The following is a 50080-nucleotide window of genomic DNA, read 5'->3' as shown; positions in this document are numbered from 1 at the left end:
GGAGCATGGGAACGAGGAATTGACTCCGACCCCAGCGTTCTGCAACCCCCGCCCTTGCCACCTCCGGCCGACTCCTGTCTAATCTGACGTTCAATCTCCCACAATAAGAACGCCGTGCCTTTTTAACCATGCCTCGAACCGCTTCACGCTGGAAACTGGTCTCCATACTGGGTGTGATCCTGGTGGCAGGATTCGTGGTGGTGAATATCGCCAACTACCTGGTCTCCAGCAACTCCATCCGCTCGGCGCTGATCAACAATGAACTGCCGCTGACCAGCAACAATATCTACTCGGAAATCCAGACCAGCCTGCTGAGACCGATCTACATCTCCTCGCTGATGGCCAACGACACCTTCCTCAAGGACTGGGTGATAGAGGGCGAAAAGGATCTGGACAAGATCACCCGCTACCTGACCGAGATACAGCAAAAATACCAGGTTGCCTCCACCTTCCTGGTTTCGACCAAGACCCGGCACTACTACCACACCAAGGGGATTCTGAAGACGGTTTCCCCCAACGTGCCGAAGGACAGCTGGTTCTTCAGCATGGAGTCCCATCCGGGCAATTACCGGGTGGACGTGGATGCCAACGAAGCCAACCGCAATCACCTGACCATCTTCGTCAACCACAAACTGCATGACTTCGAGGGCAATTTTATCGGCGTGACCGGGCTGGGCCTGGACGTGGTGAACGTGGCCGAGATGATCAACCGGTATACCGAGAGCTATCAACGCGACATCTATTTTGTCGACCGCAAGGGGTTCATCAAAAGCCATCACGATGAGTCGATGATCGACACCGTCAATATCCTGAAGACGCCGGGTATCGCCTCCGTGGCGCAGGAACTGTTGGACGGAGAGGACGGTTTCCTGATCTACGAGCGGGCGAACGACACGATCCTGCTCTCCTACCGCTATATCCCGGAACTGGACTGGTTTCTGCTGGTGGAGCAGCCGGAGGACGTGGCCCTGGAACCGTTACGCCGTGCCCTCTACTTCAACCTGCTGTTCAGCGCGATCATCACCCTGGTGGTGCTGCTGATCAGCGGCTTCACCGTGCACCGTTTCCAGGGGCGTTTGGAGACCATGGCCCGTACCGACAAGCTCACCGGCCTGTTCAACCGCCAGTACTTCGACGTCCTGTTCGCCCACGTACTGAACAATGTCGGCCGCCACACCACCCGCCTCTCCCTGGCGCTGTTCGATGTGGACAACCTGAAGTTGGTGAACGACCGGGACGGCCACCTTGCCGGCGATCAGTTCCTGCGTTCGGTCTCCCTTTTGGCGCGTGAGCATATCCGCAAGAACGACGTCATTGCCCGCTGGGGAGGCGATGAATTCGTCATCCTGCTGCAGGAGTGCGATAGGGAAAGCGCCCTGCGCCTGATGAACAAGTTACGCCAGATCGTAGAGTCCACCCTGAACCAGGAGGAGAGCGAATTCCGGCTGTCAATCAGTGTCGGCGTGGCGGAATTCGAGGTCAACGACACCTGTGAAACCCTGCTCACCCGGGCCGATGCCCAGTTGTATGAAGCCAAGCGAATGGGCCGTAACCGGGTCGAGGGTTGACCGCGGCGGGCTCCGTGCTTGCCTGGGTTGGTGCAACCGGAGGTTTCGGGCAACCACGGGGGGTTGCCCCTACGGGGACGTTGAACACCGTACGGGCGACCCGATCGTAGGGGAAGGCCCCCGTGCCTGCCCGGGTCGGACTGCATCCTACACGCTGATGTTGGGGTTCGTTCCTCACCCCAACCTACGGCCTGGCCATCAAGTCCACCTGTGCATTCCAGCTTGGTAGGGTGGGCACGCTTTTTGTGCCCACGCCACTGGCGGCAGGTTCACGGTGAACCATCTGCGTCCATTCGTGTGAATCCGTGGTTCGGTCATGGCGATCGAGCAGATCCCGCGCGACCTCAGGCGACTGCGGGACGCCTGATGTCTACACTCTCTCTATATCTCTCGGCAGCACTGACGAAAACAGAAAATCCGGCAGTAAAGATGATTCCGGCCAATTCACTTGTTGACCACCCGTGATTTTTTAATTAGTGTTCGCTACAGAGTTACGTTTACGTAAACGTAATTCTCTTTTCAGATTATTTTCGTTACCGCGAATATATTTACAATCAATCGCGGTGACCGGCGACCAGCATAGCCATTCGCATGAGGGGGAGAGAGCTCCATGGCACTGAAAGACATACTTGTTCATATCGACAATACGCCGTACTGCGATAAGCGGGTCAAAATTGCCATCCAGCTCGCCAGGCAAAACGAGGCGGGGCTGACCGCGCTGTTTGCCCAGGTCGATCCCACCCTGAAGGGCTTTGAGCCGAACATGGCCAAGCGCCATCAAAACCACGAGGCGCTGAGTGAGCAGCTCCAGGGCAAATATGCCAAGCTGGCCGAGAAGGCCAATGTCGTGCTGACCTGGCTGACGGCGAAGCTGCCGAGCAACCTGGATCAGCTGATCAATCAGGTGATCCAGCAAGCCCAGCAGGCCGACATGATCATCGTTGGCCAGTATGATGAAAAGAACGCCGGAGGCACTGTGCCGGGAGATATGCCCGAGCATCTGGTGCTGGAGACCGGGCGTCCGGTGCTGATCATCCCCTACGCCGGAGATTTCAAGACCGTGGGTAAGAAGGTGGTCGTTGCCTGGACTACCGGGCGTGAATCCGTGCGCGCGCTCAATGATGCTATCCCATTGATGCGGGAGGCAAAAAAGGTCAAGGTCGTGGCCATCAATCCAAATAAAAAAACCAAGCAACCGTCCAGTGTCTCTGTGGAACAGGCGGCTGCCCACCTGGCCCGCCACGGCATCAAGGTGGAGAGCGATCAGTTCACCACCCGGGGCGTGGATGAGGGCAATCTGATCCTCAACTGCCTCTCCGACGAACGTGCCGACCTCCTGGTGATGGGCGCCTACGGTCATCACCGTTTTCGGGAGCTGATCCTGGGCGGCGTCACCCAGAAGATATTCGACCACATGACCACACCGGTACTGATGTCGCACTAAACTGATGCCTAGGCTTGGCAATGACAGCTGAAGGTTTGGCACCTGCCCGGCTCCCGTAGGGTGGTTTAGGCGCGCCCCGCACAGGGGGCGGCCGTTTGCATTGCACCGTATGCGCGCCGTAACCCACCCTACGATTACGGGCAATGCGGCCAGCCGCGGCGATAAAAAACAGCGGAACCGTATTGACCATTCAAAAGTTTTTATTTAGGGTGGGATAAAGTTTACGTTTACGTAAACGGAAAATAATTATAAATTGACGTCCACGTAAACTGTGTTAAATAAAAATAACGAATTACAGCAAGATCCGATGCCCATTTAACGCCCGAGTTGGGCGTTGCAGATAACAAATCTACCGGCGCGAGAGTCGCCGGACTATTGACCGTGAGAGGAGTTGAGGGAATGTTATTACCCCCAAACCAAACGGAAGGGCAACAGAGCGTAGCGCTCGATACCTTTCCGAAGCTGCTGCTGAACCACGCCCGGGTTCGCGGCAACAAGGTGGCAATGCGTGAAAAGGATCTCGGCATCTGGCAGTCATGGAGCTGGTCGCAAGTGGCCGAGGAAGTCCGGGCGCTGGCCTGCGGACTGGCCGCCCTGGGTTTCCAGCCCGGCGACAAACTGGCGATCGTCGGCGACAACCGCCCCCGCCTCTACTGGTCGATGGCGGCGGCCCAGTGCCTGGGCGGCATCCCGATTCCGCTGTACCAGGATGCGGTTGCCGAGGAGATGGTCTTCGTGCTGGACAACGCCGATGTCCGTTTTGCCGTGGTCGAGGACCAGGAGCAGGTGGACAAGCTGCTGGAGGCCCGGGAGCAGTCGCCGAAGATCGAGCATATCCTGTTTGACGACCCGCGCGGCCTGCGCCACTACGAATACCCCTTCCTCACCAGCATCGACAAGGCCCAGGAGCTGGGACGCGCCTATGACCTGGAGCACCCCGGCTTCTTTGAGAAGATGGCCGGTTCCACCAGCGGCAGCGACATCTGCATCATGCTCTACACCTCCGGCACCACCGGCAATCCCAAGGGCGTGGTGCTGACCAACGACAATGTCATCATCACCGCGCGCAACGGCATCATCCGCGAGGGGTTGACCGAGAATGAAGAGGTACTGGCCTACCTGCCGATGGCCTGGGTGGGTGACAACCTGTTCTCCTACGCCCAGTCCTACGTGGCCGGCTTCACCATCAACTGCCCCGAAAGCGGCGCCACGGTGATGACCGACCTGCGCGAGATCGGCCCCACCTACTATTTCGCCCCGCCACGCGTCTACGAGAACATGCTGACCCAGGTGATGATCCGCATGGAGGACGCCAGCAAGATCAAACAGCGCCTGTTCCACTATTTCATGGAGCATGCGAAGGGCACCGGCACCCGCATCCTGGACGGCAAGCCGGTCAGCTTCATGGACCGGCTGCTCTACAAGCTGGGCAACTTCTTCGTCTACGGCCCGTTGCGCGACGTGCTCGGGCTGGGCCGAATCAAGCTGGCCTACACCGCCGGCGAGGCGATCGGCCCGGAAATCTTCGACTTCTATCGCTCACTGGGCATCAACATCAAGCAGCTCTACGGCCAGACCGAGGGCATGGTGTTCATCTGCGTACAGCCGGATGGCGAGGTCTACGCCGATACGGTCGGTACCCCGGCCATCGATGTGGAGATCCGAATCGATGACAGCGGCGAGGTGCTCTACCGCAGCCCCGGGGTATTCCACTCCTATTACAAGAATCCCGAGTCGACCGCCAAGACCAAGACCGAGGATGGCTGGGTCTACACCGGCGACGCCGGCTACTTCGCCGAGAACGGCCACCTGAAGATCATCGACCGCGCCAAGGATGTCGGCAAGCTCAACGACGGCACCCTGTTCGCGCCCAAGTATATCGAGAACAAACTGAAGTTCTTCTCCTTCATCAAGGAGGTGGTGGCCTTCGGCAATGCGCGTGACTACGCGGCGGTATTCATCAATATCGACCTGGAGGCGGTGGGCAACTGGGCCGAGCGGCGCAACCTCGCCTACTCCGGTTATACCGACCTGGCCAATCAGGATGTGATCTACGACATGATCCAGGAGTGCGTGGAACAGGTGAACAGGGATCTCTCCAAGGACCCGCTGCTGGCCGATTCCCAGATAAAACGTTTCCTCATCCTGCACAAGGAGCTGGACCCCGATGACGGTGAGCTGACCCGTACCCGCAAGGTACGCCGCAACTTCATCGCCGAGCGTTATGGCCCCCTGATGGACGCCCTCTACTCGGATGTTGACGTAAAGCATGTGGAGACCCAGGTGAAGTTCGAGGATGGGCGCAGCGGCATTCTGACCGCCGACGTCAAGGTCCGCGACACCAAAACCTTCACCCCCGTCAAAGCGGTCAGCTGAGGATCAGGAGTCAATTATGTATGAACGCAAGTTTGGGGAAGTGATCCTCGACCTCAAGGGCATCTCGCTCTCGTTCGGCGCCATGCGGGTACTGAACAACATCAGTTTCAATGTCCGCAAGGGCGAGATCCGCTCCATCATCGGGCCCAACGGCGCCGGCAAGAGCTCGATGCTCAACGTGATCAACGGTGTCTATCATCCGCAGGAGGGTGAAATCACCTTCCGGGGCGAGGTACGCAAGGAGATGAAGGTACATGAGGCGGCGGGGTTCGGCATCGCCCGCACCTTCCAGAACATCGCCCTGTTCAAGGGCATGAGCACCCTGGACAACATTATGACCGGGCGCAACCTGAAGATGAAGTCCAATATGTTTTGGCAGGCCATTTACTGGGGCAAGGCGCAAAAGGAAGAGATCGAACATCGCAAGAAGGTGGAAGAGATCATCGACTTCCTGGAGATTCAGGCGATCCGCAAGACCCCGGTCGGCCGCCTCCCCTACGGCATGCAGAAGCGGGTGGAACTGGGCCGGGCGCTGGCGGCCGAACCCGAGATCCTGCTGCTGGACGAACCGATGGCCGGCATGAACGTGGAAGAGAAGGAGGATATGTCGCGCTTTGTGCTCGACATCAATGACGAGTTCGGTACCACCATCGTATTGATCGAACATGATATGGGTGTGGTGATGGATATCTCCGATCGCGTGGTGGTGCTCGACTATGGCCGCCAACTTGCCGATGGCACACCCGATGTGGTGCGCAACAACCAGGACGTGATCGATGCCTATCTTGGCGTTCCACACTAAGGCGATTTCTGTCAATGAACATCCCAACTTGCTGGTCTTTTCGTCCCCCTGCGGCGTTGCCCCAGGCATCACATAGTCCGACTATGCTTCGCCTGGGGCGCCTTGCAGGGAAACAAAAATCCTACGCAATCCGGAATATTCATTTCCGGCAATCGCCTAATTCTGGAGAGAAATAATGCGCCTCGAACGTGATGTCTTCTACATCATCCTTGCTTCACTCCTGCTGATGGTGGCCATCCCCTGGACGGCCGGCTTGCTGTCGGAGGAAATCTTCTTTGAGTGGCCCTTCTTCTTCGAAGTGGCCATCGGCGGTCTGTTGTCCGGTGTCATGTATTCACTGGTTGCGCTGGGCTTCGTACTGATTTTCAAGGCCTCCGGCGTGTTCAACTTCGCCCAGGGCGCCATGGTGCTGTTCGCCGCCCTGACCCTGGTCGGCCTGAACGAGATGGGGCTGCCGATGTGGCTGGCCATCATCGCCACCCTTATCGTGATGCTGGTGCTGGCCATGGCCATCGAGCGGGTTGTGCTGCGTTCCCTGGTCAATCAGGAACACATCATCCTGTTCATGGCCACCATCGGCATCGCCTACTTCCTCGACGGCTTCGGCCAGACCATCTGGGGCTCCGAGGTGAAAATCCTGGATCTCGGCTTTTCCCAGAACCCGGACTTCTACTTCGGCGGCCTGATTCTGATTAATGATTTCGATCTGATCGCCGCCGTCATCGCCGGCATACTGGTGATAGTGCTGGCCCTGTTCTTTCAGTACACCCGCATCGGCCGCGCCCTGCGTGCCGTTGCCGATGATCACCAGGCGGCCCTCAGCGTCGGCATCCCGCTGAAACATATCTGGGTCATCGTCTGGGCCGTGGCAGGCATTGTGGCGCTGGTCGCCGGCATCATGTGGGGCAGCAAACTGGGGGTGCAGTTCTCCCTGGCACTGATCGCCCTGAAGGCCCTGCCGGTGCTGATCCTGGGCGGATTCACCTCGATTCCGGGTGCCATTATCGGCGGCCTGCTGATCGGCGCGGGCGAGAAGCTGGCGGAGGTATTCATCGCGCCGATGATAGGCGGCGGCATCGAGGACTGGTTCGCCTACATGCTGGCGCTGGCCTTCCTGGTATTCCGTCCACAGGGGCTGTTCGGCGAAAAGATCATCGAGAGGGTGTAACGCATGTTTTACCGTGAAGCTGGAGAGTTCAAGGCATCCTACAAGGCGGATCAGGCGATCCTGCCCATCCGTCAGGATCGCTGGTTCATATGGGCCATATTGGCCGTCGCCTTCCTGGTGATCCCCGCCGTTTCGAGCGATTACTGGCTGGGCACCATCATGTTGCCGTTCCTGATCCTGGCGCTGGCCGCGATCGGCCTCAACGTGCTGACCGGCTACGCCGGACAGCTGAGCCTCGGTACCGGCGGCTTCATGGCCACCGGCGCCTTTGCCGCTTACAAACTGGCTACCATGTTCCCGGGCATGCACATCCTGTTGGTGCTGCTGTTCTCCGGCACCATCACCGCCGGCGTCGGCATCCTGTTCGGTATCCCGTCGCTGCGCATCAAGGGCTTCTATCTGGCGGTGGCCACCCTGGCGTCCCAGTTCTTCCTGATCTGGATGTTCAACAAGTTCGGCTGGTTCACCAACTACAGCTCCTCCGGCGTGATCAGCGCGCCGCCCATGACCGCCATCGGCGACGTGCTGGTGACCGGGGCGCATGCCACCGTGACGGCCAAGTACCTGTTTGCCCTGAGCATCGTCACCCTGCTCGCCCTGATCACCAAGAATCTGGTGCGTTCCAACATCGGTCGCGAGTGGATGGCGGTGCGCGACATGGATATCGCCGCGGAGATCATCGGCATCAAGATGTTGCCCACCAAGCTGAAGGCTTTCGCCTATAGTTCCTTCCTGTGCGGGATTGCCGGCGCGCTCTGGGCCTTTGTACATACCGGATCGGTGGAGCCGCTGGCGTTCGATGTGAACCGCTCGTTCCAGATCCTGTTTATGATCATCATTGGCGGTCTCGGCTCCATCATGGGCGCCTTTCTGGGTTCGGCCTTTATCGTGCTGTTGCCGATCTTCCTCTCCAATGCACCCCACTGGTTCGGACTCGATATCCCGGTGGATCTCATTTCACACATCGAAGCGATGGTATTCGGTGCGTTGATTATCTTTTTCCTGATTGTCGAGCCGCATGGTCTCGCCCGGCTCTGGCAGATTACCAAGGAAAAACTGCGGCTCTGGCCGTTCCCTTACTGATAAAGGGTCTTTAGACATGCAAGTTCAACAATCCGATCAGGATAACTTGTGATTGTTCAGATGGAGGAAACAACGAGTGAATATTAAAAAAGTTAAAACCGGTATTATCGCTGCCGCCGTAGGCATGGCCTGCCTGGTATCCACGCCGGCTGTCATGGCCGCGGAGAGCCAGTTCATCGGTTCTCTGGTCTATCGCACCGGCCCCTATGCGCCGGGCGGTATCCCCTGGGCTGATGGCTTCGCCGATTACATCAACCTGCTCAACGAGCGTGATGGTGGCATCAACGGCGTCAAGCTCAATCTGGAAGAGTGCGACACCGCCTACAACACCGACAAGGGCGTGGAGTGTTATGAACGGCTGAAGGGCAACGGACCCACCGGGATGCCGGCGGTGATGCCGCTCTCCACCGGTATCACCTATGCCCTGCTGGACCGCGTGGTGGCCGACAAGATCCCGCTCATCACTTCCGGTTACGGCCGTGCTGACGGTTCCGATGGGACCATCTTCCCTTACGTCTTCGTACCGCCGGCAACTTACTGGGGTGGCGCGGATATTGCCATCAACTACATCTCCCAGCAGGAAGGCGGGTACGGCAACCTGAAGGGCAAGAAGATCGCCCTGGTCTACCATGACTCCGCCTATGGCAAGGAGCCGATCAAGACCCTCGAAGCGTTGGCTGCCCAGCATGGCTTCAACCTCACCCTGTTCCCGGTACCGCACCCCGGACTGGAACAGAAATCGACCTGGCTGAAGATCGGTCGGCAGCTGCGTCCGGACTATGTCCTGATGTGGGGCTGGGGCGTGATGAACGCCACCGCCATCAAGGAGGCGGCGGCGGTCAATTTTCCGCGTGAGAAATTCATCGGTGTCTGGTGGTCAGGCAACGATGCCGACATGGTGCCGGCCGGCGACGCGGCGGTGGGTTACAAATCCCTGCAGTTCAACGGTGTAGGTGCTGACTTCGATGTGCACAAGATGATCAAGCAGGTGCTCTACGCCAACGGCAAGGGTTCCGCCAAGTCCGAGGCGGGTATCGGTGAGGTGGCCTACAACCGGGGCGTACAGAGTGCGGTCATCCTTACCGAGGCCCTGCAGGGCGCCATGAACGAGTTTGGCAACAAACCGGTCACCGGTGAACAGGTACAGTGGGCCCTGGATCGTCTCGACATCGACGAGGCACGCCTGAAGGCGATCGGCGCCGAGGGTCTGTTCGACCCGATCAAGCTGAGCTGTGCCGACCATCTGGGCAAGGGACGCGCCAAGATGACCCAGTGGGATGGTACCCAGTGGAAGGCGATCAGCGACTGGATCGAGCCTAACAACGAGATGCTTGGCGCCATGTACAAGGAATCCGCGGCGGCCTACGCCAAGGAGAAAGGCATCACCCCGCGTGCGTGTAACTGATCGCGGTTAGCGGTGGCGTAATTCCACCGCACGAGGTCCCCGCGGCCGTGACGGCCGCGGGGACATCTCCCCACACACAGAGATTGAACAGGCACGGCATGACTGACAAAGCAACTGCCTTTTTAGAGGTCAACAACATCGAGGTGATCTACGATCACGTCATCCTGGTGCTGAAGGGGGTCTCCCTGGAGGTGCCGAAAGGTGGCATCGTCGCCCTGCTCGGTGCCAACGGTGCGGGCAAGTCCACCACTCTCAAGGCGATATCCAACCTGCTTGGCGCGGAACGCGGGGATGTCACCAAGGGCAACATCCTCTACAAGGGGGAGGCGGTCGAGAGCCTGAATCCTTCGGACCTGGTAAAACGCGGCGTCATTCAGGTGATGGAGGGGCGTCACTGCTTCGAACACCTGACCATTGAAGAGAATCTGCTCACCGGCGCCTATACCCGCCGTGACGGGCGCAAGGCGATCGCCCAGAGCCTGGAACTGATCTACAACTATTTTCCCCGACTGCGCGAACGCCGCAGCAGTCAGGCCGGTTACACCTCCGGCGGCGAGCAACAGATGTGCGCCATCGGCCGCGCCATGCTGGCGCAACCGGAGATGATTCTGCTGGACGAACCCTCCATGGGGCTGGCGCCCCAGCTGGTGGAAGAGATCTTCGAGATCGTCAAGAAATTGAATCAAAACGAAGGGGTCAGCTTCCTGCTGGCCGAACAGAATACCAATGTCGCCCTGCGTTATTCCGACTATGGCTACATCATGGAAAACGGGCGCGTGGTCATGGAAGGCAACGCCAAAGAGCTCGGCGAGAATGAGGATGTCAAGGAGTTCTATCTGGGCCTCTCCAGCGAGGGTCGCAAGAGCTTCCGCGACGTCAAGAACTACCGCCGCCGTAAGCGCTGGCTGGCATAGCCGATATCGGCGTGGCGGCGCGTGATCGCCACGGAATCCATCGGAGACAATTGTAGGGTTCGCGCAAGAATAAATCCGTAGTACCGAGGGCGTTCCTGGACCCCGCTGGCAAGACACGCTTTGCAGGCAATGGCTGTTCCCTTGGCAAAAAGCGTAACGCCGCCAGCGGGGTCCAGGGGCGATCGAATACAGGAACTTATTCTTGCGCGAGCGCTTAGCGGTATGTGGCATGGATACCCGCCACAGCGCCCAAGGCAGCCCGCGGCAAATGCAAAGGTCGTTTGCCCTGATCGGAAAATCACACCAGGCAGGCAGTACCATGACAAACTATTACGATGAACTGGAAACCCGGGATCCCCGGACACGGCAGCGGGCACTGATCAAGTCGGTCGCCGCGCAGGTCGACCATGCCAAGGCCGAGGCCCCGGCCTATGGCCGGATCCTGGCCGATTTTGATCCGGCCGAAATCACCTCAGCGGAAGCGGTGGCCCGGTTGCCGCTTACCCGCAAGTCATCGCTGATTGAGCTGCAGCAGAGTACCAGGCCTTTGGGCGGCATGGCGGCGATCAAGTCACCCAACCTGGCCTATCTGTTCGCCTCTCCGGGTCCGATTTACGAGCCGGGCTCGAAACGGCACGACTCCTGGCGTTTCGCGCGGGCCCTGTTTGCCGCCGGATTCCGCACCGGCGAGTTGGTGCATAACTGCTTCTCCTACCATTTCGTTCCGGCCGGCGCCATGCTCGACAGCGGCGCCCACGCCCTGGGTTGCACGGTAATCCCCGCCGGGGTCGGCCAGACAGAGCTGCAGGTGCAGACCATCGCCGACCTGCGGCCGGACGGCTACGTGGGTACCCCCTCGTTTCTCAAGATCATCCTGGAAAAGGCGGATGAGATGGGGGCGGACGTCAGCAGCCTGAAGAAGGCGCTGGTCTCGGGCGAGGCGTTGCCGCCGCCATTACGCGCGGGATTCAACAAACGGGGCATCCAGGTCCTGCAGTGCTACGCCACCGCCGATCTTGGCGTCATTGCCTATGAAACCGAGGCCATGGAGGGTCTGGTGATCGATGAGGGGGTCTATGTGGAGATCGTCCGTCCCGGCACCGGTGAACCGGTGGCCGATGGCGATGTGGGCGAGGTGGTGGTCACCAGCCTCAACCCGGACTATCCGCTGATCCGCTTCGCCACCGGCGATCTCTCGGCCATCCTGCCGGGAATCAGCCCCTGTGGCCGCACCAACCGGCGCATCAAGGGCTGGATGGGTCGCGCCGATCAGACCGCCAAGGTGCGGGGCATGTTCATCCATCCGGAGCAGGTGGATCGGGTGATCAAGCGCCACCCGCAGATCCGCAAGGCGCGCCTGCTGGTCGACTGGGTCAATGAGAGCGACCAGATCACCCTGCAGTACGAAGCGGAGAGCCCATCGCCGGAACTTGACAAGGCGATCGCCGAGAGTATCCGGGATATTTGCAAAGTCCGCGGCGAAACCCGCTGCATGTCCCCCAATAGCCTGCCAAACGACGGCAAGGTGATAGACGACATCCGGAAATACGACTGAGCCCAATACTACTTAGTTAAGGGTAAAACTCCCGTCATCCCGGCGCAGGCCGGAGGAGTGGTGCAGGGATGCACCGTTTACGGACCTAAGAATGGCATCCATATCCACCAATGGTGGTCGCTTCTCTGGATTCCGGCCTGCGCCGGAATGACGATCCACTTGCTTTCAGGGGAATAGCCTGCCTAATTAAGTGCCATTCACGACTGAGCCGAATTGTTCCCACGGCAGATAGGTGGCGGCCCGGATGCGACCGCCACCGCCCAAACAGAAACAACCGACAGGATGCCGGTGAGGCACGAACCGCATCGTTCGCCGGCCTTTGGGGTGATGCGGTTCGCAAGCTCACCGGCATCCTACAGTGGTTGGGAGCATTACATGTTTGTCCGGAGGGGCGGGTGCCAGCCCCTCCACCATGAATTAAGGACCATGGTGAAATACTCCCCACTGGTAAAACCAGGCAGGGGTGGAATCATGGCATCCGGCGGTTCTTGTCTCACACCGAATGTAGGGTTGATATATTCATTGCACTGCAATAAAAGTACAGGCTGACTATTTTTCTGGCAAAATGGCGCAATGAAAAACCAAAGCTTTCTCGCCGGCTATCGGGTGCTGGATCTGTCCCAGTATATCCCCGGCCCGTTCGCCACCCGGATGCTCTCCGACCTGGGTGCCGACGTGATCAAGGTGGAACCGCCTCGCGGCGATCCGATGCGCAACTTCATGCTCTCGGACAACGCCACCCCTTCGGCGCTCTATCGGCACCTGAATCGCGGCAAGCGGGTGGTCCGGCTGGATCTGAAATCGGATCAGGGCAAGGCCGAACTGAGCCGGTTGCTGAAACAGGCCGATGTATTGTTGGAATCGTTCCGTCCCGGGGTGATGGACCGTCTCGGTTTTGACCGCACCCGGCTGGAACTGCTGAATCCGCAACTGGTCCATTGCGCCCTCTCCGGGTTCGGACAGAACGGCCCCTACCGCGATCACGCCGGACACGACCTGACCTATTGCGCGGCCAGCGGTGCGCTGAGCGCCACCGGCACCCTCGACCAGCCGATGATCATCTTTCCGCCGCTCGCGGATCATGCCGGGGCCATGCAGGCGGTGACGGCGATCCAGTCGGCCCTGTTGGGGCGGGCCAACAGCGGCAAGGGGGCGTTCATTGACATCAGCCTGTTCGATTCGGCCATGGCCTGGCAATATCTCGGATTGAGCGAAGCGGAAGAGAAGGCCGGTACGCAACGGGAACGGTTGCTGCTGAACGGCGGTGCCGCCTGCTACAACATCTACCAGACGGCGGACAACCAGTTCCTCGCCCTGGCACCGCTGGAGGCCAAGTTCTGGCGCGCTTTCTGCGAGGCGGTGGATCGTTCGGCCTGGATCCCCCGGCAGTTGGAGACCATGCCCCAGACCGCGCTGATCGGCGAACTGAGCGAGCTGTTCCTCTCCCAGCCGCTGGAACACTGGCAACATCTGCTGGGTGACGTCGACTGCTGTTTTGAGACCATCCCCACCCTGGATCAGGCGAAGCACCACCCGCAGGTGGAGGCCCGGGGACTGCTGAATGATTGGGAACCGGCGTATCCGGCCTGGATCAACGGTGCGCCCTGCCGCCTGCCCCATCGACTGCTGGAGATCGGGGATGGGGAGAGTGTGGAGTGGCTGCCTGACCAGTTATGATGGAACCCCAACGGGCCTGAAATTCGTTATTGAACCGCGAAAGACACGAAAGTCTCCAAAAGACTATCCGTATTCATTTGCGTTCATTCCATCCTTAGGTCCGTAAACGGTGCATTGCATCCTCGGCTCCGTTATCGGTACATCCCTGTACCACTCCTCGCGGCTGACAATTTCGCGATATGGCCTGGCCAACGGGTGATCAAGTATGTCCCAATAGCCATAACTACTCACGGGATGATTGGCCTGCCTTGCTGGCCGATCTTGATGGCGCCTCGAATCCGACCCTTTTTTCAGATTCAAGCCTGCCCTTGTCTGAGCGAAGCGAGTTTGGGCAGGCGCTGAAAAATGGGCCGGATTCGAGGAGGCAAGCCATCGTGTGAGGCCGGCAAGGCAGGCCAATCACTTACAGACCGGGTGAGTAGTTACCTATAGCCGATGTCCCAGCTTGCGCAGATGCTGTCGCACATTCTGCTCGGCCAAGGGTATCAGTTTCCGGTTGATGCCACGGTAGAGACTCTTGACGATCCGATCCAGGTCATCTCCCTGCTCCATCAGCGCCTGGATCTGCGCCTCCCGCTCCCGGCGATGCTGCAGGGTCTTCTCCAGCAGATGGGTACCGCCGATCGGGATGCCATGGGACGAGACGATCGCCCGGGGCTGCAGGTCGATAATGCGCTGCAGGGTATCGAAGTAGTCCTGCATATTGCCTTCCGGTTCGGGGATCACCACCGTGGCCAGCGGTTGTACCAGGTCCGCCACGAAGAACCAGGACATGTCCGTGGGTGCCAGCCCGATCATGCCGTCATCGTGTCCGGGCAGTTCGTAGCAGTGCACATCCCGCCCCAGCCAGCGGGTCAGCCGGGTCCCCTCCTCCACGGGTACGAACTCGATGCCGTCCAGGTAGTCGGCACCGTTATGCTGCAGCAGGTACTCGCGGGTTTTGACCGAGATGAGCATCGGCAGCCCCAAGCGCCGGGCAATCTCGGGTGAACGTTCATGATGATCCCGGTGGTGGTGAGTGATCAGGATGCCATCCACCGGATAGCGCTCCAGGGTATTGAACAGCAGTCCCAGCACCTCGTCCGAGGCCGGGGCCGGGTCCACCAGATAGCGCGGCGCCCCGCCGTCACCGACGATCAGGGCATAGGTATATTCGGCCGGCGGCAGGGTGTTGGAGCGGGTGGGTATGTAACCGAGACCGCGGATCATCTCCAGGTAGGCCAGTTCGCGCTGTTCATCGTAGTCGAGGCTGAACGGCTCGATCACGCTGGTGGTGATGTCCTCGGCCAGTGCCCGGGCGGTGCGCATGATCGGCACCACCATCATCCCCTGGCCGGTCTCGTAGCGCTCCAGGAACGCCTCGCGGTGCAGCCAGTCCGACCAGGCAATCTCGTCGCTGGCTGGCGTAAACGTCGGCTTGGAGCGTAGCACAATCTTGTAGTAGTGGGCGTGGAAGCGCACCGGTTCGAAAGATGGAGTGGCGGCGATCCCAATCAACTCGATTCGCTCCACTTGATCCTGTTCGAGAGCCTGTTCCAGGTCGAAAGACAATTCCTCGTCCAGTTCCCGTATCAGGGCACGGATGCGTTCCGGTCGAAACCCGGCAAGGTGCGGGTGACTGTAACTGAAACCGGCATCCTCCTCGTCCACCTTGCCGCCGGGAAAGGCGTAATAGCCGGGAAAGGCGCGCAGGTAGTCCTGGCGTCTGATGACAAACACCTCATCCCCATGTACTAGTACGGCAGTTACGGCATCACGCATGACAACATCCCAATCCAGGTTTGTTGCAGATGATACCATAGGCACCCGCCGGCGGGTTCAATCACCCACTAAACTGATGGTTAATGCTAGTACTTGTAGGGTGGATAAGCTTGCGCATCCACCGCCCCCGGGCCGATATCGCTGCGAGGCGCCGCTCCTACAGGTCGATTTTTACCATGACCGGGTTAATAACAAACCAACCGAAAGTTTCTGTGGACCCAGGACGGTCGGGCAGCGTTGTCGGCCGCGAGGAGTGGTACAGGGATGTACCGATAACGGAGCCGAGGATGCAATGCACCGTTTACGGACCTAAGGATGGAATGAACGGGAATACTCTCCTGCCCGAATGCCCCCTCCCCTGGCGCGGCATGGTCTCCTACCGCCCCGGGCTCTTTGGCAGCCAGCCACCAGTGGCCTGCAACGGGCGTTGGCTGTCCGGTTCGCTGACCCAGGCGACCAGGGCATGGCGAGTGGCCCCGGTCGGCCGAATCTCCGGCAGTGACGCCTGCCAGCTGAGATCCGCGGAGTCGCTTGCATTCAGCCCGACCACGACAAACTCATGGGCCAGTTCACGGCCCCGGTTCTCCCCGGCCGCCACCTCGCTGGTCAGGCCGAAGGCCAGGACCGCCAGGTGCAGGCGCAAGGCCCCGGGCGGTTGTCCCAGCGCTTCGAAGCGGGCCCTGATCCGATCCCCGTCCAGTTCCAGTGACAGCGAGCCCACCCGCTCATCCGCCTCCGCCGGCCGTTGGTTCAACCAGCGCCGCCACTCCTTGCCGTTCAGCAGCATCCCCGGTGTATAGACGGTGCGGATGCCGCCCTCCCGCTGATAGCGGTACTGGCGATCGGAAAAACGTGCCTCGGCGAAACGATCTTTCCAGCCGATGTAGTCCCAGTAGTCCACATGAAAGGCCAGCGGGATCACCCGACTCCACAGCCCCTTCTCCTGGAGAAACCCATTCAGCCAAGCCTCCGCCGGCGGACAACTGCTGCAGCCTTCGGAGGTGTAGAGCTCCACCAGGTTGACCCGTCGTTCACCACTGGCGATCCGCAGGGTGTCGGCCGCCAGTGCCGTACCCGCGAGCGCCATACCCGCGAGCAGGGTCGCCACCAGCAGCCCGGCTCCGGTCCACGCCTTTATCTTCATCATCGGTAACTTACTCCCCCGGTCTGTAAGTGATTGGCCTGCCTTGTTGGCCGATCTTGACCCAGCCATCACGTGAGGCCGGCAAGGTAGGCCAATCACCCCATGAGTAGTTACCATCAGCGCTCCTCCTTCAGCAGCCGCTGCGCGCGCTGGATCGGCACGAGCCGCCGCAGCAGGTCTCCCAGTTTCGCCCGGGTCCGAGGTGGAATCCTGAACAACATCAGGCCCAGGAACAGCGCCAGGTAGAGCAGCGGCGACAGGGTATCCGCCTTCACCAGCCAGAGGTAGTGCAGCACCCCGCCGAGACCGCACAGATAGACCAGCCGGTGCAGCCGCTTCCAGCGCTTGCCACCGAGCAGCCGGATGATCCGGTTGTGCGAGGTGGCCGCCAGGGGAATCAGCAGCACAAAGGCGCTGAATCCGACCGTCACATAGGGACGCTTGACCACATCCGCCAGGATCGCGGCCAAATCAAGACTGTGGTCCAGCACGGCGTAGGTGGCGAAATGGAGCAAGGCATAAAAAAAGCTGTAGAGGCCGGTCATGCGCCGCAGGCGCACAAACTCATTGATTCCAGTTACCTTGCAGAGCGGCGTGATGGCCAGGGTGAGCAGCAGCAGGCGCAACGCCCAGAGGCCGGTCTGGTAGGTGATGGTCTCCACCGGGTTGGCCCCCAGATTGTCCGTGATGCCGCGCCCTGTCAGCAGCGCCAGGGGTACCAGCAGCAGGACAAACAGGGCCGGCTTGAGCAGCCGGGTGATGATCTGTGCACGCGTCATAGTAGCCGGTCTCTATCAAAAATATTGCTTCAGATCCATGCCGCTGTAGAGCGACGCCACCTGCTCGGCGTAGCCGTTGAACATCAGGGTCTCCTGCTTCAGCCAGTTGCCGATGCGCCGCTCCTTCTTCTGGCTCCAGCGCAGGTGATCCACGTTGGGGTTCACATTGGAGTAGAAACCATACTCGTTCGGCTGCACCTGATTCCAGGTACAGACCGGCTGCTCCTCGGTGAAGCTGATACGCACGATCGACTTGATGCTCTTGAAGCCGTACTTCCAGGGTACCACCAGGCGCAGCGGCGCACCGTTTTGATTCGGCAATTCGGCACCGTACATGCCGACTGCCAGCATCGCCAGCGGATGCATCGCCTCGTCCATGCGCAACCCCTCGCGATAGGGCCACTTGAGTACCTGGCGCTTCTGCCCGGGCATCCGCTCAGGATCGTGCAGGGTATAAAAGGCCACATACTTCGCCCTGGAGGTAGGCTGGAAGCGCTTCAGCGCGTCCCCCAGGGAGAACCCCACCCAGGGGATCACCATCGACCAGGCCTCGACACAGCGCAGCCGGTAGATGCGCTCCTCCAGGGGATGGGGGCGCAGAAAGTCCTCCAGGTCATAGCTGCCGGGCTTTTCACAAGCTCCGTCCACCACCACCGACCAGGGCCGGGGGACGAAGGACTGAGCATTCTCCTTCGGGTCGCTCTTGCCGGTGCCGAATTCGTAAAAGTTGTTGTAACTGGTGGCGTCCTCGTATTCGGTCAGTTTCTCATCGATGCTGAACGGGCTCTTGCGCAGTTCGGGGAATGGTCGGCGGTCGGGCGCCTCGGCCCAGGAGTTTTTCGCCCAGGGCAGACCGGCCAGCGTCGCTGCGACACCGACCCCCAACAGACCGCTGTCACGGATGAACCGGCGGCGCTCCAGGTAGGTGGCCTGGTCGGTGATCTCGGAAGGTTTGATGGCCTCGGGTCTTTTGATCAGCATATTATCATTCCCATATCGGTGAGCCGGTGTTTAATCAAGTATGGGGGAGACTATGCGGAAAACGAATGACGCGGACATCACCCAATGATCACAATTTGATAACATCGCCGTTTGGCGAGCAATACCGTTCTGTCCGGGTCCGTTGTTTTAGCCGTGAGGAGTTCCACGTTCCCACGCTCCGCGTGGAAACGCGTACCAAACCGGGCGCTACACTGACTTTCACGAAATTCGATTCGTGAATACACATAAACACCATGAAAGCGCTGGTCAAGCTTCGTAGAGTGGGCACGTCTTCTGTGCCCACGCTGTTATAACGTGGTATGCATTCCCACGCTCTGAGACTGTGAAAGAATTGCCAAATGACGCGAAAAGGGGGGTACCCAAACCCTTCCCGAGATGGCGATCGCCTTACTACGGGCTTCTCAGGCGGTCAATTTTTTTGCCGCGTTGATCAGCCTGAATACTTTCACAGTCTCGGAGCGTGGGAACGAGTCACAGGAACCACGGATAGACACAGATTCACACAGATAGGAGATCAGAGTTCTGAATCCGTGTTTATCTGTGTGAATCCGTGGTTTCCTCGTTCCCACGCTCCGCGTGGAAACGCGTACCAAACCGGGCGCTATACTGATTTCATCATAGAACTTGATTCCGGGATCCACATGAACACGATGAAGGCGTTGGTCAAGGCAGAGGCAAAACCCGGCATCTGGCTGCAGGAGGTGCCCCTGCCCAAGGTCGGGATCAATGACGTACTAATCAGGATAAAGCGCACCGCCATCTGCGGCACCGATATCCATATCTACAACTGGGACAGCTGGGCGCAAAAAACCATCCCGGTACCCATGGTGGTAGGCCACGAGTTCGTCGGCGAGATCGTCGAGGTGGGGAGCAATGTCAATGACTTCAAGCCGGGGGAGATCGTCTCCGGCGAGGGCCATGTGGTGTGCGGACGCTGCCGCAACTGCATGGCCGGCCGCCGCCACCTGTGCGCCCACACCAGCGGCGTGGGGGTCAACCGCACCGGCGCCTTCGCCGAGTACCTGGCCCTGCCCATGTCCAATGTCTGGGAACACCGCCCCGGCATCGATCTGGACGTGGCCGCCATCTTCGACCCGTTCGGCAACGCGGTGCACACCGCCCTGCAGTTCGACTTGCTGGGCGAGGATGTGCTGATCACCGGGGCCGGACCGATCGGCGCCATGGCGGCGGCCGTCTGCAAGCATGCCGGCGCCCGCCACGTGGTGATTACCGACGTCAACCCCTGGCGCCTGGAACTGGCGAAACGGCTGGGAGCGGACCGCACGGTGGATGTGCGCCACGAGAGCCTGGAGCAGGTGAAACAGGAGCTGAACATGAGCGAGGGCTTCGACGTGGGGCTGGAGATGTCCGGCAATGCCGACGCCTTTAACCAGATGATCAGTCACATGTGCCACGGCGGCAAGATCGCCCTGCTGGGGATCGTCGGTGAAGAGACCCGAATCGACTGGAACACGGTGATCTTCAACATGCTCACCATCAAGGGGGTGTATGGCCGGGAGATGTACGAGACCTGGTACAAGATGTCTGTTTTCATCGAGGCGGGACTGGATATCTCTCCGGTGATCACCCACCACTACCCCTACACGGATTTCCAGGCCGGCTTCGACGCCATGCTGTCAGGCCAGTCGGGCAAGGTGATACTGAACTGGGAAGACCAGTAGGTCACCTTCCCAATCGATCTGATTGTAGAGTGGATAAGCGACAGCGCATCCACCGCGGCATTGGTGGATGCGCCTACCGGCTTATCCACCCTACAAAACCGGGAGGAGCAGGAGACATCATGTACGGACAATTTCAGCAACATCTGCAGCAGCAGCTCGACGCGATCCGCACCGCCGGACTGTACAAGGACGAACGGATCATCTCCTCACCCCAGGGGGCCCATGTCTCGGTCGAGCAGGGCGCCGAGATCATCAACCTGTGCGCCAACAACTACCTGGGCCTGGCCCAGCACCCGAGGATCCGCGAGGCCGCCGCCCGGGGGCTGGAGACCTGGGGTTACGGGCTCGCCTCGGTGCGCTTCATCTGCGGCACCCAGACCATCCACAAGACCCTGGAACAGCGGCTGAGCCGCTTCCTCGGCATGCAGGAGACCATCCTCTACCCCTCCTGCTTCGACGCCAACGGCGGCCTGTTCGAGACCCTGCTGGGCGAGGAGGATGCGGTGATCTCCGACGAGCTGAACCACGCCTCGATCATCGACGGCGTCCGGCTCTGCCGCGCCCGGCGCTACCGCTACAAGAACAACGACATGGAAGATCTGGAGCGGCAGCTGCGCCGGGCGGAGGCCGATGGTGCCCGCTTCAAGCTGATCACCACCGACGGCGTCTTCTCCATGGACGGCTACTACGCCCAGCTGGACAAGATCTGCGACCTGGCGGAGCGCTACCCGGCGCTGGTGCATTTCGATGACAGCCATGCCGTCGGCTTTGTCGGCGAGCGCGGGCGCGGCAGTCACGAGCACTGCCGCTGCATGGAGCGGGTGGATATCACCACCGGTACTCTGGGCAAGGCCCTGGGGGGCGCCAGCGGCGGCTATACCAGCGGCCGTCGCGAGATCGTGGAACTGCTGCGCCAGCGCTCCCGTCCCTACCTGTTTTCCAACACCGTGGCCCCGCCGGTGGTGGCCGGCGCCATCGCCGCCCTCGACCTGCTGGAGGAGTCCGGCGAACTGCGCGAGCGGCTGCAGCAGAACACCCGCCTGTTCCGCGACGGCCTGGAACGCGCCGGATTCGATCTGTTGCCGGGCAGCCACCCGATCGTCCCGATCATGCTCTACGAGGCACCCAAGGCAGCGGAGTTTGCCCGCCGCATGCTGGATCAGGGGATCTACGTGGTGGCCTTCTCCTACCCGGTGGTCCCGCAAGGCCGGGCGCGCATCCGCACCCAGATCTCGGCGGCCCATACCACGGAAGACCTGGAGTTCGCCATCGCGGCGTTCAGCCGGGTCAAGACGGAGATGGGTATTTAGGAGAAAGCACGTTCGTAGGGTGGGTTAGGCGCGCCCTGCTCAGGGGTGGCCGTTTGCATTGCACTGCGCGCGCGCCGTAACCCACCGTCTGGCGGCTGCGGAGTCGGGGGGTTGGCGCCGCGGCGAGTCAACTAATCGCGCGCATGAAGTCGCCTGAGCAGTTCATAGGCCTCGCGGATCTCGATGAAGCGCCCCGGCTCGCCCCCCTTGTCGGGGTGGTGCAGGGTAATCAGTTGCCGGTATCGGCGCTGGATGCCTGCCCAGGTGATCGTCTCGCACCCGGCCAGTCCAAGCAGGGCCAACGCCTCGGCCTGGCGGTCGACGGCGTGGTAGCGATCCCAGAACCCCTGTAGCAGGGCGGCCACGTCGGCCGCCGAGGTCTGATGCAGATTGTCCCAGTCCAGGTAATAACGGCGCAGCGCCTCGTCGCTGGCAAGCTCCCCCTCGGCAGGGCCGTCACGCTCCGCACCGGCTACCAGCACAATCAACAGCGGATCGATCCGCAGGACCAGGCCCTCTTCCCGCAGCAGCCCCTGTAACTGGTAGAGGGCATTCATCACCAGGAAGTGTTTGCGGAACAGCGCCAGATCAGTCCCCTTTGCCGTCCCCTTCCCGGCAAAGGCCGCATCCCGCCGCTGCAATCGTTTGATCAGTTCATGCTCGCTCAAACCCGCGGGCGAGTCTCGCAGCAGCGACAGGATGGGGGTAATCAGCGGGTTGTTATGCATGGTGCTATTATCCATACTTTCAACTTAGGGCTCGCGCAAGAATAATTCCGTAGTACCGAGGGCGTTCCTGGACCCCGCTGGCAAGGCACGCTTTGCAGGCAATGGCCGCTCCCGGCCATCCATGGCCTCCGCGGCATAAGTCCATCCTTGGACAAAGCTGTTTCCTTGCCAAAAAGCGTAACGCCGCCAGCGGGGTCCAGGGGCGACCAAATACCGGAACTTATTCTTGCGCGGGTCCTTAGTTCCATACCCGATGGGAATGACCACATGTGCACCCTGGTAATCCTGTTTCGCCCCGAACAGCGCTGGCCGCTGCTGCTCGCTGGCAATCGCGACGAGATGCGCGATCGCCCCTCCGCCCCGCCCGGCCGCCACTGGCCGGCGCAACCGGGGGTGATAGCCGGCCTGGACCACCTGGGGGGCGGCACCTGGTTGGGGATCAACCGGGAGGGGGTGGTGGCCACGGTAATGAACCGGGAGGGCACCCTGGGGCCGGCGGAAGGAAAGAGGAGCCGTGGCGATCTGGTACTGCAGGCGCTGCGGCATGCCACGGCGAAAAAGGCGTTGCAGGCACTGCAGTCGATCGACCCCGGCAACTATCGCGCCTTTAACCTGTTTGTCGGCGACCGGCGGCGCTGTTACTGGCTGCGTAACCGGGACGCCGCGGAGAGCGATCGTCTGGAGGCCTTTCCCATCGAGCCGGGACTGCACATGCTCTGTTCCAGGGAGCTGGATGACACCAGCCATCCACGCATCCAGTTCTGGCTGCCCCTGTTCCGCTCGGCCATGCCACCGGTACCGGAACAGCAGGCGTGGGGCGAATGGATACAGCTGCTCGCCGGCCGCCTGAATACCCGACTGGCCCATCCCCATGCCGCCATGAACATGGACCTGCCCACCGGCTTCGCCACCGTCTCCTGCTCCCTGATAGCCCTCCCCCGGTCAGCGGGCCGGGAACGCCCGGTCTGGCACTATGCCGACGGCGCGCCGGATCGGGCGGAGTTTTCGCCGGTGCGGATGACGGAGTGAGCGTGGCGCCAGCTCGCCCCGGCGACCTCCAGGGCAGTTTCATGCTTCCGGAACCAGGTGGACGCTTTGCGGTTGATCTGGAGCAACCAGCTGTCGATCGATCGCCGTCCGCGCCCAACCCGGATAAATCGCAACTATAGTTAAAAAAAGAGACCAAGACCGATCCCCGAGGACGTGGATGTGGACCCGACAGACAGCTCACTGATACAGATTATCGCCCGCTACTATTCGCCCTTTGCACTGCCTCGCCAGGTTCCCGAAAGGCACGCCAGCCGGGGCGAGCGGGAGCGGGTTCGTCGCATCAACCTGCTGCAGATCCGCCCGTTAATGCGGTGTTATATCTTCCGATCCGGTCAACTGGTCGTGGGCTGCTTCGTCGCCTCGCTGCTGTTCGCCAGCCTGCTGCCGTTCCCACTCCTGGCCATCGCCGCGAGCATCGGTGTCATTCTCGCGGTCCTGCACACGGTCCTGCTGATCTTCCTGCAGCAATGGGCCAATGATATCGCCGCCCGGGAGGGGCAGAAAACCGACAAGACCGAACATTAGTACTACTTCAATTTGATAAAGTACAAGGGTGGATAAGCGACAGCGCATGCCACCCTACGAAGCTCACATCATCTTCGTATACGACATCGGGTTCAGGCCGCCAGCGGCTAGAATGGCGCATGTTTGGGTGTCCGGGGAAACGGGATGGCGTCGCGGATGTTCTCCATGCCGGTCACATAGTTGACCACCCGTTCGAAGCCCATGCCGAAACCGGCATGGGGCACGGTGCCGTAGCGGCGCAGATCCCGGTACCACTCCATATCCCCCTGGATGCCAAGCTGGGCAATCCGCCGGTCCAGCACCTCCAGGCGCTCCTCGCGCTGACTGCCGCCGATGATCTCGCCGATGCCCGGGACCAGCACATCCATGGCCGCCACCGTCTTCTCGTCGTCATTGAGGCGCATGTAGAACGCCTTGATGGCGGCCGGGTAGTTCATCAGGATCACCGGCCGGCCGACATGCCGCTCCGCCAGGTACTGCTCATGTTCCGACTGCAGATCCAGTCCCCATTCGAGGGGGAACTCAAATGCCTGTCCGCTGCTGCACAGGATGTCGATGGCATCGCTATACTCCATGTACTCAAAATCGCTCTGCACCACCGACTCTAGCCGTTCTATGGCCTGCGGATCGATGCGTTGGGCGAAGAAGGCTATGTCATCCTGGCGTTCATCCAGCACCGATTGGAAGATGTATTTGAGGAAATCCTCGGCCAGCCGGGCGTTGTCGTGCAGATCGGCGAAGGCGACCTCCGGCTCCACCATCCAGAACTCGGCCAGGTGCCGGCTGGTATTGGAATTCTCCGCGCGGAAGGTGGGGCCGAAGGTGTAGACCTTGCTCAGCGCCAGGGCATAGGCCTCGGCATTGAGCTGGCCGGAGACGGTCAGAAACGCCTCGCGGCCGAAGAAATCCCGCTCGAAATCGACCGCGCCGCCCGCGCCTCTCGGCAGATTGTTCAGATCCAGGGTACTGACCCGAAACAGCTCGCCCGCCCCCTCACAGTCACTGGCGGTGATAATGGGGGTGTTGACCCAGTGGTATCCCCGTTCATGGAAGTAGCGATGGATGGCGTTTGCCAGCGTCGTGCGCACCCGGGAGATGGCGCCGAAGGCGTTGGTGCGGGGCCGCAAATGGGCCACCTGGCGCAGGTACTCGAAGGTGTGGCGCTTCTTGGCCACGGGGTAGGTATCGGGGTCGTCCACCCAGCCGACGACGGACAGGGCGGTGGCCTGGATCTCCAGGGCCTGTCCCTTGCCGGCCGACTCGCTGAGCACACCGCTGATCTCGACGGCGCAGCCGGTGGTGATCTTCAGCACCTCGCCGGTGTAATTCGGCAAGCTGCTGGGCACCACCGCCTGGATGGCATCGAAACAGGAGCCGTCGTAGACATTGACGAAGGAGATGCCGGCCTTGGAGTCGCGCCGCGAGCGCACCCAGCCGCGCACGGTCACGTCACTGCCGATGGCTGTGTTACCTGCAAGCAGGGATTTGATATTGCGATTGTCCATTGTCATCTTCCGCATGATCTGGGTGAAGTCGTGTCGATGTTTTTTGCGCATCCCGCGGGTGGGGATTTCAGGATTATACACGGAGGATTGGCAAGGGTCAGCGAGGGGCGCCCCTGGAAAATCCGCGGCGGCGCGGGGCGGCGCAGTAGCGTTCAGGCATCCTGCCGCGCAGCCGAAGCTGCGGGTTGACTACCCGGCAGACGCTGCTCGCCGATCGCCAGCAGCAGCTCCCTGGACTCATTCCGCAGCTGCGTGGCCAACGCGGTACCTCTGGGCCGGGTGACAAGAAAGGAGTCCAATGCACGCGCCGCGCGGGTGGCATTCGGCCACTCCCCCTTGCGGGCATACTCCAATGCCACCCCGGTGAAATAGCGACTGGCGGCCGTGAGCTGAAAATCTATGATTTTCTGTTGCAATGCGGTTCGCTCCGAAGCCGACACGCGCCCCAGGGTCTGACCATTGAGCAGGCCGTAAATCTCGTTCAGGCCTATCACATAGCGGTTAAACGAATCAACCGAGGTGATGGCGGCGGAATTGACCGAGGTGGCGCCCTCCGGTTCGCTCCGGGCCAGCTCTTCCGCCTGCATGACCTGCCGGTTGATCCCGGATTGCCGGGAATAAATCTGTCGAATCGTGATGTAGCGGGCGAGCAGTTCGTTACGCAACAGCTTGCCCATGCCGCTGGGAAGACCACCGCCGCGGGCCTTGTCCAGCGCCTCCTCGATCTGTCGTATACCGATCATCAGGCGTTGAACCGCAAGACGCTTGGCGGCCATATACTGCTCATACTTCTGTGCCAGACTGCCAACCAGCAACAACACTAGCAGCAGTCCACCAATCGCTATGAACAGGCGCAGATGGTCGGGTAGCAAATCCAGCATCGGCGTAACGCCCACTGAGTCGTTTCGATCAAAAACAGCAACGATGCGCAGGCGGATATCCGGCCGCCATCATCCTGTTAAGACTATTTCAGAATTTCCTGCAGCTTGGCCGCCAGCTCGGCCGGCTCGAATTTCGGCACATAGGCGTCGGCACCCACGCCACGCCCCAGCTCCTGGTTGGCATCGGCGGAAAGCGAGGAGTGCATAATGACCGGGATATCCGCCAGTCGAGGATCCTGCTTGATGTTCTTGGTCAGGACATAGCCGTCCATTTCCGGCATCTCCACGTCGGTAAGAATGATCTGTATGTAGTCACTGACCTTGCGGCCCGCGGCCGTGGCCCGGTCGGCCAGGTCTTGGATCTTCTCCCACGCCTCGGCGCCGTTGGACGCGCTCAGGTGCTTGACGCCGATATGGTTCAGAGTCCTGACGATCTGATCCCGGGCCACCGCGGAATCATCCGCAAACAGCACCGTTACGTCGTCCCGGGCGATCTTCTCGATGCCTTCAAACAGCTCCTCACCTTCACCGAAGCCAGAGGTCTTGGCCAATACCATCTCCACATCCATGATCATGACGATGCGCTTGTCGGAAAGTTCGGTCACCGCCGTGACCAGTCCGCCATGCCGCTGGGCCATCATATTGGGCGGGACCTTCACGTCCTCCCAGGCGAGCCGCACGATATTGTCCACCGAGTGCACCAGAAAGCCCTGCACGTTCTTGTTGTATTCGGTCACAATCAGGATGCTGGGTTTCTCCTCGGAATTAACGCCACAGAATTTCGGCAGGTTGATAATCGGGATCATGTTACCGCGCAGGCTCACCATGCCCTCTACCGAGGCAGGCATGTCCGGTGCCCGGGTGATCTCCGGTATATGCATCACTTCCCGCACCTTGAAGACATTGACTCCGAAAGTCTCCTCTCTGCCAGTGACCGCATCGCGCCCCAGGCTGAACAACAGCACCTCCAGCCGATTGGTGCCCGCCAGTTGTGTGCGACTGTCTACAGAATCAATGAAATTTGCCATTACTTACCGCCGATCAATGGGTTGAAGTGCTTTGCCTAGTCGTGCCTGAAAGGCCCCTGGTTTTAACTCCAGATGGTTAACATAGCGGCCGCACAGAGGATTGCTTTAGTTGAATCTACTTCCCCCCTACTGCATTAGTTAAATCACTGTTTTTACTATTGAATACCCAATGTAACCCCCGGTTTCAGGCCCTCCCTGAAGGGCGGGCTGTGCCCGCCGGCGGCGCCCACGGGGCGCCCTGTGACTATAACCGGTGAATCGGCCTGATCAGCGACCCGTCGCCATGGTGGATAACCGGGGGGGAGCGTACGCGTCCGGGCGCTGCATGGGTCATGCACGGCAGGGAATATTGCGAACCAATACGTTAAATTTTAACCTTGAATTGCCGCTATCTGGCTATCCTATGTATAAAGGTGACCACCGTGGGCGATTAGCCGATCAGGACAACTATGGAACTATCTGCGCAGCAAGCAGCACTGCTGGAGAAATACGACCGTCAGGACGTGTTGGGGCTCATCCGTCTGGTCGATCAGGTCAAGAGCGCCCCTGACTATATGGCGACTTATCGGCGGCTGCTCGCGAAGGGTAAATTGTCATCCTCCTCGGTCAAGCAGGAGCAGTTGGCGGCCGCTCTGATCAGCGAACTGGAGGATATCCTCAGATCCAGTCCCGAGCGATCCATCCAGGCCAACTATTTCGAGATCGGCGAACAGATCAGGAAAAAATTCGGCGAAGCGGCCACCGAGGTCTTTCTGGCGTCGAAAATGCCGGACGATTTCCTCACCGCCATCCGCCAGAATCCGGAACATGGCGACAGCAAGAAACTCTCCGACGATCTGGTGGATGAGTACAAGAACGCCCTCATCCGCATCGAGAAAGGTCGCCGAACCATCTCTGATCTGCTGCAACCCTACAGCAATTTCCCGCTGAAAAACGCCACAATCCTCAATGCCCAGTTCAACACCCTGTACAACCAGCTGCGATCGAATTACAAGTATCTTTCGGTCAAACCCTACCTGATGAAGATCGTCCAGTTGATGGGGGGGGAAGTGCATGGCCAGGAGAACAGCCCGACGGCGGAATCGGAACAGGCGGAGTTCAACCTGTTCAGGCACTACAAGTCGAGCGGCATCGAACCCACGCTGGCAACCCAGGTCTCGCTGCATCTGGCATTCATGAACCTGATGAAGTACATCAAAAAGCATCAACTGCTGGCGGATGAGGATTACACGGAAATCGCCAGTCAGGTCACTTATGTGCTGCAATACAAAGGTTCCGAGAACCTGTCGCCTAAGGCCCGCAAGATGTTCGACGAACTGCTGGAACAGATCAACAGGGATGAACCGGCCATACTCCGGAAACTGGCTGCCACCTTTGTCGACGAATATCTCTGCGCCGAAGAGCAGATGCGCATCCGCCATCGGATGATCGAATCCGAACTGGCCTTTACCAACGAATTCCTGAAACAGATTGCCCCCACCGCCGACAAACTCTCGGAGGAGCATGAGGCAAAGGTCAAGATTGCCCTGGAGAAGCTGGTCTGCCTGAAGGAGGTGTTCGAACTTTCCACCCGGCAAATGCAGAATGCGGCCACCAAGCCCTTCGCCGAGTTGGAGCGTGCCGCCTTCAGCATCTCCACCGCCCTGAGTCCGACCCAGCTGGCCAGCTGGATCAAGATCTATTCCATCCTCTTTTCCAATGCCACCCTGCTGTCACACAGCCGGGCCATTATGACCAAGGAGCGTGAAATAGAACTGGAAAAGATGCGCGGCCTGATTTCCGACCTCACCACCTATCACCTGATCCAGAATATCGCCCAACTGAAGGTGGTGGTGGATCGCTCCATCCTGGTTCCCGATGACGAGAAAGTCTCCCACTTCAAACAGTTCAGCGATGTCCTGAGAATAAAACTACAGGGTCTGATGGACCATGACAAACAGAAGGAGAAGTCGCTACGGGAGATGATCGATGAACTGGTGTTCCTGAAGAACGAGTCGGCCCAGTTCGTCATAGCCGAGACCTTCGCCGGATTCCAGGATATCGTCGACGCCTTCAACTCCGGCGTCAGCGACTACTTCGTGCGGGACAAAGAGGCGCTGCTGAAGGAGTCGCGCGCCCTGTATAACGAAATCTGCAATCAGTGTCTCAAGGGGGTCATCAAGCGCCCGATGCAGTTGCATCCTCACAAAGTTCACACCCCCACGGCGGAGAGAAAACGCTCCTGGCTCGGCCGCCTCTTCTCCTAGCGATGCGTCGATGCCTGTGATCAGCGACAGCATTCCGCGCACCGGGCCGGCGACGGTTTCACGCCAGCCCGCGTACCTCGTCGCTTCGGCCGCTGCTTCATCCACCGCCCTGCGAACGTGCCACCATGTATATCTATGCCGGTGACGCACTTGCACGCTACGGCTTCGGCGAGGGTCATCCGCTGGGGCCCGATCGCTTCAACGCCTTCTGGCAGGCCTTCCAGCACTCGGACCTGGTCGGGCGCTGCAGCATAAAGGCCCCGGTCCAGGGAACCGCCGAAGATGCACGGCTGTTCCACAGCGCCGAATATGTACGCCGGGTACGTCTGCTGTCCGAGCTGGGCGTGGGCATGCTGGACCCGGATACACCCATATTCCCCGGAATATATGAAACCGCCCTGGTGGTGGTCGGCACGGTACTGGATGCAGTGAACGAGATCATGCAGGGTCATACGGCGGAGGCGTTCGTGCCCATCGCCGGGCTGCACCATGCCAGCCGCACCTCCTCGGCCGGGTTCTGCGTATTCAACGACTGCGGTATTGCCATTGAGGCGCTGCGCCAACGGCACCGGGTCCGCCGGATACTCTATATCGATATCGACGCCCACCATGCCGACGGCGTCTTTTATGCCTTTGAGCAGGACCCCGATCTGCTGTTTATCGATGTGCATGAGGATGGCCGCTACCTCTATCCGGGTACCGGCAGTGAGAACGAATGCGGTAGCGGCGCGGCGCGCGGGTCCAAACTGAATATCCCCCTGCCGCCCGGCGCGACGGACGAGCTGTTTTTCAGCCACTGGCCGAAAATCGCCGGGGTCATGGAACGGCATCATCCTGAATTCATCATCCTGCAGTGCGGTGCCGACAGTCTGGCCGGTGATCCGATCACCCATCTGCAGTTCAGTGACCAGGTGCATTACCAGACGGCGAAACGCGTCCGCGACTACGCCCAGGCCACCTGCGGCGGCCGCATCCTGGCCCTGGGTGGCGGCGGCTACAACCGGGCGAATATCGCCCGCGCCTGGCTGCGCACGCTACACGGCCTGATTCCTGATCAGGATGGAAATTCGCCCGACTGAAGAATTATGTATATACTCAGAGCCGAATGGCACTTAATTAGGCAGTCTATTCCCGTGAAAGTAAGTGGATCGTCATTCCGGCGCAGGCCGGGATCCATTTCCACCAATGGTGGTCGCTTCTCTGGATTCCGGCCTGCGCCGGAATGACGGGAGTTTTAAGCTTAACTAAGTAGCATTGTACTCAGAGCCGTTAATTTTTTGACCCGGCCACAGGCTTCGCCCGATCGCCCGGTAACGGCGACGCGTTGCCAAACTCTGCGCGAATGACCGGAGAGCACCCTTGTTGAATGCCACAACCTGCGACCCGTCAATGACACCCCAGCGGATTCTGTTCGCCTCGGATGCGATACCCCCGCCCGGTGGCAACCATGACCTGGCGGAGTTCACCACCACCCTGACCGCCACGCTCGGTTCGATGGGGCACGATATCCGGCTGATCAGGCCGGGCTATCCGGCACTGCTGTCGCAGGCTGACGGGTTGCTCCCGGTCTCCAGGATCCGCCTGCCGGGGAGCGGACGGGAGGCACGTATTCTGGAGCGTCGGCTGGAGCAGAACGTCCGCCTGTATCTGGTGGATATTCCCGGTCTGTTCGATCAACCGCCACCATCCGCGCAGCAGGAGTCGGCCCAGGCGGCTACCGAATCCGCCATCCGCGCTGGCGTGTTCAGCCGTGTCGTGTCGCTGATGGCGGTCAACCGCGCGGGGCTCAACTGGCAGCCGGAGCTGCTGCACTGTAACGGCTGGCAGACGGCACTGGCCATCCCCCTGCTGGCCGACGAATGGAGTCGCCCGGCGACACTCTATACCCTGCATGACACCGATCACCGGAGTTTTACGGGAGAACAGGTTCGCCAGCTTGCGCTCCCGGTCGAACTGCTCAAATCGGGCGCCCTGGAGATGGCGGGCAGGCTCTCGTTCGAAAAGGGGGCGATCCTGATGGCCGATGAACTGGCACTGCCCAGCGCCGGTTATCGAGGGGCGCTCCTGAGTGATCCCGCGCTGCACCCCCTGGCGAGGCTGCTGGCGGAACGTGCCGGTCGCCTGAGCGGCATCGCCTCCGGGGTCGATTACCGACGCTGGAACCCGGCCACCGATCCCTATATTCATCAGCAGTACGACAGTTCGTCGTTCGAACTGAAACGCCTCAATCGGCAGCACCTGCAGGCCGACCTGGGACTCCCGCTGGACGAACGGGATCTGCTGATCGGTTATCTCGCAACCGCCCCCGACGATACCGAGGTGCGGCAACTGCACGCACTGCTGGCGGCAGCCGATCCCGACCTCCCGCTGCACCTGCTGATCGCCGCCGGAGCGGCAGAACCGGCGCTCGAACCACTGCTCGAACTGGCCCGACAGCGGCCACGCCGGCTCAGCCTGCAGCTGGCGACAGATGAGCCAGGCTGGCACCGGATCCTCGCCGCCTGCGACTGTCTGCTGTTGCCCGCCCGGCACTACCCCTCGGCATACCAGGCGCAGTGTGGCCTGGCCTACGGGACGGTGCCCATCGCCCACGCCACACCCTCGATGCGGGAGACCGTGACGGATGCCACGCCGGCCAACCTGCTGCATGGCGCCGCCAGCGGTTTTCTCTATCAACCGGCCACCCCCGAACAGCTGGCCGATGTTATCGCCCGGGTCAGCGCATTCCATGCCAAACCACCCATCTGGTGGCAGAAACTGGCCCTGCAGGGCATGTCCCGCAGTTTTCCCGCGAGCGAAACCGCGCAGCACTATCTGCAGCGTTATCGCGCGGCAATCGATCATCCCGCCGCCAGTCTGCTCGCCTGAGCAGCACACCCTCCCGCCCACATCGCTGTAGCGTAGGTTGGGGTGAAGGACGAACCCCAACAGACTTATCCGCATTCATTCGCGGCGCCTATTTTTCCTGACTACTGTTAAGTTGGATGGGTAATCAGGTAAATTTAGGTTGAACCCACTATCACAACGAAATCAGGGCGGTATAACCAGATGACAATCTCCAATCTGCTGAAGAATCAAGCCTATATCAACGGCGAATGGGTGGCGGCCGACGACGGGCGCACCTTCGCCGTGACCAATCCTGCGAACCACAGCGAAATCACCCGGGTGCCCGCGCTCGGCGGGGTCGAGACCCGGCGTGCCATCGAGCTGGCGGAACGGGCCTTCCGCGGCTGGCGCCAGCGCGCCGCCCAGGAGCGCAGCAGCCTGCTGCGGCGCTGGTTCGAACTGATCATGGAGAACCAGGAGGCGCTGGCCCAACTGCTCAGCCTGGAGCAGGGCAAGCCGCTGGCGGAAAGTCGCGGCGAGATCGCCTACGGGGCCAGTTTTATCGAGTGGTTCGCCGAAGAGGCCAAGCGGGTCTATGGCGATGTGATCCCCGCCCCCGCCGACCGGCGCTTTGTGGTGATCAAACAGCCGATCGGCGTGGTGGCCGCAATCACCCCGTGGAATTTCCCCAACGCCATGATCACCCGCAAATGCGCGCCGGCCATGGCAGCCGGCTGCACCGTGGTGATCAAACCGGCACCGGACACCCCGCTCTCCGCCCTGGCCTTGGCAGCACTGGCCGAGGAGGCCGGGATACCGCCGGGGGTGTTCAACGTCCTGCCCACCGATGATGCGACAGCGGTGGGGGCCGAGCTGACCGGCAACCCGCTGGTGCGCAAGCTCTCGTTCACCGGCTCCACCGCGGTCGGCAAACTGCTCATGGCCCAGTGCGCCGGTACGGTTAAAAAGGTATCACTCGAATTGGGCGGCAACGCGCCCTTCCTGGTATTCGATGACGCTGATATCGACGCCGCCGTGGCCGGTGCGCTGGCCTCAAAATACCGCAACAGCGGCCAGACCTGCGTCTGTACCAATCGCTTCCTGATCCAGGACAGCATCTATGATGAGTTTGCCGAAAAGCTGGCCAAGGCGGTCGAGGCACTGCAGGTCGGACCGGCACTGACCAGCGATACCCAGCAGGGTCCGCTGATCAACCAGGCGGCGGTGGACAAGGTGCAGCGGCATGTGGACGACGCCATGGCCAAGGGTGCCCGGCTGATGACCGGCGGCAAGCTGCATGAGTTGGGGGGCACCTTCTATCAGCCGACCATCCTGGCCGACGTCACCCGCAACATGCGCATCGCCCGCGAAGAGACCTTCGGACCGGTCGCCCCACTGTTCAGATTCAAAACCGAGCAGGAGGCGATCGAACTGGCCAACGACACGCCGTTCGGACTGGCCGCCTACTTCTATGCCCGCGACATCGGCCGCGTCTGGCGGGTGGCGGAGGCCCTGGAGAGCGGCATGATCGGCATCAACGAGGGAATCATCTCCACTGCGGTGGCGCCGTTCGGCGGCGTCAAGGAGTCCGGTATCGGCCGCGAGGGCTCGCGCTACGGCCTGGAGGAGTTCATCGAGGTGAAGTACCTGTGCATGGGCGGCCTGGGCTAATACACCGAGCCAATCCCCCGGCGCTGCCGGGGGACGATTCAGTTTGAGCCATGCACCGCGCGACCCCGGCGGAGGCCGGTTGGGTTACACAAAAAACGCTAACCCACTCAATCTACATCCTGACCTTGACGTAGGCTGCCGGTGAGCCGGCGAACCGCACCAAGCCCCGCTGGAAACGGCCACCGCCTTGATGCGGTTCGTTTTACTCACCGCATCCTACGAAACTCCGCTGTTGGCCTAGTGGCCATTGGCGGAGGTAAGGGAGAGGTGGTATCTACATCTGGGCTTAAGTCAGTGCCTTTTATTCGAGGTCCAACTGGATATTGTCGATCAGCCGTGCCTTGCCCAGATAGGCCGCCGCCAGGATCACCAGGGATTTGTCGTCGGGACCGGGTTCGGCCAGATCGGCGGCGCGGCGAATGGCATAGTAGTCGGGCGTGAAGCCTTCCGCCTCCAGCCGGCTCAGCGCCTGGCGTTCCAGCGCGGCTAAATCGTGCTTGCGCTGTTTGATGTCGGCCACGGTCTGTTGCAGTTGCCGGTAGAGCACGGGGGCAATAGTGCGCTCCGCGTCGCTCAGGTAACCGTTCCGGGAGCTGCGCGCCAGGCCGTCCACCTCGCGCACCGTCGGCAGGCCATGGATGGTCACCGGGATCGCCAGGTCCTCGACCATCCGGCGGATCACCAGCAACTGCTGGTAATCCTTTTCGCCGAACAGTGCCAGGTCGGGCTGGACCATGTTGAACAACTTGCAGACCACGGTGGCGACACCGACAAAGTGTCCCGGACGCGAGGCACCGCAGAACTGACCGGACAAACCTGGAACCTCGATCCGGGTCTGCTCCGACCGGGGTCGTCTGTACACCTCGTCCACCGGCGGGGTGAACAGCAGGTCGGCGGCCACCGCGCTGAGCTTGTCGGAGTCATCGAGCAGGGTACGCGGATAAGCGGCGAAATCCTCGCCTTCGCCAAACTGCAACGGATTGACGAAGATGGAGACCACCACCCGATCCGCCAGCGAGCGCGCCTTCCTTACCAGATCCAGATGACCTTCATGCAGGTTGCCCATGGTGGGCACCAGCGCCACCCGTTCGCCGGCCGCCCGCCAACGGGCGATGGTATGACGCAGATCGGCAACGGTTTCGACGGTAATCATTTGGAACTACTCTCCCGGTCGGTGAGTGATTGGTCTGCCTTGTTGGCCGATCTTGATCCAGCCATCATGTGAGGCCGGCGAGGCAGACCAATCACCCCATGCGTAGTTACAATCATTTAAAGCTGTGCTCCTCACCGGGGAAGCTACCGTCCTTGACCGCCTTGACATAACCACCGATCGCCTCGGCGATCGAGTGCGCATCCTGCAGGAAATTCTTCACGAAACGGGGCGCCTGACGCGGGGTGATACCGAGCATGTCATACACCACCAGCACCTGACCATCGCAGTCCGGACCGGCACCGATACCGATCACCGGGATCACCAGCGCTTCGCTGATCTCGCGCGCCAGGCCGCTGGGGACACACTCCAGCACCAGCATCTGGGCACCGGCCGCCTCCAGCGCCAGGGCATCCTCTTTCATGATCTGTGCGGACTCGTCGTCCCGTCCCTGCACCCGGTAACCGCCCAGTTTATGCACCGACTGGGGCAACAGGCCCAGATGGGCGCAGACCGGAATGCCGTTGGCGGTCAGCTGCCGCACCGTCTCCAGTTGGGTGGCGCCGCCTTCCAGCTTGACCATGTGGGCACCGCCATCCTTCATCAGCCGTCCGGCGGTCCCCAATGCCTGCTCGGCCGAGCTGTAGCTCATGAACGGCATATCGGCGATCAACAGCGCCTTGCGGCGGCCGCGGGCCACGCACTGGGTGTGATAGACCATCTCCTCCACATCCACCGGCAGCGTGCTCTCCTGCCCCTGAATCACCATCCCGAGCGAATCACCGACCAGGATCACCTCCACGCCTGCGTCTTCGATCAGGCTGGTGAAGCTGGCATCGTAACTGGTCAAAACAGCAATCTTTTCATGCTGTTGTTTCATCTGTATCAGTGTTGCGGTTGTCACATGGGACATGATTTTTTTACCCCGTTTTCTCTCTTTCCACTGTTGCCAGGAGTCTGTCGGACTTAACGCTTATCCACCGCGGTCAAGCCCGACAGGCTCCCAGGAATCGGATAACCCGCATTGTGCAGCGCAATATTACAACAAGAGTGGTGCCGGATTGAAATAATGTTTACCGCTGCGCACGCTGCAGATCCGTTGCAGCAGCATCTGATAATCGCGCTCCCGTTCGATGGGATTGATCTCGGCCGCATTAATAATCAACAAGGGGGACTTATCATAATGGTAGAAGAAATCGGTGTAGGCGTCGCTCAGCCGCTTCAGGTAAGCGGCCTCCATGCGCCGCTCCTGGGGGCGGCCACGCTTCTGAATCCGCGCCAGCAGCACCTCGACCGGCGCCTGGAGATAGACCACCAGATCCGGCGCGGGCGCCTCCATCGAGAGTCGCTCGTAAACCTGTTCATACAGGTCCAGTTCCTGCGCATCCAGGTTGATTGCGGCAAACAGCCGGTCTTTTTCCAGCATATAGTCCGCCACCAGGGCGCGCCGGAACAGGTCCTGCTGACGCAACCCGGTCAGTTGCCGGCTGCGCTGAAACAGGAAAAACAGCTGGGTCGGAAAGGCGGCTTCCCTGCCATCGTTGTAGAAACGCTCCAGGAACGGGTTCTCCTCCACCGCTTCCAGCAGGGTTTCGGCTGCAAAGCTCTGCGCCAGACGCTTCACCAGACTGGTCTTGCCGACACCGATGGGTCCCTCCACCACGATGTAGCCAGGTGGTGTGGCGGCTGTGTCAGGCATAACGTTTCAGACCATCCTGCGGGCAATTGGCCACCAGTGTCGCCAGTGGACCCAGCCCCGGTAGCTCCAGCATGGGCGCAATCTCCTGCAGTGGATAGAGTACGAACGCCCGTTCAGGCAAACCGGGATGGGGCACGCTCAGCGCCGCGTCGCTAATGATCAGGTCGCCATAAACCAGCAGATCCAGATCCAGTGTACGGGCACCCCAGCGCACCCCGCGGGTACGCCCCTGGGCCTGCTCGATGCGCTGCAGTTCGGCCAGCAAATGATGGGGTGCGAGCCTGGTATCGAGGGCCGCCACGGCATTGATATAGTCGGGCTGATCGGCCGGTCCCAAGGGCGGACTGAGATAGAGGCTGGAGCATTGCCGCAGTACGCTTTCCGGCAGCTGCTTCAGCGCCGCGCAGGCTTTTCGAATCTGCTCCACCGGTTCCGCCAGGTTACTGCCCAGCCCGATGTAGGCCTTGATCACGAGTTTGTCGGCATGCGCCTGCATCGTTGCTCTGAATCGTCCCGGGAGGATAGTCCGGGGCTAGCCCTGGCCGGCCGGCTTGGAGGGGCGTCTGCGTCTGCGCCGGCGCCGCTGGGGTTTCTCACCACTGCCGTTCGCCTGGCGCACCATCTGGTTGCGCTCCTCGCCATCCTGCTCCTGGAAAGCGGTCCACCAGTCTGCCAGCTCCTGATCGACCTCGCCCGCTTCCGCACGCAACAGGAGAAAATCATAGGCGGCGCGAAAACGGGGATGGGTCAGCAGGCGATGGGGGCGCTTGCCCGCGCGTTGTTCGAAACGGTGCTGCAGGTTCCAGATCTCCCGCATCGGGATACTGAACCGTTTGGGTATCGACACCCGCTCCAGTTGGGTCATGAGGACATCATTGCCCGCCTGCTGGATCGCCGGCAGGGGTGCCTCGCCGGCCTCCTGGAGGTGTTCCGCCAGCTGCCGCACCGGCTCCCACAGTAGCACCGCGAACAGGAAGGCGGGGGTTACCGGCTTGCCCTCGCGGATCCGGCTGTCGGTATTCTGCATCCCCCGGGTGACAAAGGTGATGGGAAACTCATGATCCTCATGGGCCAGACACTCTTCGGTCTCCGGGAACAGCTCACCAAACAGCCCGTAGTGGCGCAGCTTTTCAAAGCTGTGCAGCGCAACGCCCGCCATGAACAGCTTCAGCACCTCCTCAAACAGGCGTGCCGCCGGCACACTCTGGAGCAGCGATCCCAGTTCAAGCAGGGGCCTTTCACAGGCCGGATTGATGATGAACCCAAGCTTGGCGGCAAACCGCACGGCCCGCAGCATGCGCACCGGATCCTCGCGGTAGCGGGTCTCGGGGTCACCCAGGAGCCGCAGCACACCCGCGCGCAAATCCTCAATGCCACCGGCATAATCCACCACCGAGAAGTCTTCTATATTGTAATAGAGGGCATTGATGGTGAAATCACGCCGCACGGCGTCCTCTTCGATGGTGCCGTAGATGTTGTCCCGCACCAGCATCCCGTTTTCGGTCTCCCGGTCTCCCGGTTCGGCGGCGTCCTGCATGCTGCGGAAAGTGGCGACTTCGATGATCTCGCGGCCGAAGTGAACATGGGCGAGGCGGAACCGGCGCCCGATCAGGCGGCAGTTGCGAAACACCTCCTTGACCTGTTCCGGCGTGGCATCGGTAGCCACGTCGAAATCCTTGGGCTCACGGCCCAGCAGCAGATCACGCACGCCACCGCCGACCAGATAGGATTGAAAGCCGGCCGCCTTCAGGCGATAGAGCACCTTGGTGGCATGTTCGCTGATATTCGCCCTGGAGATGTTGTGTTCGGGGCGGGGAATGATTTGCAGGGTAGCTATGTTAAATATTCCTTATGCACTTCAAAAAGATTGCGGCGCCCAGAGTGTACAGAATCACGCAACTAAAAAAAATGGTCATTACGGCTTGAGCCAAAACAAACTGTGGGTATAATACGCCACGCCCGAGTGCACTGCTCCCTTCGTCTAGTGGCCTAGGACTCCGCCCTCTCACGGCGGCAACAGGGGTTCGAGTCCCCTAGGGAGTACCAAATACGTGAGAAAACAAAGGGTTGACAGGAAACTGTCAACCCTTTGTTTTGTCCAGGGGTAACTACTCACGCGGTCTGTAAGTGATTGGCCTGCCTTGCCGGCCTCACACGATGGCTTGTTTCCCGAATCCGGCCCCCTTTTCAGCGCCTGCCCAAACTCGCTTCGCTCAAACAAGGGCAGGCTTTAATCTGAAAAAGGGGCCGGATTCGAGGCGCCATCAAGATCGGCCAACAAGGTAGGCCAATCCCCCCCTGAGTAGGTACGTCCAGGGATGGCCGGTAGCGGCTTTGCCCCCACTCACTCTCCGCGCCGCCAGGCGTGGAATCGTTCGACCCAACGCAGCACCCGCTCCGGGGCATGGGCCCGCTTCCAGTTGCCGGCGGCGTATTTGTTGGCCTCGGTCCAGGTGGGATAGATGTGGATGGTGCCGAGGATCTTGTTCAGTCCCAGACGGTAGCGCATGGCGGTAACAAACTCGGCGATCAGGTCGCCGGCGTGTTCCCCGACGATAGTGGCACCCAGAATCCGGTCCTTGCCCGGTACGGTCAGCACCTTGACGAAACCGTGCGCCTCGCCATCGGCAATGGCCCGGTCCAGGTCATCCAGGCCGTAGCTGGTCACCTCATAGGCGACCCCCTGCTCTTTTGCCTCCAGCTCATTCAGCCCCACCCGCGCCACTTCCGGATCGGTAAAGGTGGCAAAGGGGATCACCGAGTAATCCACCTTGAACTTGCGAAACAGGCCGAACAGGGCGTTGACCGCGGCATACCAGGCCTGGTGGGCCGCGACGTGGGTGAACTGATAGGGTCCGGTGACATCACCGCAGACATAGATGTTGGGGAAATTGGTCTGCAGGAACTCGTTGGCCTCCACCGTGCGGCGTGCGCTGATGCGCACCCCCAATGCCTCCAGGCCGAAGCCGCTGGTATTGGCCAGTCGGCCCACCGCCACCAGCACCCGGTCGAAGGGGATCGGGACGGCTTCGCCCCGGTACTCGGCCGTCAGGACCCCCTGGCCATCCACGGTTTCAAACGATTTGGCGGTATGGCCTGCCAGGACATTGATCCCTTCCGCCTGGAATTGCGCCGTCACCCGCGCCGCCACATCTTCATCCTCACGGATTAACAGCCGCGGCGCCATCTCCACAATGGTCACTCGGGAACCAAAACGGGCAAAGCACTGGGCCAGTTCACAGCCGATCGGACCGCCCCCCAGCACCAGCAACCGGCCGGGCAGTTCACGCAACTCCCAGAGGTTATCCGAGGTGAGATAATCAATCCGCTCCAGACCGGGGATCGGTGGCACAAACGGGCGTGCCCCGGTGGCGACGATAATATTCCGCGTGGTCAGGGTCTGTCCGTTCACCTCGACCTCATAAGGGGAGCGGATCATCGCCTCCCCCTCGATCACCTCCACACCCAATCCGCTGTAGCGCTCCACCGAGTCATGGGGCTCCACCGTTTCGATCACCCGCCGCACCCGCTCCATGATCTGCGAAAAATCGAACTCCGCGCTGGCCGATATGAACCCGAACTCCGCCGCGCGTCGCGTCTGGGCCAGAAAACGGGCCGAGCGGATCAGTGCCTTGGAGGGGACACAGCCGGTATTCAGGCAGTCGCCGCCCATTTTATGCTTTTCAATCAGGGTCACCTTGGCCTTGACCGCCGCCGCGATATAGGCCGACACCAGTCCGCCGGAGCCGGCGCCGATGACCACCAGGTTACGGTCAAACCGGGCGGGTTTCGGGTAGGCCTTGAGCGCCTTGCGTGCCTTGAGGGCATCGAGCGTCTTGTGGGCGATGAGGGGAAACAGCCCCAGCAAGACAAAAGAGGAGATCAGGCCCGGTGACAAAATGCCGGAGAGCGACTCGAGCTGGCCCAACTGGGTGCCGGCATTGACATAGACCAGGGTGCCCAGCAGCATGCCCAGCTGGCTGACCCTGGCGAAGGTGAGGGTCTTAAGGGTGGTGAGCCCCATCGCCAGGTTGATGACGAAAAAGGGGAACAGCGGCACCAGGCGCAGGCCGAACAGGTAGAAGGCCCCGTCCTTCTCGATGCCCGTATTGATCGCCTTCAACTTGTCGCCGAAGCGGTTCTGCACCAGGCCACGCAACAGGAAGCGTGAGATGAGGAACGCCAGGGTCGCACCCAGGGTGGAGGCGAAGGAGACCAGCACGGTGCCCCAGAACAACCCGAAGATGGCCCCCACCCCCAGGGTCATCACCGTAGCGCCCGGCAGGGAGAGCGCCGTCACCAGCACATAGATCACAAACGCGACCGCCGCGGTCAGCAGGGGATGGGCCTGGCGGTACTCCTGCAGCGCCGCCTGCTGCGATTTCAAATAGTCGAGATTGAGGTACTGCCCGAGATCGAAAATAAAAAACAGGCCGATTGCCAGCACCAGCACAATCAGCGTCACTATCCGTTTGCGGTTCATCTTACTCCCCTGGATCATTAACGTTTCTTATGGCAATTGACCGCACTACGACTCTTTTTCTTTCGGTCCGCCCAATCTTAACTGATTTTCTTACGTCGCTGCCTTATGAAAATCAGCCGCGAGGAGTGGTGCAAGAGGAGTGGTAAAGGAGGAGTGGTACTCGGATGTACCGTTTACGGAGCCGAGGATGCCATGTACCGAAAACGGAGCCGAGGATGCAATGCACCGTTTACGGACCTAAGGATGGAATGAACGCAAATGGATCGGTTTATCCAGCTGAGGAAATAGCGAGTGCATCAAGGCTAAGGTGCTTGCCGGCGATGTAGGATGCTGGTGAGCTTGCGAACCGCATCATTCAAGGTAAGGCTTGATGCGGTTCGTGCCTCACCGGCATCCTACCCATGGGCATCATGGTTTGTAGTCGTTGGGGTGAGCCGGTAAACCCCAACAGGCTGATTCGCGTTCATTGGCGTATATTTGCGGCTACTACGCCTCCCAGCCCAGAATATTCAGCAAGGGCTCAAGAAAAATTCTCCTGGAATGGGGGGATAAATATGCAATTCAACCGGTAGGCTTGCGTTATAATGCCCCGTTTCATCCCTGCCGATTAACCCGAACCAAGACAGCCTGACGATCCATGGAAAAGACTTACGACCCCCACAGCCTGGAAAAGCGTTGGTATCAGACCTGGGAGGAGCGCGGTTATTTCGCCCCTTCCGCTGCCGCCGACAGCCAGCAACCCTACTGCATCATGATCCCGCCGCCCAATGTCACCGGCAGCCTGCACATGGGTCACGCCTTCCAGGACACCATCATGGACGCCCTGACCCGTTATCACCGCATGAAGGGTGACAAGACCTTGTGGCAGGCCGGGTCCGACCATGCCGGTATCGCCACCCAGATGGTGGTGGAGCGGCTGATCAACGCCGAGGGCAAGACCCGGCACGATTATGGCCGCGAGCGGTTCCTCGAAAAGGTGTGGGAGTGGAAGGCCCAGTCCGGCGGCACCATCACCAACCAGCTGCGGCGCATGGGCGCCTCGCTGGATTGGGAGAACGAGCGCTTCACCATGGACGAGGGCCTCTCGGACGCGGTCAAGGAGGTGTTTGTTCGGCTGTTCGAGGAGGGGTTGATCTATCGCGGCAAGCGACTGGTCAACTGGGACCCGAAACTGCACACCGCCGTCTCCGACCTGGAGGTGCTGTCCGAGGAGGAGAACGGCTTCCTCTGGCACATGCGCTACCCGCTGAGCAACGGCCAGGGTCACCTGGTGGTGGCCACCACCCGCCCCGAGACCATGCTGGGCGACTGCGCGGTGGCGGTGCATCCCGGTGACGAGCGCTACAAGCACCTGCTGGGCGAGTTCGTGGAGCTGCCCCTGACCGGGCGGTGCATCCCCATCATCGCCGACGACTATGTCGACCCGGAGTTCGGTACCGGGTGCGTCAAGATCACCCCGGCGCACGACTTCAACGACTACCAGGTCTGGCTCAGGCACCGGGACGAAAAGGCGATCGCCGAGCAGCCCCACGGCGGCCTGATCAACATCTTCACCAGCGACGCGGCGATCCGCGATCACGAAGAAGAGGAGGAGAAGATTATCCCGGCCGCCTATATCGGCCAGGACCGCTTCGAGGCCCGCAAGCGCGTGGTCGCCGACCTGCAGTCCCAGGGGCTGCTGGAGAAGATCGACGACCACAAGCTGATGGTGCCGCGCGGCGACCGCTCCGGCTCGGTGATCGAGCCCTTCCTCACCGACCAGTGGTACGTCAAGGTGGCGCCACTGGCCAAGCCGGCCATCGAGGCGGTGGAGAACGGCAGCATCAAGTTTGTGCCGGACAACTGGAAGAACACCTATTACGAATGGATGCGCAACATCGAGGACTGGTGCATCAGCCGCCAGATCTGGTGGGGACACCGCATCCCCGCCTGGTACGATAACGAGGGCAATGTCTACGTTGGCCGCTCCGAGGCCGAGGTGCGCGCCAAGCACCAGCTGGCCGAAGAGTACCCCCTGACCCAGGACGAGGATGTGCTGGACACCTGGTTCAGCTCCGCCCTGTGGCCCTTCTCCACCCTGGGCTGGCCGGCGCAGACCGAGCGGGTCCAGACCTTCTACCCCACCAGCGTGCTGGTAACCGGCTTCGACATCATCTTCTTCTGGGTCGCCCGCATGATCATGATGGGCATCAAGTTCATGGGTGACGTGCCGTTCAAGGAGGTCTATGTGCACGGCCTGGTACGTGACAGCCACGGCGACAAGATGTCCAAGTCCAAGGGTAACGTGCTGGATCCGATCGACCTGATCGACGGCATCGAGCTGGAGGCCCTGGTCGGCAAGCGCACCAGCGGCATGATGCAGCCTAGACTGGCGAGGAAGATCGAGCAGGCGACACGCAAGGAGTTCCCGGACGGCATCCCCAGCTTCGGCACCGACGCCCTGCGCTTCACCTTCGCCTCCCAGGCCACCACCGGCCGCGACATCAAGTTCGACATGGGACGCATCGAGGGCTACCGCAACTTCTGCAACAAGCTGTGGAATGCCGCCCGTTATGTACTGATGAACACCGAGCAACAGGACTGCGGCCAGTCCGGGGGCGAGCTGGAACTGAGCATGGCGGACCGCTGGATCCTCGCCCGCCTGCAGTCCACCATCGGCACGGTGGCCGAGGCCACCGATGGCTACCGCTTTGATCACGCCGCCAAGGCGATCTACGAGTTCACCTGGAACGAATACTGCGACTGGTATCTGGAGCTCTCCAAGCCGGTGCTGACCGGCGACAGCAGTAGCGAGGCGGCCCGGCGCGGCACCCGCCACACCCTGGTCACGGTGCTGGAGAGCCTGTTACGCCTGGCCCACCCGATCATGCCCTATATCACCGAGGAGATCTGGCAGCGCGTCGCCCCACTGGCGGGGGTATCCGGCGAGACCATCATGACCCAGCCGTACCCGGTGCGGGACGATGCCCTGACGGACCCGGCGGCGGTAGCGGAGATGGAGTGGGTGATGCAGTTCATCCTCGGCATCCGCAAGATCAAGGGCGAGATGAACATCGCCCCCAGCAAGCCGCTGCCGGTGCTGCTGCAAAACGCGGACGCGGAGGACCGGGCGCGCCTGGCGCGCAACCGCCACTACCTGGACTTCCTGGCGCGGCTCGAATCGGCCACCCTGCTGGGCAGTGACGAAGAGGCCCCGGAATCGGCCATGGCCCTGGTGGGCGGCATGAAGCTGCTGATCCCGATGGCCGGACTGATCGACAAGGAGGCCGAACTGGGCCGCCTGCACAAGGAGATCGGCAAACTGAAGGAGAATATCGCTCGTATCGAGGGAAAACTGAACAATCCGAAGTTTGTTGATAAGGCCCCCGACGCCGTGGTACAGAAAGAGCGCGACAAGCTGGCGGACGAGATTGCCGCGCTGGAAAAGCTAGAGCACCAACTGGCCAGGATCAAGGCCCTGTAACGCAACGCGAACGGTCGCGGGCCGAGGCAACGACAATGTTTGCACTACGGTCCGCGACCACTAAACTTTACATACCGTTTGAGCCACTAAGTACCGGCCTATGATCTCCATTGACGAGCAACACGAAGAGTTGAGAAACCGGCTGTTCGAAATCCGGCAACTGCACCGGGATCTGGATGTTGCCATCGCCGCCCTGTCGGAGGGCGGTTACAAAAATGAGCTACAACTGAAACGCCTGAAAAAGCGCAAGCTGCTGTTGAAAGACGCCATCGCCAAGCTCGAGGATGAGTTGATCCCCGATCTGGACGCCTGATTATCGAAGCCTACCGCAGGATCCGAGCCATGAAGATCACCCGACTGAACGCGTGCGAAACCACTCCGGTCAACATGGAGGGCATCAAGGGGGTGGTCAAACAGGTGCCGATCGGTAAGGCGGACGGCGCCCCCAACTTCTCCATCCGGGTCTTCACCCTGGAACCGGGAGGGCACACTCCGCACCACGCCCACGAAAGCGAGCACCTGAACTACATACTCGAGGGCAGCGGCGTGGCCATGGTGGGGGATACCCCCCACCCGATACGCCAGGGCGACTATCTGCTGGTCAAGCCTCACGAGGTGCACCAGTATCGCAACACCGGCGACAGCCCGCTGGTATTCATGTGCATGGTACCCAGCGCCTACGAGTGATCTCCGGACCGCGGCCGCGAGGAATTCCGGTCGCCCGATACCGCTTCCCGCAACGTCGCCGACCCCGAGTTGGTGCAACGAACTGTTAAGCTAACTTTACAAATAGTTACAGCCTTCCACCCCACGTCATCGGGCCAAAATTATATCCGACTGTTTTTGTTGGTTATTTATTTTATTGGCATGAGTCATGCACCGTTTCTGGCAAGTAGGAATGGAGCAGTGACAATGAAACAGATAACTGGACAAATGACGGAACCGCCAGCCCCTGCAACGCGGGCCCAAGAGCGGACAAGCCAACAGCAGGGCGTGTTGAGTCAACGGACACTGGCGGGACAGAACCGGGCCTACGCGGGTAGCCCCGGGGTCAGTCGCCAAAACCGTGGCCAGGGCTTTGTCCCGGCCTTCCATGACACCCGGTCGGGGCGCAGCGTCATCTCCCGCTACGCCGACGGCAGCCCGGCGCCGATCCATATGCTGGACAGCCTGCCGGAAGAGTGGGTAAGCCGCTATGACGCAGCCGGTCACGTGGCCTCGGCACGACCCGGCGTGGTGGCCGGTTTCCTGCGCTCGGGCCGTTTCTACACCCGGGAACAGGTAACCAAGGCGGTCTGATCAGTCAGCCCGGCGCACTTGCAAGAGCGCCGGATAGACGCGGCCCAGTTTAGCTACCGGCAAACCCGGGGGCTTGTTGGGCGCCGCAAAAGCTGGGCCACCCAAGGCGGCCGAACAACTTTCCGTACCCACGGTGCCTTTCCGGTCCCGGACCGGTAAAGGATCATCACTCTCGCCAAGACGCCAAGCGCGCCAAGTAAAACCAATTCCTACCTGTAACTACTCACCCGGTCTGTAAGTGATTGGCCTGCCTTGTTGGTCGATCTCGATGGCGCCTCGAATCCGGCCTCTTTTTCAGATTCAAGCCTGCCCTTGTCTGAGCGAAGCGAGTTTGGACAGGCGCTGAAAAAGAGGCCGGATTCGAGGAAACAAGCCATCGTGTGAGGCCGCTCCTGGGCATCCCTGCCCCCGCGGCATTAGTGAATCCGTTCACGTCGCCGGCAAGGCAGGCCAATCACCCCGTGAGTAGTTAATCCTGGCTTTAATCTTTGCGTGCTTGGCGTCTTGGCGAGAGTCCATTTGCCATCTCTCATCCAGAGACGCTCACCCCATGCCCAGGTCACACCCAACGCGCCCCCCCGGCTGAGCCGGGGGATTACCCTGGTGATTTACCGTAGAGATTTATCGAGGAAATGTAACGGGGGTTGCCCCGGGAAGCTGTCGCCGACCGGCAACAGGAAAAATCGCTACGGATCAATGTGCTGGTATCCAACCAGACTCACTGTTGCCAGATGGCAACAGATTCTGCCGGCGCCTTCCCGGCGCGACCCGGTAACGTCCTCGGTACTGCGAGATTATTCTTGCGTGGGCCCTTAATCAGGCCGGTCACTCCACCTCTTCGCTGGCCTCGGCCGCGGGGACCTCATGCCCGCCACGGAGTGACCGCCGCCCCGCCGACAGTTTTTTCAGCACATGGGCGGCAGCCACCATGGCGAAGGTCGCCGTCACCGTCATGGCCGAGCCAAAACCGCCGCAGTGCAGGCCGTGACCGGGGCTACCCGCTTCCGGCTTCACGCTGCACACCGCGCCCTGGCCGTCCGGGTAAACCTGCTGCTCGTCGGAGTAGACGCAGGAGATGTCGAAGCGCCGTTGTGGGTTTTTCGGAAAGCGATAGCTCTTGCGCAGCAGTTTCCGGGTCTTGGCCAGCAGCGGATCATGCTGGGTCTTGGAGAGATCGGCCAGGCGGATCTTCAACGGATCGCTCTGGCCACCGGCGCCGCCCACGGTGATGATGCGGATCTTGTGCCGGCGGCAGTGGGCAATCAGGGCCGCCTTGGTCTTGTAGGCGTCGATACAGTCCACCAGGTAATCAAACTGGCCTCCGATCAGGCGTTCCAGGTTGTCCGGCTCGACAAACTCCTCGCGGGTGATGAGGGTACACTGCGGATTGATCTCGCGGATACGCCCGGCCATGGCATCCACCTTGGGGCGGCCGAACTGGCTCTCCAGGGCGTGGATCTGGCGGTTGACGTTGGATTCCGCCACGTTGTCCAGGTCGATCAGGGTGAGGGTTCCGACCCCGCTACGCGCCAGCGCCTCCGCCACCCAGGAACCAACCCCGCCGATCCCCACGACGCAGACGTGGGCCTGCGCAAACCTGTCGAGCCCCGCCTCGCCGTAGAGCCGGGCAATGCCGCCAAATCGTCTTGTATAATCCATCGTGCCTGTTCATTTCCACAGCCGCGCCGTAGGGGCATTCTAAGGGTCCCGGGAGAATATCCCAACAACTGATTGACCCGGTTTCATACTCTGGGCTATGGTAAATATACCGATCGGTATATTTTTTCCGGACATGGAAACCAAAGGCGCACGCACACACCAGCTCATTATTGAGAAATCACTGCAGCTTTTTTCGCTAAAGGGTTATCACAGCACCTCCATCAACAATATCCTGGAGGCGACCCACCTGACCAAGGGGGGGCTGTATGGCCACTTCCAGAGCAAGGAGGCGGTCTGGTATGCCGTGTATGACGAGGCGGTAAAACGCTGGCACCGGGTGGTATTCGCCGGGGTGAGCGACATCGCCGACCCGTTGCGGCGCATCGAGAAGGTGATCGAGAACGACCTGATGAACTACCTGGGCGGGGATATATTCGAGGGCGGCTGTTTCTTCCTCAATGCCCTGGTGGAACTCTCCGGCCAGTCGCCGGAGATGAGCCGGCACATGCTGCGCGGCTTTATCCGCTTCTCCAAACTGCTGCAGCAGTGGCTGGTGGAGGCGGAGTCGGGCGGACTGATCCGGGCCGGGCTGCAGCATCGCGAGATCGCCAACTTCATCTTCATCTCCCTGAACGGCGCCGCCGCCCTCTATGCCGTCACCCGGGACCTGAGCGTGCTCGAACAGACCAAATCCCAGCTGCACCACTATCTACGACAGTTGCAGGCCTGACCGATGAAAGGCGCTACAGAAGCGGCGACAGCCAAAAACATACCGATCGGTATATTTATTACGAAACCGTCGGTGGCGCAGCCAGCGACGCCGCGACCTACCGAGACATTCGCCGACAGGAGATTGCCATGAGCCGACATCTGGAGCGCATCAGGATCTTCCAGCGCGAGCTGGTCAACCAGGGGCTGGGCGGCGCCCTGCTCTTCTACTCACGGGATATCTTCTACTACACCGGCATCGCCCAGCCGGCCTTTCTGGCCGTGTTTCCCGACGACTACCGGCTGTTTGTGCGTAGCGGCTATCCCTACGCCGTGCAGACCGCCGGGATCGAGGCCTCCCAAATCAGCGAGGAGCGGCGTCTCGACTTCATTTACCAGGAGTACTTCTCGTACCTCTGGAACAAGCGCCTGGGGATCGAACTGGATCTGCTACCGGCCAACAACTACCTGGTCTACCAGAAGCTGTTCCAGGGCTTCGAGCTGCAGGATGTCTCGCCGCTGATCCTGCAGCAGCGGACGGTGAAGAGTGCCTACGAGATAGAACAGATCCGCCGCGCCTGCCGGGTGGTGGAGGCGGGACAGCAGGCGATCCAGCAGGGACTGCGGCCCGGCATCTCCGAACTGGAACTCTCGGCCATTATCGAGAACAGCCACCGCCTGGCCGGGCACGAGGGGGGCATCTTCCTGCGCCATCCCGACCTGCCGCTGGGCATGGGCCCGATCAGCTCCGGCGCCAACCTGGCAGACTTTACCGGTATCGTTTACTCCGTCACCGGGGTCGGTCTCAGTGCCGCCCTGCCCATCGGCCCCTCCAACCGGAGCATCGATGACGGCGACGCCGTGGTGGTGGACATCCCCAGCATGGTCAACGGCTACCACGCCGATCAGTCCCGCACCTATGTGGCCGGCAAGGCGAGTCCGCGCCTGAAGGGGCTGTACGCCGATCTACGGGAGATCTCCGACTACGTGATCGATTCTATCCGCCCGGGCATGGGCTGCGACCAGGTGTATGACCTGGCGCTGCAGAAGGCGACCGAGATGCGGGTACAGGAGCAGTTCCTGCGCTTCACCGGCGACAGCCGCTGCCGGCTGATCGGCCACGGTGTCGGCATCGAGGTGAACGAGCCGCCGGTACTGATTGCCAACAACCGCGCCACCATTCCCGACAACTGCGTGCTGGCGATCGAGATGCACATGCTGGACAAGCGCGCCGGAGTGGTCAAAATAGAGGACACCGTGCTGATCGGCAGCGCGGGCAACGAGATTCTGACCAAGGCGTCGCGGGAGCTGATCGAGACCGCCGCTGGTGGCTGATTCCACTTTGTCAGATTCTGGCGCTATTTCCGATATTGGGTGAATAGCTTCCGGGTGAGTAACTACTCACGGGGTGATTGGCCTGCCTTGCCGGCCTCACACGATGGCTTATCTCCTCGAATCCGGCCCCATTTTCAGCGCCTGCCCAAACTCG

The 50080-nt window shown here is 60.8% G+C and carries 39 protein-coding genes and 1 tRNA gene; 25 read left to right on the top strand and 15 right to left on the bottom strand.

The annotated features are described in order from the left end of the window. Positions 1 to 128 precede the first annotated feature (128 nt). From NPX02_RS15685 to NPX02_RS15640, 10 genes are all read left to right on the top strand, one after another. Positions 129 to 1568, top strand: a complete 1440-nt coding sequence (locus NPX02_RS15685; RefSeq protein WP_260294718.1) for a sensor domain-containing diguanylate cyclase — start codon at positions 129 to 131, stop codon at positions 1566 to 1568. Between the two features lie 610 nt (positions 1569 to 2178). Next, positions 2179 to 3012 (top strand): universal stress protein, encoded by an 834-nt coding sequence (locus tag NPX02_RS15680; RefSeq protein ID WP_260294717.1) that lies wholly within the window; start codon positions 2179 to 2181, stop codon positions 3010 to 3012. 399 nt (positions 3013 to 3411) lie between these two features. Next, positions 3412 to 5388, top strand: a complete 1977-nt coding sequence (locus NPX02_RS15675; protein WP_260294716.1) for an AMP-binding protein — start codon at positions 3412 to 3414, stop codon at positions 5386 to 5388. Positions 5389 to 5404: 16 nt separating this feature from the next. Next, a complete protein-coding gene (locus tag NPX02_RS15670; protein WP_260294715.1) occupies positions 5405 to 6190 on the top strand; it encodes an ABC transporter ATP-binding protein in 786 nt (261 codons plus the stop codon). 175 nt (positions 6191 to 6365) lie between these two features. After that, positions 6366 to 7358, top strand: coding sequence for a branched-chain amino acid ABC transporter permease (locus tag NPX02_RS15665; RefSeq protein WP_335342589.1), 993 nt, complete (start codon positions 6366 to 6368; stop codon positions 7356 to 7358). A 3-nt stretch (positions 7359 to 7361) separates the two neighbouring features. Continuing rightward, entirely contained in the window at positions 7362 to 8441 is a 1080-nt protein-coding gene (locus NPX02_RS15660; protein WP_260294714.1) for a branched-chain amino acid ABC transporter permease, read from the top strand. A 76-nt stretch (positions 8442 to 8517) separates the two neighbouring features. Next, on the top strand, positions 8518 to 9846 hold the full coding sequence (locus tag NPX02_RS15655) for an ABC transporter substrate-binding protein (protein WP_260294713.1): 1329 nt from the start codon (positions 8518 to 8520) through the stop codon (positions 9844 to 9846). Between the two features lie 98 nt (positions 9847 to 9944). After that, the gene (locus NPX02_RS15650; protein WP_260294712.1) at positions 9945 to 10760 is read left to right on the top strand and encodes an ABC transporter ATP-binding protein; all 816 of its coding nucleotides are present in this window, start codon (positions 9945 to 9947) and stop codon (positions 10758 to 10760) included. A gap of 319 nt (positions 10761 to 11079) precedes the next feature. Further along, complete coding sequence (locus NPX02_RS15645; RefSeq protein ID WP_260294711.1) at positions 11080 to 12315, top strand: phenylacetate--CoA ligase family protein; 1236 nt, start codon at positions 11080 to 11082, stop codon at positions 12313 to 12315. A gap of 573 nt (positions 12316 to 12888) precedes the next feature. Further along, a complete protein-coding gene (locus NPX02_RS15640) occupies positions 12889 to 13992 on the top strand; it encodes a CaiB/BaiF CoA transferase family protein (protein WP_260294710.1) in 1104 nt (367 codons plus the stop codon). A gap of 426 nt (positions 13993 to 14418) precedes the next feature. Here NPX02_RS15640 and NPX02_RS15635 read toward each other — a convergent pair whose 3' ends face one another. The 4 genes from NPX02_RS15635 to msrP all read right to left on the bottom strand — a co-directional run bounded on the left by NPX02_RS15635 (position 14419) and on the right by msrP (position 18657). Further along, positions 14419 to 15753 (bottom strand): MBL fold metallo-hydrolase, encoded by a 1335-nt coding sequence (locus NPX02_RS15635; RefSeq protein WP_260294709.1) that lies wholly within the window; start codon positions 15751 to 15753, stop codon positions 14419 to 14421. A 376-nt stretch (positions 15754 to 16129) separates the two neighbouring features. Beyond that, entirely contained in the window at positions 16130 to 16900 is a 771-nt protein-coding gene (locus NPX02_RS15630) for a DUF1223 domain-containing protein (protein WP_260294708.1), read from the bottom strand. 113 nt (positions 16901 to 17013) lie between these two features. Then, a complete protein-coding gene (locus NPX02_RS15625) occupies positions 17014 to 17676 on the bottom strand; it encodes a protein-methionine-sulfoxide reductase heme-binding subunit MsrQ (protein ID WP_260294706.1) in 663 nt (220 codons plus the stop codon). Positions 17677 to 17691: 15 nt separating this feature from the next. Further along, entirely contained in the window at positions 17692 to 18657 is a 966-nt protein-coding gene (msrP, locus tag NPX02_RS15620; protein ID WP_260294705.1) for a protein-methionine-sulfoxide reductase catalytic subunit MsrP, read from the bottom strand. Positions 18658 to 19319: 662 nt separating this feature from the next. Between msrP and tdh the strand changes: the two genes are divergently transcribed. Together tdh and NPX02_RS15610 are read left to right on the top strand one after the other, a co-directional pair. Beyond that, positions 19320 to 20360: an L-threonine 3-dehydrogenase gene (gene tdh, locus NPX02_RS15615; RefSeq protein ID WP_470423647.1), complete on the top strand. Its 1041-nt coding sequence runs from the start codon at positions 19320 to 19322 to the stop codon at positions 20358 to 20360. Positions 20361 to 20479: 119 nt separating this feature from the next. Further along, the gene (locus tag NPX02_RS15610; protein ID WP_260294704.1) at positions 20480 to 21670 is read left to right on the top strand and encodes a glycine C-acetyltransferase; all 1191 of its coding nucleotides are present in this window, start codon (positions 20480 to 20482) and stop codon (positions 21668 to 21670) included. Between the two features lie 131 nt (positions 21671 to 21801). On the opposite strand, the gene NPX02_RS15605 is transcribed toward NPX02_RS15610, so the two are convergent. Beyond that, complete coding sequence (locus NPX02_RS15605; protein ID WP_260294703.1) at positions 21802 to 22398, bottom strand: DNA-J related domain-containing protein; 597 nt, start codon at positions 22396 to 22398, stop codon at positions 21802 to 21804. A 267-nt stretch (positions 22399 to 22665) separates the two neighbouring features. Here NPX02_RS15605 and NPX02_RS15600 point away from each other — a divergent pair, with 267 nt between their 5' ends. Continuing rightward, positions 22666 to 23427 carry an NRDE family protein gene (locus tag NPX02_RS15600; protein WP_260294702.1) on the top strand — a complete coding sequence of 254 codons (762 nt, stop codon included), beginning with the start codon at positions 22666 to 22668 and terminating at the stop codon, positions 23425 to 23427. A 180-nt stretch (positions 23428 to 23607) separates the two neighbouring features. Continuing rightward, a complete protein-coding gene (locus tag NPX02_RS15595; RefSeq protein WP_260294701.1) occupies positions 23608 to 23973 on the top strand; it encodes a hypothetical protein in 366 nt (121 codons plus the stop codon). 107 nt (positions 23974 to 24080) lie between these two features. On the opposite strand, the gene asnS is transcribed toward NPX02_RS15595, so the two are convergent. From asnS to NPX02_RS15580, 3 genes are all read right to left on the bottom strand, one after another. After that, positions 24081 to 25478, bottom strand: coding sequence for an asparagine--tRNA ligase (gene asnS, locus NPX02_RS15590; protein ID WP_260294700.1), 1398 nt, complete (start codon positions 25476 to 25478; stop codon positions 24081 to 24083). 152 nt (positions 25479 to 25630) lie between these two features. Further along, positions 25631 to 26359, bottom strand: a complete 729-nt coding sequence (locus NPX02_RS15585; protein ID WP_260294699.1) for a hypothetical protein — start codon at positions 26357 to 26359, stop codon at positions 25631 to 25633. Between the two features lie 83 nt (positions 26360 to 26442). Further along, positions 26443 to 27387 carry a chemotaxis protein gene (locus NPX02_RS15580; protein WP_260294698.1) on the bottom strand — a complete coding sequence of 315 codons (945 nt, stop codon included), beginning with the start codon at positions 27385 to 27387 and terminating at the stop codon, positions 26443 to 26445. A 449-nt stretch (positions 27388 to 27836) separates the two neighbouring features. Here NPX02_RS15580 and NPX02_RS15575 point away from each other — a divergent pair, with 449 nt between their 5' ends. The 4 genes from NPX02_RS15575 (at position 27837) to NPX02_RS15560 (ending at position 34130) form a co-directional block, all read left to right on the top strand. Then, complete coding sequence (locus NPX02_RS15575; protein WP_260294697.1) at positions 27837 to 29633, top strand: hypothetical protein; 1797 nt, start codon at positions 27837 to 27839, stop codon at positions 29631 to 29633. Between the two features lie 125 nt (positions 29634 to 29758). Continuing rightward, positions 29759 to 30712, top strand: a complete 954-nt coding sequence (locus NPX02_RS15570; RefSeq protein WP_260294696.1) for an arginase family protein — start codon at positions 29759 to 29761, stop codon at positions 30710 to 30712. Between the two features lie 280 nt (positions 30713 to 30992). After that, positions 30993 to 32501 carry a glycogen synthase gene (locus NPX02_RS15565; RefSeq protein ID WP_260294695.1) on the top strand — a complete coding sequence of 503 codons (1509 nt, stop codon included), beginning with the start codon at positions 30993 to 30995 and terminating at the stop codon, positions 32499 to 32501. Between the two features lie 180 nt (positions 32502 to 32681). Beyond that, complete coding sequence (locus NPX02_RS15560) at positions 32682 to 34130, top strand: NAD-dependent succinate-semialdehyde dehydrogenase (protein WP_260294693.1); 1449 nt, start codon at positions 32682 to 32684, stop codon at positions 34128 to 34130. A 301-nt stretch (positions 34131 to 34431) separates the two neighbouring features. Here the strand turns inward: NPX02_RS15560 and panC are convergent, their stop codons facing one another. The 5 genes from panC to pcnB all read right to left on the bottom strand — a co-directional run bounded on the left by panC (position 34432) and on the right by pcnB (position 38825). Continuing rightward, positions 34432 to 35283, bottom strand: coding sequence for a pantoate--beta-alanine ligase (panC, locus tag NPX02_RS15555; protein ID WP_260294692.1), 852 nt, complete (start codon positions 35281 to 35283; stop codon positions 34432 to 34434). A 112-nt stretch (positions 35284 to 35395) separates the two neighbouring features. Continuing rightward, complete coding sequence (gene panB / locus NPX02_RS15550) at positions 35396 to 36193, bottom strand: 3-methyl-2-oxobutanoate hydroxymethyltransferase (protein ID WP_260294691.1); 798 nt, start codon at positions 36191 to 36193, stop codon at positions 35396 to 35398. A 126-nt stretch (positions 36194 to 36319) separates the two neighbouring features. Further along, entirely contained in the window at positions 36320 to 36979 is a 660-nt protein-coding gene (locus NPX02_RS15545) for a deoxynucleoside kinase (RefSeq protein ID WP_260294690.1), read from the bottom strand. Then, a complete protein-coding gene (gene folK, locus NPX02_RS15540; RefSeq protein WP_305792903.1) occupies positions 36972 to 37475 on the bottom strand; it encodes a 2-amino-4-hydroxy-6-hydroxymethyldihydropteridine diphosphokinase in 504 nt (167 codons plus the stop codon). Before folK ends, NPX02_RS15545 begins: the two co-directional genes overlap by 8 nt. Positions 37476 to 37511: 36 nt before the next feature. After that, positions 37512 to 38825, bottom strand: coding sequence for a polynucleotide adenylyltransferase PcnB (gene pcnB / locus NPX02_RS15535; RefSeq protein WP_260294720.1), 1314 nt, complete (start codon positions 38823 to 38825; stop codon positions 37512 to 37514). A 124-nt stretch (positions 38826 to 38949) separates the two neighbouring features. On the opposite strand from pcnB, the gene NPX02_RS15530 reads away from it, so the two are divergent. After that, positions 38950 to 39025, top strand: a tRNA-Glu gene (locus tag NPX02_RS15530). 298 nt (positions 39026 to 39323) lie between these two features. On the opposite strand, the gene NPX02_RS15525 is transcribed toward NPX02_RS15530, so the two are convergent. Continuing rightward, positions 39324 to 41462, bottom strand: a complete 2139-nt coding sequence (locus tag NPX02_RS15525; protein ID WP_260294689.1) for an FAD-dependent oxidoreductase — start codon at positions 41460 to 41462, stop codon at positions 39324 to 39326. Positions 41463 to 42099: 637 nt separating this feature from the next. On the opposite strand from NPX02_RS15525, the gene NPX02_RS15520 reads away from it, so the two are divergent. From NPX02_RS15520 to NPX02_RS15505, 4 genes are all read left to right on the top strand, one after another. Beyond that, complete coding sequence (locus NPX02_RS15520) at positions 42100 to 44925, top strand: valine--tRNA ligase (protein WP_260294688.1); 2826 nt, start codon at positions 42100 to 42102, stop codon at positions 44923 to 44925. Positions 44926 to 45025: 100 nt separating this feature from the next. Continuing rightward, positions 45026 to 45238, top strand: coding sequence for a YdcH family protein (locus NPX02_RS15515; protein ID WP_260294687.1), 213 nt, complete (start codon positions 45026 to 45028; stop codon positions 45236 to 45238). Positions 45239 to 45267: 29 nt separating this feature from the next. Next, complete coding sequence (locus tag NPX02_RS15510; RefSeq protein WP_260294686.1) at positions 45268 to 45612, top strand: cupin domain-containing protein; 345 nt, start codon at positions 45268 to 45270, stop codon at positions 45610 to 45612. Positions 45613 to 45918: 306 nt separating this feature from the next. Further along, positions 45919 to 46224 (top strand): hypothetical protein, encoded by a 306-nt coding sequence (locus NPX02_RS15505; protein WP_260294719.1) that lies wholly within the window; start codon positions 45919 to 45921, stop codon positions 46222 to 46224. A gap of 825 nt (positions 46225 to 47049) precedes the next feature. Here NPX02_RS15505 and tcdA read toward each other — a convergent pair. Continuing rightward, positions 47050 to 47883, bottom strand: coding sequence for a tRNA cyclic N6-threonylcarbamoyladenosine(37) synthase TcdA (gene tcdA, locus NPX02_RS15500; RefSeq protein ID WP_260294685.1), 834 nt, complete (start codon positions 47881 to 47883; stop codon positions 47050 to 47052). A 133-nt stretch (positions 47884 to 48016) separates the two neighbouring features. Between tcdA and NPX02_RS15495 the strand changes: the two genes are divergently transcribed. Continuing rightward, positions 48017 to 48613, top strand: a complete 597-nt coding sequence (locus NPX02_RS15495; protein WP_260294684.1) for a TetR/AcrR family transcriptional regulator — start codon at positions 48017 to 48019, stop codon at positions 48611 to 48613. Positions 48614 to 48741: 128 nt separating this feature from the next. Beyond that, the gene (locus tag NPX02_RS15490; RefSeq protein WP_260294682.1) at positions 48742 to 49926 is read left to right on the top strand and encodes a M24 family metallopeptidase; all 1185 of its coding nucleotides are present in this window, start codon (positions 48742 to 48744) and stop codon (positions 49924 to 49926) included. Positions 49927 to 50080 lie beyond the last annotated feature (154 nt).

This window comes from Sedimenticola hydrogenitrophicus (assembly GCF_025175675.1).
Taxonomy (GTDB): Bacteria; Pseudomonadota; Gammaproteobacteria; order Chromatiales; family Chromatiaceae; genus Sedimenticola; species Sedimenticola hydrogenitrophicus.
Note: the sequence above shows the minus strand (reverse complement) of the source record. Positions and strands in the feature narration are given on the sequence as shown.

Bases quoted from the DNA above. Each gene is read 5' to 3' on its own strand.
- NPX02_RS15685 (WP_260294718.1), top strand. From the start codon at position 129: ATGCCTCGAACCGCTTCACGCTGGAAACTGGTCTCCATACTGGGTGTG.
- NPX02_RS15680 (WP_260294717.1), top strand. From the start codon at position 2,179: ATGGCACTGAAAGACATACTTGTTCATATCGACAATACGCCGTACTGC.
- NPX02_RS15675 (WP_260294716.1), top strand. From the start codon at position 3,412: ATGTTATTACCCCCAAACCAAACGGAAGGGCAACAGAGCGTAGCGCTC.
- NPX02_RS15670 (WP_260294715.1), top strand. From the start codon at position 5,405: ATGTATGAACGCAAGTTTGGGGAAGTGATCCTCGACCTCAAGGGCATC.
- NPX02_RS15665 (WP_335342589.1), top strand. From the start codon at position 6,366: ATGCGCCTCGAACGTGATGTCTTCTACATCATCCTTGCTTCACTCCTG.
- NPX02_RS15660 (WP_260294714.1), top strand. From the start codon at position 7,362: ATGTTTTACCGTGAAGCTGGAGAGTTCAAGGCATCCTACAAGGCGGAT.
- NPX02_RS15650 (WP_260294712.1), top strand. From the start codon at position 9,945: ATGACTGACAAAGCAACTGCCTTTTTAGAGGTCAACAACATCGAGGTG.
- NPX02_RS15645 (WP_260294711.1), top strand. From the start codon at position 11,080: ATGACAAACTATTACGATGAACTGGAAACCCGGGATCCCCGGACACGG.
- NPX02_RS15640 (WP_260294710.1), top strand. From the start codon at position 12,889: ATGAAAAACCAAAGCTTTCTCGCCGGCTATCGGGTGCTGGATCTGTCC.
- NPX02_RS15635 (WP_260294709.1), bottom strand. From the start codon at position 15,753: ATGCGTGATGCCGTAACTGCCGTACTAGTACATGGGGATGAGGTGTTT.
- NPX02_RS15630 (WP_260294708.1), bottom strand. From the start codon at position 16,900: ATGATGAAGATAAAGGCGTGGACCGGAGCCGGGCTGCTGGTGGCGACC.
- NPX02_RS15625 (WP_260294706.1), bottom strand. From the start codon at position 17,676: ATGACGCGTGCACAGATCATCACCCGGCTGCTCAAGCCGGCCCTGTTT.
- msrP (WP_260294705.1), bottom strand. From the start codon at position 18,657: ATGCTGATCAAAAGACCCGAGGCCATCAAACCTTCCGAGATCACCGAC.
- tdh (WP_470423647.1), top strand. From the start codon at position 19,320: ATGAACACGATGAAGGCGTTGGTCAAGGCAGAGGCAAAACCCGGCATC.
- NPX02_RS15610 (WP_260294704.1), top strand. From the start codon at position 20,480: ATGTACGGACAATTTCAGCAACATCTGCAGCAGCAGCTCGACGCGATC.
- NPX02_RS15605 (WP_260294703.1), bottom strand. From the start codon at position 22,398: ATGCATAACAACCCGCTGATTACCCCCATCCTGTCGCTGCTGCGAGAC.
- NPX02_RS15600 (WP_260294702.1), top strand. From the start codon at position 22,666: ATGTGCACCCTGGTAATCCTGTTTCGCCCCGAACAGCGCTGGCCGCTG.
- asnS (WP_260294700.1), bottom strand. From the start codon at position 25,478: ATGGACAATCGCAATATCAAATCCCTGCTTGCAGGTAACACAGCCATC.
- NPX02_RS15585 (WP_260294699.1), bottom strand. From the start codon at position 26,359: ATGCTGGATTTGCTACCCGACCATCTGCGCCTGTTCATAGCGATTGGT.
- NPX02_RS15580 (WP_260294698.1), bottom strand. From the start codon at position 27,387: ATGGCAAATTTCATTGATTCTGTAGACAGTCGCACACAACTGGCGGGC.
- NPX02_RS15575 (WP_260294697.1), top strand. From the start codon at position 27,837: ATGGAACTATCTGCGCAGCAAGCAGCACTGCTGGAGAAATACGACCGT.
- NPX02_RS15570 (WP_260294696.1), top strand. From the start codon at position 29,759: ATGTATATCTATGCCGGTGACGCACTTGCACGCTACGGCTTCGGCGAG.
- NPX02_RS15560 (WP_260294693.1), top strand. From the start codon at position 32,682: ATGACAATCTCCAATCTGCTGAAGAATCAAGCCTATATCAACGGCGAA.
- panC (WP_260294692.1), bottom strand. From the start codon at position 35,283: ATGATTACCGTCGAAACCGTTGCCGATCTGCGTCATACCATCGCCCGT.
- panB (WP_260294691.1), bottom strand. From the start codon at position 36,193: ATGTCCCATGTGACAACCGCAACACTGATACAGATGAAACAACAGCAT.
- NPX02_RS15545 (WP_260294690.1), bottom strand. From the start codon at position 36,979: ATGCCTGACACAGCCGCCACACCACCTGGCTACATCGTGGTGGAGGGA.
- folK (WP_305792903.1), bottom strand. From the start codon at position 37,475: ATGCAGGCGCATGCCGACAAACTCGTGATCAAGGCCTACATCGGGCTG.
- NPX02_RS15525 (WP_260294689.1), bottom strand. From the start codon at position 41,462: ATGAACCGCAAACGGATAGTGACGCTGATTGTGCTGGTGCTGGCAATC.
- NPX02_RS15520 (WP_260294688.1), top strand. From the start codon at position 42,100: ATGGAAAAGACTTACGACCCCCACAGCCTGGAAAAGCGTTGGTATCAG.
- NPX02_RS15515 (WP_260294687.1), top strand. From the start codon at position 45,026: ATGATCTCCATTGACGAGCAACACGAAGAGTTGAGAAACCGGCTGTTC.
- NPX02_RS15510 (WP_260294686.1), top strand. From the start codon at position 45,268: ATGAAGATCACCCGACTGAACGCGTGCGAAACCACTCCGGTCAACATG.
- tcdA (WP_260294685.1), bottom strand. From the start codon at position 47,883: ATGGATTATACAAGACGATTTGGCGGCATTGCCCGGCTCTACGGCGAG.
- NPX02_RS15495 (WP_260294684.1), top strand. From the start codon at position 48,017: ATGGAAACCAAAGGCGCACGCACACACCAGCTCATTATTGAGAAATCA.
- NPX02_RS15490 (WP_260294682.1), top strand. From the start codon at position 48,742: ATGAGCCGACATCTGGAGCGCATCAGGATCTTCCAGCGCGAGCTGGTC.